Source organism: Streptomyces sp. NPDC102467, assembly GCF_044765445.1.
GTDB lineage: Bacteria > Actinomycetota > Actinomycetes > Streptomycetales > Streptomycetaceae > Streptomyces.
The window spans coordinates 278,295-333,525 of record NZ_JBIWKA010000005.1 but is presented as its reverse complement, the minus strand read 5'-3'; the positions used below and the strand labels follow the sequence as shown (position 1 = coordinate 333,525).

At 71.0% G+C, this 55,231-nt stretch carries 55 protein-coding genes (2 of these 55 only partly in view); 29 read left to right on the top strand and 26 right to left on the bottom strand.

Features of this window, described 5'->3' with window-relative positions:
- Positions 1–809, top strand: partial view of a dipeptidase gene (locus tag ACIREE_RS12585; RefSeq protein ID WP_404150215.1) — the 3' portion only. Its footprint begins 553 nt before the window's first position; 809 of the gene's 1,362 nt are visible here — the last part of the coding sequence; its start codon lies beyond the left edge, outside the window; its stop codon occupies positions 807–809.
- A gap of 38 nt (positions 810–847) precedes the next feature.
- Here the strand turns inward: ACIREE_RS12585 and ACIREE_RS12580 are convergent, their stop codons facing one another.
- Positions 848–1,843 (bottom strand): NUDIX domain-containing protein, encoded by a 996-nt coding sequence (locus ACIREE_RS12580; protein WP_404150213.1) that lies wholly within the window; start codon positions 1,841–1,843, stop codon positions 848–850.
- A gap of 175 nt (positions 1,844–2,018) precedes the next feature.
- On the opposite strand from ACIREE_RS12580, the gene ACIREE_RS12575 reads away from it, so the two are divergent.
- Positions 2,019–2,195: a hypothetical protein gene (locus ACIREE_RS12575; protein ID WP_404150212.1), complete on the top strand. Its 177-nt coding sequence runs from the start codon at positions 2,019–2,021 to the stop codon at positions 2,193–2,195.
- Positions 2,196–2,393: 198 nt separating this feature from the next.
- Here ACIREE_RS12575 and ACIREE_RS12570 read toward each other — a convergent pair whose 3' ends face one another.
- Positions 2,394–2,825: an NUDIX domain-containing protein gene (locus ACIREE_RS12570; protein WP_404150210.1), complete on the bottom strand. Its 432-nt coding sequence runs from the start codon at positions 2,823–2,825 to the stop codon at positions 2,394–2,396.
- Positions 2,826–3,133: 308 nt separating this feature from the next.
- The gene (locus ACIREE_RS12565) at positions 3,134–4,030 is read right to left on the bottom strand and encodes an aminoglycoside phosphotransferase family protein (protein ID WP_404150491.1); all 897 of its coding nucleotides are present in this window, start codon (positions 4,028–4,030) and stop codon (positions 3,134–3,136) included.
- 407 nt (positions 4,031–4,437) lie between these two features.
- On the opposite strand from ACIREE_RS12565, the gene ACIREE_RS12560 reads away from it, so the two are divergent.
- The 3 genes from ACIREE_RS12560 to ACIREE_RS12550 all read left to right on the top strand — a co-directional run bounded on the left by ACIREE_RS12560 (position 4,438) and on the right by ACIREE_RS12550 (position 7,454).
- Positions 4,438–4,788: an STAS domain-containing protein gene (locus tag ACIREE_RS12560; RefSeq protein WP_404150208.1), complete on the top strand. Its 351-nt coding sequence runs from the start codon at positions 4,438–4,440 to the stop codon at positions 4,786–4,788.
- 105 nt (positions 4,789–4,893) lie between these two features.
- The gene (locus tag ACIREE_RS12555; RefSeq protein ID WP_404150207.1) at positions 4,894–5,079 is read left to right on the top strand and encodes a CsbD family protein; all 186 of its coding nucleotides are present in this window, start codon (positions 4,894–4,896) and stop codon (positions 5,077–5,079) included.
- A 302-nt stretch (positions 5,080–5,381) separates the two neighbouring features.
- Complete coding sequence (locus tag ACIREE_RS12550) at positions 5,382–7,454, top strand: NPCBM/NEW2 domain-containing protein (RefSeq protein ID WP_404150205.1); 2,073 nt, start codon at positions 5,382–5,384, stop codon at positions 7,452–7,454.
- Between the two features lie 102 nt (positions 7,455–7,556).
- Here the strand turns inward: ACIREE_RS12550 and ACIREE_RS12545 are convergent, their stop codons facing one another.
- Positions 7,557–8,519 (bottom strand): ROK family protein, encoded by a 963-nt coding sequence (locus ACIREE_RS12545; RefSeq protein WP_404150203.1) that lies wholly within the window; start codon positions 8,517–8,519, stop codon positions 7,557–7,559.
- Positions 8,520–8,679: 160 nt separating this feature from the next.
- Between ACIREE_RS12545 and ACIREE_RS12540 the strand changes: the two genes are divergently transcribed.
- Complete coding sequence (locus ACIREE_RS12540) at positions 8,680–9,798, top strand: LacI family DNA-binding transcriptional regulator (RefSeq protein ID WP_404150201.1); 1,119 nt, start codon at positions 8,680–8,682, stop codon at positions 9,796–9,798.
- Between the two features lie 220 nt (positions 9,799–10,018).
- Positions 10,019–12,349 carry a glycosyl hydrolase family 95 catalytic domain-containing protein gene (locus tag ACIREE_RS12535; protein WP_404150199.1) on the top strand — a complete coding sequence of 777 codons (2,331 nt, stop codon included), beginning with the start codon at positions 10,019–10,021 and terminating at the stop codon, positions 12,347–12,349.
- 11 nt (positions 12,350–12,360) lie between these two features.
- Here the strand turns inward: ACIREE_RS12535 and ACIREE_RS12530 are convergent, their stop codons facing one another.
- From ACIREE_RS12530 to ACIREE_RS12510, 5 genes are all read right to left on the bottom strand, one after another.
- The gene (locus tag ACIREE_RS12530) at positions 12,361–13,659 is read right to left on the bottom strand and encodes a DUF6986 family protein (protein WP_404150197.1); all 1,299 of its coding nucleotides are present in this window, start codon (positions 13,657–13,659) and stop codon (positions 12,361–12,363) included.
- Positions 13,660–13,830: 171 nt separating this feature from the next.
- A complete protein-coding gene (locus tag ACIREE_RS12525) occupies positions 13,831–14,793 on the bottom strand; it encodes an electron transfer flavoprotein subunit alpha/FixB family protein (RefSeq protein ID WP_404150195.1) in 963 nt (320 codons plus the stop codon).
- A 60-nt stretch (positions 14,794–14,853) separates the two neighbouring features.
- Positions 14,854–15,642 (bottom strand): electron transfer flavoprotein subunit beta/FixA family protein, encoded by a 789-nt coding sequence (locus tag ACIREE_RS12520; protein ID WP_404150193.1) that lies wholly within the window; start codon positions 15,640–15,642, stop codon positions 14,854–14,856.
- A gap of 224 nt (positions 15,643–15,866) precedes the next feature.
- Positions 15,867–16,373, bottom strand: coding sequence for a flavin reductase family protein (locus ACIREE_RS12515; protein ID WP_404150192.1), 507 nt, complete (start codon positions 16,371–16,373; stop codon positions 15,867–15,869).
- 219 nt (positions 16,374–16,592) lie between these two features.
- Positions 16,593–16,913 carry a TlpA family protein disulfide reductase gene (locus ACIREE_RS12510; protein WP_404150190.1) on the bottom strand — a complete coding sequence of 107 codons (321 nt, stop codon included), beginning with the start codon at positions 16,911–16,913 and terminating at the stop codon, positions 16,593–16,595.
- A gap of 237 nt (positions 16,914–17,150) precedes the next feature.
- Here ACIREE_RS12510 and ACIREE_RS12505 point away from each other — a divergent pair, with 237 nt between their 5' ends.
- A complete protein-coding gene (locus ACIREE_RS12505; RefSeq protein ID WP_404150189.1) occupies positions 17,151–17,879 on the top strand; it encodes a lysophospholipid acyltransferase family protein in 729 nt (242 codons plus the stop codon).
- A gap of 11 nt (positions 17,880–17,890) precedes the next feature.
- Here ACIREE_RS12505 and ACIREE_RS12500 read toward each other — a convergent pair whose 3' ends face one another.
- The 5 genes from ACIREE_RS12500 to ACIREE_RS12480 all read right to left on the bottom strand — a co-directional run bounded on the left by ACIREE_RS12500 (position 17,891) and on the right by ACIREE_RS12480 (position 22,576).
- Entirely contained in the window at positions 17,891–18,577 is a 687-nt protein-coding gene (locus ACIREE_RS12500; RefSeq protein ID WP_404150187.1) for a B3/4 domain-containing protein, read from the bottom strand.
- Between the two features lie 31 nt (positions 18,578–18,608).
- Entirely contained in the window at positions 18,609–19,208 is a 600-nt protein-coding gene (locus tag ACIREE_RS12495; RefSeq protein WP_404150185.1) for a transglutaminase family protein, read from the bottom strand.
- Between the two features lie 85 nt (positions 19,209–19,293).
- On the bottom strand, positions 19,294–20,364 hold the full coding sequence (locus ACIREE_RS12490; RefSeq protein WP_404150489.1) for a threonine aldolase family protein: 1,071 nt from the start codon (positions 20,362–20,364) through the stop codon (positions 19,294–19,296).
- A gap of 11 nt (positions 20,365–20,375) precedes the next feature.
- Complete coding sequence (locus ACIREE_RS12485) at positions 20,376–21,140, bottom strand: SDR family NAD(P)-dependent oxidoreductase (RefSeq protein ID WP_404150183.1); 765 nt, start codon at positions 21,138–21,140, stop codon at positions 20,376–20,378.
- Positions 21,141–21,166: 26 nt separating this feature from the next.
- Positions 21,167–22,576 (bottom strand): DUF6421 family protein, encoded by a 1,410-nt coding sequence (locus ACIREE_RS12480; protein WP_404150181.1) that lies wholly within the window; start codon positions 22,574–22,576, stop codon positions 21,167–21,169.
- 253 nt (positions 22,577–22,829) lie between these two features.
- Here ACIREE_RS12480 and ACIREE_RS12475 point away from each other — a divergent pair, with 253 nt between their 5' ends.
- The 3 genes from ACIREE_RS12475 (at position 22,830) to ACIREE_RS12465 (ending at position 24,371) form a co-directional block, all read left to right on the top strand.
- Positions 22,830–23,375 carry an FABP family protein gene (locus tag ACIREE_RS12475; protein WP_404150180.1) on the top strand — a complete coding sequence of 182 codons (546 nt, stop codon included), beginning with the start codon at positions 22,830–22,832 and terminating at the stop codon, positions 23,373–23,375.
- Positions 23,376–23,491: 116 nt separating this feature from the next.
- On the top strand, positions 23,492–23,617 hold the full coding sequence (locus tag ACIREE_RS12470; protein ID WP_404150178.1) for a hypothetical protein: 126 nt from the start codon (positions 23,492–23,494) through the stop codon (positions 23,615–23,617).
- 70 nt (positions 23,618–23,687) lie between these two features.
- Positions 23,688–24,371, top strand: a complete 684-nt coding sequence (locus ACIREE_RS12465; protein WP_404150176.1) for a glycerophosphodiester phosphodiesterase — start codon at positions 23,688–23,690, stop codon at positions 24,369–24,371.
- On the opposite strand, the gene ACIREE_RS12460 is transcribed toward ACIREE_RS12465, so the two are convergent.
- Positions 24,372–24,923 carry a GNAT family N-acetyltransferase gene (locus ACIREE_RS12460; protein WP_404150174.1) on the bottom strand — a complete coding sequence of 184 codons (552 nt, stop codon included), beginning with the start codon at positions 24,921–24,923 and terminating at the stop codon, positions 24,372–24,374.
- 79 nt (positions 24,924–25,002) lie between these two features.
- Here ACIREE_RS12460 and ACIREE_RS12455 point away from each other — a divergent pair, with 79 nt between their 5' ends.
- Both ACIREE_RS12455 and ACIREE_RS12450 read left to right on the top strand, forming a co-directional pair.
- Positions 25,003–25,395, top strand: a complete 393-nt coding sequence (locus tag ACIREE_RS12455; protein ID WP_404150173.1) for a VOC family protein — start codon at positions 25,003–25,005, stop codon at positions 25,393–25,395.
- Between the two features lie 129 nt (positions 25,396–25,524).
- On the top strand, positions 25,525–26,937 hold the full coding sequence (locus ACIREE_RS12450; protein WP_404150171.1) for an NAD(P)/FAD-dependent oxidoreductase: 1,413 nt from the start codon (positions 25,525–25,527) through the stop codon (positions 26,935–26,937).
- 23 nt (positions 26,938–26,960) lie between these two features.
- Here the strand turns inward: ACIREE_RS12450 and ACIREE_RS12445 are convergent, their stop codons facing one another.
- Both ACIREE_RS12445 and ACIREE_RS12440 read right to left on the bottom strand, forming a co-directional pair.
- On the bottom strand, positions 26,961–27,497 hold the full coding sequence (locus ACIREE_RS12445) for a MarR family winged helix-turn-helix transcriptional regulator (RefSeq protein WP_404150169.1): 537 nt from the start codon (positions 27,495–27,497) through the stop codon (positions 26,961–26,963).
- Positions 27,498–27,544: 47 nt separating this feature from the next.
- Entirely contained in the window at positions 27,545–29,224 is a 1,680-nt protein-coding gene (locus ACIREE_RS12440; protein ID WP_404150167.1) for an FUSC family protein, read from the bottom strand.
- Between the two features lie 200 nt (positions 29,225–29,424).
- On the opposite strand from ACIREE_RS12440, the gene ACIREE_RS12435 reads away from it, so the two are divergent.
- From ACIREE_RS12435 to ACIREE_RS12415, 5 genes are all read left to right on the top strand, one after another.
- Entirely contained in the window at positions 29,425–29,976 is a 552-nt protein-coding gene (locus ACIREE_RS12435) for a DUF5134 domain-containing protein (protein ID WP_404150165.1), read from the top strand.
- 147 nt (positions 29,977–30,123) lie between these two features.
- Entirely contained in the window at positions 30,124–31,059 is a 936-nt protein-coding gene (locus tag ACIREE_RS12430; protein ID WP_404150164.1) for a M56 family metallopeptidase, read from the top strand.
- Between the two features lie 34 nt (positions 31,060–31,093).
- Positions 31,094–31,753: a phosphatase PAP2 family protein gene (locus tag ACIREE_RS12425; protein ID WP_404150162.1), complete on the top strand. Its 660-nt coding sequence runs from the start codon at positions 31,094–31,096 to the stop codon at positions 31,751–31,753.
- 33 nt (positions 31,754–31,786) lie between these two features.
- Positions 31,787–32,482 (top strand): HAD family hydrolase, encoded by a 696-nt coding sequence (locus ACIREE_RS12420; protein WP_404150161.1) that lies wholly within the window; start codon positions 31,787–31,789, stop codon positions 32,480–32,482.
- 54 nt (positions 32,483–32,536) lie between these two features.
- Positions 32,537–33,145: a TetR/AcrR family transcriptional regulator gene (locus tag ACIREE_RS12415; RefSeq protein WP_404150159.1), complete on the top strand. Its 609-nt coding sequence runs from the start codon at positions 32,537–32,539 to the stop codon at positions 33,143–33,145.
- A gap of 72 nt (positions 33,146–33,217) precedes the next feature.
- On the opposite strand, the gene ACIREE_RS12410 is transcribed toward ACIREE_RS12415, so the two are convergent.
- Positions 33,218–33,982 carry an SDR family NAD(P)-dependent oxidoreductase gene (locus ACIREE_RS12410; protein ID WP_404150157.1) on the bottom strand — a complete coding sequence of 255 codons (765 nt, stop codon included), beginning with the start codon at positions 33,980–33,982 and terminating at the stop codon, positions 33,218–33,220.
- A gap of 272 nt (positions 33,983–34,254) precedes the next feature.
- Here ACIREE_RS12410 and ACIREE_RS12405 point away from each other — a divergent pair, with 272 nt between their 5' ends.
- Positions 34,255–34,968, top strand: a complete 714-nt coding sequence (locus tag ACIREE_RS12405) for a TetR/AcrR family transcriptional regulator (RefSeq protein ID WP_404150155.1) — start codon at positions 34,255–34,257, stop codon at positions 34,966–34,968.
- Here the strand turns inward: ACIREE_RS12405 and ACIREE_RS12400 are convergent.
- Positions 34,956–36,500: an LVIVD repeat-containing protein gene (locus ACIREE_RS12400; protein WP_404150153.1), complete on the bottom strand. Its 1,545-nt coding sequence runs from the start codon at positions 36,498–36,500 to the stop codon at positions 34,956–34,958. The genes ACIREE_RS12405 and ACIREE_RS12400 overlap by 13 nt on opposite strands.
- A 44-nt stretch (positions 36,501–36,544) precedes the next feature.
- Between ACIREE_RS12400 and ACIREE_RS12395 the strand changes: the two genes are divergently transcribed.
- Positions 36,545–37,213, top strand: coding sequence for a DUF305 domain-containing protein (locus ACIREE_RS12395; protein ID WP_404150152.1), 669 nt, complete (start codon positions 36,545–36,547; stop codon positions 37,211–37,213).
- Positions 37,214–37,386: 173 nt separating this feature from the next.
- On the top strand, positions 37,387–38,739 hold the full coding sequence (locus tag ACIREE_RS12390) for an NADP oxidoreductase (protein WP_404150150.1): 1,353 nt from the start codon (positions 37,387–37,389) through the stop codon (positions 38,737–38,739).
- Positions 38,740–38,761: 22 nt separating this feature from the next.
- Here the strand turns inward: ACIREE_RS12390 and ACIREE_RS12385 are convergent, their stop codons facing one another.
- On the bottom strand, positions 38,762–39,145 hold the full coding sequence (locus ACIREE_RS12385) for an ArsR/SmtB family transcription factor (protein ID WP_404150149.1): 384 nt from the start codon (positions 39,143–39,145) through the stop codon (positions 38,762–38,764).
- A 176-nt stretch (positions 39,146–39,321) separates the two neighbouring features.
- Here ACIREE_RS12385 and ACIREE_RS12380 point away from each other — a divergent pair, with 176 nt between their 5' ends.
- Positions 39,322–40,404 carry an NADH:flavin oxidoreductase/NADH oxidase gene (locus ACIREE_RS12380; RefSeq protein WP_404150147.1) on the top strand — a complete coding sequence of 361 codons (1,083 nt, stop codon included), beginning with the start codon at positions 39,322–39,324 and terminating at the stop codon, positions 40,402–40,404.
- 49 nt (positions 40,405–40,453) lie between these two features.
- Here the strand turns inward: ACIREE_RS12380 and ACIREE_RS12375 are convergent, their stop codons facing one another.
- The 3 genes from ACIREE_RS12375 to ACIREE_RS12365 are packed head-to-tail and all read right to left on the bottom strand — an operon-like array spanning position 40,454 to position 42,787.
- On the bottom strand, positions 40,454–40,705 hold the full coding sequence (locus tag ACIREE_RS12375) for a non-oxidative hydroxyarylic acid decarboxylases subunit D (protein ID WP_404150145.1): 252 nt from the start codon (positions 40,703–40,705) through the stop codon (positions 40,454–40,456).
- A 32-nt stretch (positions 40,706–40,737) separates the two neighbouring features.
- Positions 40,738–42,165 carry a non-oxidative vanillic acid decarboxylases subunit C gene (vdcC, locus tag ACIREE_RS12370; RefSeq protein ID WP_404150144.1) on the bottom strand — a complete coding sequence of 476 codons (1,428 nt, stop codon included), beginning with the start codon at positions 42,163–42,165 and terminating at the stop codon, positions 40,738–40,740.
- A 28-nt stretch (positions 42,166–42,193) separates the two neighbouring features.
- Positions 42,194–42,787: a non-oxidative hydroxyarylic acid decarboxylases subunit B gene (locus ACIREE_RS12365; RefSeq protein WP_404150142.1), complete on the bottom strand. Its 594-nt coding sequence runs from the start codon at positions 42,785–42,787 to the stop codon at positions 42,194–42,196.
- Positions 42,788–42,871: 84 nt separating this feature from the next.
- On the opposite strand from ACIREE_RS12365, the gene ACIREE_RS12360 reads away from it, so the two are divergent.
- Positions 42,872–43,777 (top strand): helix-turn-helix transcriptional regulator, encoded by a 906-nt coding sequence (locus ACIREE_RS12360; RefSeq protein WP_404150140.1) that lies wholly within the window; start codon positions 42,872–42,874, stop codon positions 43,775–43,777.
- A 50-nt stretch (positions 43,778–43,827) separates the two neighbouring features.
- The gene (locus ACIREE_RS12355; protein ID WP_404150138.1) at positions 43,828–44,658 is read left to right on the top strand and encodes a transporter substrate-binding domain-containing protein; all 831 of its coding nucleotides are present in this window, start codon (positions 43,828–43,830) and stop codon (positions 44,656–44,658) included.
- A 13-nt stretch (positions 44,659–44,671) separates the two neighbouring features.
- Here the strand turns inward: ACIREE_RS12355 and ACIREE_RS12350 are convergent, their stop codons facing one another.
- Both ACIREE_RS12350 and ACIREE_RS12345 read right to left on the bottom strand, forming a co-directional pair.
- A complete protein-coding gene (locus tag ACIREE_RS12350) occupies positions 44,672–46,240 on the bottom strand; it encodes a M81 family metallopeptidase (protein WP_404150135.1) in 1,569 nt (522 codons plus the stop codon).
- Positions 46,237–47,433, bottom strand: coding sequence for an ROK family protein (locus ACIREE_RS12345; protein WP_404150132.1), 1,197 nt, complete (start codon positions 47,431–47,433; stop codon positions 46,237–46,239). Before ACIREE_RS12345 ends, ACIREE_RS12350 begins: the two co-directional genes overlap by 4 nt.
- A gap of 229 nt (positions 47,434–47,662) precedes the next feature.
- Here ACIREE_RS12345 and ACIREE_RS12340 point away from each other — a divergent pair, with 229 nt between their 5' ends.
- The 5 genes from ACIREE_RS12340 (at position 47,663) to ACIREE_RS12320 (ending at position 54,664) form a co-directional block, all read left to right on the top strand.
- Complete coding sequence (locus ACIREE_RS12340) at positions 47,663–49,540, top strand: peptide ABC transporter substrate-binding protein (protein WP_404150130.1); 1,878 nt, start codon at positions 47,663–47,665, stop codon at positions 49,538–49,540.
- Positions 49,537–50,487 carry an ABC transporter permease gene (locus ACIREE_RS12335; protein ID WP_404150128.1) on the top strand — a complete coding sequence of 317 codons (951 nt, stop codon included), beginning with the start codon at positions 49,537–49,539 and terminating at the stop codon, positions 50,485–50,487. The genes ACIREE_RS12340 and ACIREE_RS12335 overlap by 4 nt, the downstream gene beginning before the upstream one ends.
- A complete protein-coding gene (locus ACIREE_RS12330; protein WP_404150125.1) occupies positions 50,484–51,386 on the top strand; it encodes an ABC transporter permease in 903 nt (300 codons plus the stop codon). Before ACIREE_RS12335 ends, ACIREE_RS12330 begins: the two co-directional genes overlap by 4 nt.
- Positions 51,387–51,443: 57 nt before the next feature.
- Positions 51,444–53,483, top strand: coding sequence for a dipeptide ABC transporter ATP-binding protein (locus tag ACIREE_RS12325; protein WP_404150123.1), 2,040 nt, complete (start codon positions 51,444–51,446; stop codon positions 53,481–53,483).
- A 92-nt stretch (positions 53,484–53,575) separates the two neighbouring features.
- Complete coding sequence (locus ACIREE_RS12320; protein ID WP_404150120.1) at positions 53,576–54,664, top strand: WD40/YVTN/BNR-like repeat-containing protein; 1,089 nt, start codon at positions 53,576–53,578, stop codon at positions 54,662–54,664.
- Between the two features lie 23 nt (positions 54,665–54,687).
- Here ACIREE_RS12320 and ACIREE_RS12315 read toward each other — a convergent pair whose 3' ends face one another.
- Positions 54,688–55,231: the 3' portion of a uracil-DNA glycosylase gene (locus ACIREE_RS12315; RefSeq protein ID WP_404150118.1), read on the bottom strand. It continues 134 nt past the right edge of the window; only the last 544 of its 678 coding nucleotides appear in the window; its start codon lies off the right edge, out of view; it ends in the stop codon at positions 54,688–54,690.

Below are 55,231 nucleotides of genomic sequence, written 5' to 3'. Positions count from 1 at the left end.
CGGGCAACTTCCGCGTCGGTCTGCCCACCGCGACGGCCACGCTGCGCGGCATGACCCTGGTCCGCGTCCAGGTCGACACCCTCGAAGGCAATCTCCACTCCGGCCAGTTCGGCGGCGCGGCGCCCGACGCGCTGGCCGCGCTGGTCCGCGTACTGGACTCACTGCGCGCCGAGGACGGCTCCACGACCGTCGACGGTCTGGGGTCGACGGAGTCCTGGGAGGGGCTGCAGTACGAGGAGGCCGCGTTCCGCGGGGACGCGAAGGTGCTCGACGGGGTCGAACTGATCGGCTCCGGCACGGTCGCCGACCGCATCTGGGCGCGGCCCGCCGTGACCGTGCTCGGCATCGACTGCCCGCCGGTGGTGGGCGCGACGCCGTCCGTGCAGGCCGGCGCCCGCGCGCTGATCAGCCTGCGCGTGCCGCCGGGCACGGACGCCGCCGAGGCGACGAAGCTGCTGATGGCCCACATCGAGGCCCACACCCCCTGGGGCGCGCGCGTCCAGGTCGAGCAGGTCGGCCAGGGCCAGCCGTTCCGCGCGGACACCGCCAGCCCCGCGTACGCCGCGATGGCGGAGGCGATGGCGGAGGCGTACGACGGCCAGGACATGCAGTACGCGGGCCAGGGCGGCTCGATCCCGCTCTGCAACACGCTCGCCTCGCTCTACCCGGAGGCGGAGATCCTCCTCATCGGTCTGAGCGAGCCGGAGGCGCAGATCCACGCGGTCAACGAGAGTGTGTCGCCCGAGGAGTTGGAGCGCCTTTCGGTGGCGGAGGCGCGCTTCCTGCAGAAGTACGCGGCTACCAACTGAGCGACGGCCGCGGCCGGTTCGCTGCTCGCCCGCGCCCGTCAGCCGACCGGGACCCCGGCCTCCAGATAGTGGACGGCACCGCGCTCGCGGGCGCGAAGGGCCCAGCGCAGCCGCTCGAAGCGGACCGGCGGCAGCAGACCTGCCGCCTCGCTCTCGCTCACGAACCGCCAGGCCCGCAACTCCGGCCCCGGCAAAAGGACTTGCTGCGCCGCCGCGCCCGTAAGCGGCCCACCGTCGAAGAGTAGGCGCAAGCCGCCGTAGCGGGGCCGCACGGGCGGCTCCCAGTCGACGACCAACAGCCGCGGCGCGTCCACGAGTTGGATCCCGGTCTCCTCGGCGACCTCGCGCATCCCGGCGCGGGCCGGCGCCTCGCCCGGCTCCACGACACCACCGGGGAACTCCCAGCCCGGCTTGTACGTGGGGTCGACGAGCAGCACCCGCCCCGCCTCGTCGAAGAGCAGCACGCCCGCGGCGACCGTCTCGGCGGTCGGCTCGGGTGTCTGCACGATGTCGGACAACGGCGCCTCCCCGGTCCGCACCACGGCCGCTATCCGCACGGCGGTGTCGTACGGCGACAGCGCGCTGTTGTCGACGAGGTAGGCGTCGGCGGTGAGCCAGCCCGCGAGGGCGGCGCGGTAGGGCTCGATGTCCGCGGGAGGCTCGCCCCCGGGGTCACGTGCACGCAGGATCGTTTCCCCCGGAGCAAGAAGCACATGGCACACAGGGATCCGCCGGGCCGCGAGACCGCCGAAGATCTCGTCCCGATACTCCTGGCGCAACAACCCCACCGGCATCACGAGCACTCCGCCCACCTCGGCGAGCAGGGCCGCCGCGGTGTCCACCACGAGCCGCCGCCAGATCGGCAGATCCTGCTGGTCGCTCACCTCCGCGAGCCGCTTGGGCGGCAACAGTCGCTCCAGCTCGCTGTCGATCACCTCGGGGTCGAAGATCGTGCAGTTCGGGAGCAGATCGACCAGCTCCCGTGCTGCGGAGGTCTTCCCCGCACGGGACGCACCGTTGACCCAGACGATCACGGTTCCCCCTCATCCGTCGGCCTCCTGAGGCTTGCCCGCAACACCCTGCTGCGGAAACCAGATGCTGATGAGGGGCGGTTTCCGGGCACATTCCAGAGCCCGACGATCACTCCATGGCCGTCGCCGGTTCATAAGTCGGAGGCACGTTGTCAGTGCCGCCCGCTAGTCTCTTCACATGATCCCCACCGAGAGCCGCGCTTCCGTGCGGTCTGCCGACGAGTTGAACGAGCAGATCCGCGGCCTCATGGCGCGCTCCGGCGGCCGGTTGAGCGCATCGCAGCGCCGGGAGTACGAGGTACTCGTCGTGGAGTGGGCGGCCGCGGTCCGCGGGGAGATCGTGAAGGCGGCCTGAAGCCTGACAGCAGGCGGCCGGTGGCCGGTGGCCGATCACTGACGAGTTACGAGCCTTGACTCCCGCCCCGACCCCGACCCCGACCCCGACCTCGGCTCCGGCTCCGGCTCCGGCTCCGGCTCCGGCTCCGGCTCGACACTCCCAACTCCTGACCCCTGACTCCCGAATCGCGTCTCCCGACTCGCGCCGACGAGCTCATCAGGTCCTTGCCGTCACCAGCCGCAGTCCGTCCGCGGCCGCGGGCGACATCATCGACTCGTCCAGCTCGGCGAGCGGGATCCACTCCACCGCCTCCGTCGTCCCGGCCACCTCGACGACCTCCGGCGTGTCACCCTTGAGCTCGACTGCGTAGAACAGTGCGATCAAGTGCCAGTGCACTCCGCCCCGTTGGACCACGTACGCGCGGCTGTCGACGAGCCGGGCGTCGACGAGCTCCAGGCCCGTCTCCTCGCGGAGCTCCCGCTCCAGCGCCTCCACCGGCTGCTCGCCGTGGTCGATACCGCCACCGGGCAGATGCCACAGGCCCGGTTCGAAGACCGGGGAGGTGTCCGCGAGACGGGCCAGCAGGACGCGGCCCTCCCTGAGCGCCAACGCGTACGCGGAGACTCGTGTCCGCGGTCGGACGTCCATGCTGATTCCCCTCCCCTGGGCGGTCACCCGGTGTGACCGCGGCTCCGGGGAGACCCTACGGGAGCACTCCCGCCGCTGCGGGGGAAAGCGCGGCAGGCGGGGCGTGAAGACGGGCGTGGGAGGACCGGAAGGCCGGGGCGCCCGCCGCTGCCCGACGGCGGGCCGCCGGCCCATGTCCGGCCTCCCGGAGTTCCCACTACGCAGTCAAGCGCAGTTGCGCGGGCGGCAGAAGCGTGTGAGGGGCCGCCGTCGCTGCACACCGTTCACACGGGGTGTGCGCCGCGCACACGGTCGCCCGCCGCTCCGGTTCAACCGGCCAGCGCCGCCCGGATCTGGCGCGACGTCTGCTCCGCGATCCGAGGGCTGGTGGCGGCGTACGTCGTGTACGCGGAGAGCCCGGCCGTCAGAGCCCAGCCGCGCCCGCGCAGCCAGGTCGCGTCGTCGCCGTCGAGTGCGCCCCGAAAGACCGCGCGGGTCTCCGCGGTCATCAGGGTGAAAGCGACCATCAGATCGACGGAGGGATCGCCCAGGCCGAAGCCGCCGAAGTCGATGACCGCGCTGAGGCGGCCGTCGACGGTGAGCAGATTGCCGGTGTGGAAGTCGCCGTGGAACCACATCGGCGGGCCCTGATGGCGGGGGCAGGCCAGCACCGCGTCCCACAGTGCCGTCATCGCGGGCGCGTCGAAGGCATCGGCTGCCGCGGCGATGGCGGCCCGCGTGCTGCCGTCCCGCCCGGCCAACCCGGCGTCGGAACCGCCGAGTCGGCCCGCAGCAGCACCCGCACCCGCACCCGGATCGAAGTCCCGCAACGCCCGTAGAAACGAAGCCAGTTCGCGCGCCGTCTCCGTCGAGTCGCCGAGCCCCTCGACCGTGGCCGCCTCCCCGTCCAACCAGCGGGCCACCCCCCACGGCCAGGGGTAGCCGAGCGCCGGCCGGCCCACGGCCACCGGAACCGGCACGGCCAGCGGAAGCTGCGGAGCGAGCCGGGGCAACCAGTACTGGTCCTTCGCCGCCTGCCCGACGGCCTCGCGATGCCGGGGCAGCCGGACCGACAGTTCGTCGCCCAGACGGTGGATGACGTGGTCCGATCCGGCCGGGTCGATCAGCTTCAGGGGCAGCCCGGCCCACTGCGGGAACTGGGTGTCGACGAGGCGTCTGACGAGCACGGTGTCGATGGGGGGCCGCTGGTCCGGGTCGGGCGTGATGGCCAAGTCGGGTGCTCCTGGTGGGAATGCGGCGAGAACGCGAAGAGAATGTGGGGTGCGGCAGGGCGGGCCGGTCCATCACAGCGCGCCGGACCCTGCCTGTCGAACGAATTTCCCGTGCAGCATCCCCTTTATAAGTCAAGCACTTCACCATCAATTCACCCCATCAAGTGATGTCAGGGTCTCCGGAATCGTTACGCCACAACATGGTGCCGAAAGTGCCGATACCGTGGCCGACCAGGCGCCCCAGTCCCCGGTGACCTCCCCATTCGTTCGCACGAAACATGTGGCAGCGCGGACGGCTCCCCGGAGCCGGACAAGTGCTCGGCCCGGGGGGACCGATGCGACAGGGCAACAAACAGGACTATGTCTCCGACGACTGCGGAGACTGCGAAGGCACCGCAGACATGGACGGTGCCGAAGAATCCGTGCACCCGCCGGTGGTGCACACACTCGGCGACTGCGCCGTGGTCGAACTGACCGGCGAGATCGATCTTCTCGCCTTCCAGCACATGGCTCCGCTCCTCGACGCCGTGGCGGCGGGCCCGTACCGGATCGTGGCGATAGATCTCACCGGCACCACGTTCTTCGACTGCTCAGGGCTCTCTCTCCTGGTGCGCGCCCACCACAGGGCCACGGGTCGCGGCGCACGTGTCGTGGTGGTCTGCAGCCACCGTCTGACACTGCGCATCATCGAACTGTCGGGCCTGACCGAGGTGCTGACCCCGGTGGCGACCGTCAAGGAGGCACTTCGCTGAGCATCCGACAGGCCGGTCACCCTGAGTCATCGCTCCGGATGCGGCTGGCTCGCGCCGCTCATAGCGTGGCAGTCGACCCCGCAACTGACCGACCGAGGAGTAATCATGGGCGAGAGCGCCATGGACAAGGCCAAGGGCAAGGCCAAGGAGATGGCCGGTAAGGCCACCGGCAACGAGCGCATGAAGTCCGAGGGCAAGGTCGACCAGGCCAAGGGCGACGCGCGCAAGGCCGCCGACAAGACGCGCGGCAAGGCCGAGGGTCTTCGCGACTCGATGCGCGACGACAAGTAGGACCGCGCAGCAAGAAGCACAAGAAGCACCCGTAAGAAGCGTTGCCTGTGCCCCCTCGTTCGCGAGGGGGCACAGGCATGTTCCGGCACAGCCATGTTCCGGGCCGGCCACCTCAGGCCTTCCCTCCGAGAGCCAACCCAACACAACCGAACGCAGGATGTCGCTGGACGGGCAAGACGTGGCTGGACGTGGCTTACTGTCGCCACTCTTCCAACAGACTCCAACACGCCTTAACGTAAACGCGCACACGTGACACGTACATGCAGTGATCCCATCTTTCCCGGGAGTACGGAGGAACGTACATGCGTCGTCTTCCCATCCGCAGTTCCGGTATCGCCCGCCGAAGAGCCGTCGGAGCGGTGGCCGTGGCGGTGCTGTGCACCGGCGGAGTCGTGGCGGTACCCGCATCCGCCACGGCGTCCGGCACGACACCCCGCCCCGCGCCCGCCACCGCGCCCGCCGAACCGTCGCCCACGCTCGACGACGGGCTTGCCCTCACCCCGCCCATGGGCTTCAACAACTGGAACTCCACGCACTGCAGCGCGGACTTCGACGAGACCATGGTGAAGGGCATCGCCGACCTGTTCGTGGACAAGGGCCTCAAGGACGCCGGGTACAGGTACGTGAACCTGGACGACTGCTGGGCCCTGTCCGCGCGTGACGCGAACGGGAAGTTGGTGCCCGACCCCGCCCGGTTCCCCAATGGAATCAAGGCAGTTGCGGACTACGTCCACTCCAAGGGCCTCAAGCTCGGCATCTACACGAGCGCCGGCACGAAGACCTGCAGCGACGTGGGCTTCCCCGGGGCACTCGGGCACGAGTACAGCGACGCGCAGCAGTTCGCCGACTGGGGTGTCGACTACCTCAAGTACGACAACTGCAACAACCAGGGCGTCGACGCCAAGCAGCGCTACACGACGATGCGCGACGCGCTGCGCGCCACCGGGCGGCCGATCGTCTACAGCATCTGCGAGTGGGGCCAGAACAAGCCCTGGGAGTGGGCCTCCGGCCTCGGGCAGCTGTGGCGCACCACCGGTGACATCAGCGACAGTTGGGGCTCGATGGTCTCGCTGATGAAGCAGAACCTGCCGCTCGCACAGTACGCGGGACCCGGCCACTGGAACGATCCGGACATGCTGGAGGTCGGCAACGGCGGCATGACGGACACCGAGTACCGCACCCACTTCTCGATGTGGTCGGTCATGGCGTCGCCGCTGCTCATCGGCACGGACCTGCGCACGGCGTCCGACACGACGTACGACATCCTCTCCAACCGTGACGTCATCGCCGTCGACCAGGACCCGCTGGGCAAGCAGGGCACCGTGGTCTCGTCCGACGGCGGCCGCTGGGTCGTGTCCAAGGAGATGAAGGACGGCAGCCGCGCCGTCGCCCTGTTCAACGAGACGGGTTCCGCACAGCGCATCGCGACCACGGCCAAGGCGGTGGGGCTGCCTTCCGCCCCCGCGTACGTGGCCCGCGACCTGTGGCGGCACACGAACGCCCACACGGCGGGCACCCTCGCGGCCACGGTCCCCGCACACGGCACGGTGCTGCTGCGCGTGGCAGCCGACGCGAAGTGGGCTGCGTATCCCCCAGCGGCCGAACTCGGCCTCGACGAGGGCGTGTTCATAGAGCCGGGCGCTTCCGCCAAGGTGTCCGGTACGTTCGCGAACCTGGGCCGCACCCCGGCCCGCGACGTCACCGTCTCGCTAAGCGGGCCGGCCGGCAAGAACTGGAAGGTCAAGGCGGACGGGCCCACCAAAGCTCCCGTGGTGCAGGGCGGCAGGTCGTTGCGTACCCGGTGGACGGTGAGCGCCCCGGCGGGCTCGGCCACAGGCTCCTACGACCTCACGCTGCGGGCCACGTACCGCTCGCCGCAGGGCACCAAGATCACCAGCGCGGCCCCGGTGACGGCGGCCGTGGCGACAGCGCCGCCGAGCGGCACCTCGGCGCTGGGCGATCTCCCGTGGCTCTCGGCGGCCAACGGCTACGGCCCGGTCGAGCGCAACACCAGCAACGGTGAGAGCGCGGCGGGCGACGGGAACCCGCTCACCGTCGGCGACGTGGTGTACGCCAAGGGGCTGGGCGTCCACGCGGCCAGTTCCGTCGACTTCTATGCGGCCCGCACCTGCGAACAGGTCACGGCGCAGGTCGGCGTCGACGACGAGAAGGACACCAAGGGCACGGTCACGTTCGAGGTGTGGGCCGACGACCGGAAGGTCGCGTCGACCGGTGTCCTCACCAACTCCGATGCCCCACAGGCCCTTTCGGCCGATGTGACGGGGGCTCAGGTGGTCCGCCTGGTCGCTACGGACGGCGGCGACGGAGTCGATTCCGACCACGCGGACTGGGGGGACGCCCAGCTGACCTGCTGAACCGGACCCGGCCCGGATCCGGCCCGGACCCGGCCCCGACTTCGAACAAGAAGGGCGTGCGGGATTCGTCCCGCACGCCCTCACCACATCCTTGACGGCTCGTCAGACTGCTTGCCGCCGCGCCCCGTTCAGGGCGGAGCCCGACCGCAGAGCCGCGGCCGCCGCACCCACGAGGCCCGCGTCGGTGCCCATCGACGCCGGGGCCACCGTCAGCCGCTGCACAAAGGACAGCGTGGCGTAGTCACGCAGCGCGCGGCGCAGCGGAGCGAAGAGGACGTCGCCGGCCTTGGCCACTCCCCCGCCGATCACCGCGATGTCGATCTCGACGAGCGTCGCCGTCGCCGCGATACCGGCCGCCAGAGCCTGGGCCGCGCGGTCGAAGGAGGCAAGGGCCGCTCGGTCGCCCGCGTGCGCGGCGCGGGCCACCGCGGCCGCGGACGCGTCACCGTCGGCCCCCGGGCGCCAGCCGTCGGCGAGTGCGCGGCGGGCGATGTTGGGGCCGCTGGCGATGCGCTCGACGCAGCCGCGCGCTCCGCACGGGCACAGGTCGCCGTCGAGGTCCACGCTGATGTGGCCGATGTGTCCTGCGTTGCCGGTGGGGCCGGGGTGGAGCTGACCGCCCAGGATCAGGCCGCCGCCGACGCCGGTGGACACCACCATGCACAGCGCGTTGTCATGGCCGCGCGCCGCGCCCTGCCAGTGCTCGGCCGCCGTCATCGCCACACCGTCGCCGACGAGTTCGACGGGCAGACCGCCCGCGATCGCCCCGACGCGCGAGACCAGCGGGAAGCCGCGCCACCCCGGCACGTTGACCGGGCTGACGGTGCCCGCGGACCGGTCCACGGGACCGGCGCTGCCGATGCCGACGGCCCGAGCCCGGGGCCACAACTCGGAGACCGTCAGCTCGGCGACGACCCCCTCCACCGCGCCCATCACCGTCTCGCCGTCCTCCTGCGCGGGGGTGGGCCGCTGCGCCCGCGCGAGGATGCGGCCCTGGTCGTCCACGAGGGCGCCGGCGATCTTGGTGCCGCCGATGTCGAGCGCGGCGACGAGGTCCATGTGCATCAGTGTCAGATCCCCTGGAGAAAAGGCAGGTCGGAGAAGAAAGTCGAAGAGAGTCTAAGAAGCGAGAGTTTAGGAAGCGGTATGAGCGGTGGACAGTCTCCCCCGCATCTGACAACGTTGTCCAGGCCCTATGCTCGACGCCACACGCCCGTACAGGATGATGAGCCCTGACGAATCGGGCCCGTCCCCTCTTCCGGGTGGCCGGCTTCCCGGCAGCGACGACAGGACAGGACAGCGCATAGTGGACCGCACCGCCCGCCGCACCGAGAACCGCTACGGCAACCGCCCGACCATGAAGGACGTCGCCGCGCGCGCCGGGGTGGGCCTGAAGACGGTCTCCCGGGTCGTCAATGGCGAGCCGGGCGTCACGACGGACACCGAGCGCCGCGTGCAGGAGGCGATCGCCGCGCTCGGCTTCCGGCGCAACGACAGCGCCCGGGTCCTGCGCAAGGGACGTACGGCGAGCATCGGACTGGTCCTGGAGGATCTGGCGGACCCGTTCTACGGACCGCTCAGCCGCGCCGTGGAAGAGGTCGCGCGGGCGCACGGCGCGCTGCTCATCAACGGCTCGAGCGCCGAGGACCCGGAGCGTGAGCAGGAGCTGGTGCTCGCGCTGTGCGCGCGCCGCGTGGACGGTCTCGTCGTGATCCCGGCCGGTGACGACCACCGCTACCTGGAGCCGGAGATCGCGGCCGGCGTCGCGACCGTGTTCGTGGACCGGCCTGCCGGGCGGATCGACGCGGACGTGGTCCTCTCCGACAGTTTCGGCGGCGCGCGGGACGGCGTCGCGCATCTCATCGCGGGCGGCCACCGGCGGATCGGCTTCATCGGCGACCAGCCGCGGATCCACACGGCCGCGGAGCGGCTGCGCGGCTACCGGGCGGCGATGGAGGATGCCGGGATACCGGTCGACGAGCAGTGGATGTCGCTGGGCGTCACCGATCCCGAGCGGGTGCGGCGCGCCGCGGAGGAGATGCTGAAGGGGCAGGATGCCGTCACGGCGATCTTCGCGGGCAACAACCGCGTGACGGTGACCGTGGTCCGGGTACTGGCCGGGCTCGACCGCCAGGTCGCCCTGGTGGGTTTCGACGACATCGAGCTGGGCGATCTGCTCCAGCCGGGCGTGACCGTGGTCGCGCAGGACGCGGCGCAGTTGGGCCGGACCGCCGCCGAGCGGCTGTTCCGTCAGCTGGACGGGGCGACGCTGCTGCCGGAGCGCATCGAGCTGCCGACCCGGCTGATCCAGCGCGGTTCGGGAGAGCTTCCGCCCGCGCGGTGATCGGGTCGTGCCCGCCGGTGGCGCGGCAGGTGCGAGAGTCTACGAGTGATCGGATGCATACGGTCAACCCGCCCTCATATCTGGGGACATGAGGCGATGTGACGCGACCTTGGCCGCACATTGATCGGACCTCTCCCGTGCACACGTCTTCCCCCGGGCCCTCCTAGGGATCCATCATTCCGGGATCGTCGGTTCACTTCCGAGTACGGGAGACACATACATGAACGACACCCCGGCCCCTTCGCCCTCAGGTCCGTCCCGGAGAACCACCCTTGCGCTGGCCACGGCAGTCGGCGCGAGCACCTTCCTCGCCGCCCCGTCCGCCGTCGGCGCCCCCACTTCGCCGCACGAGAGTCACGAACCTCACGAACAGGCGGCCCGTGACGCGTCGTTGCGCTGGCGCACGCTGCCCACGGACTGGAAGGACGGCGCCTTCCTCGGCAACGGACTGCTGGGCGCCGTCGTCACCAAAGGCGCCACGTCCCGCACCCTCAAGGTGATGCTCAGCCACACCAAGGTGCAGGACCAGCGCGGCCAGTGGCGGGCCGCCATCGGCTACTCCCGGCTGCCCGTCGGCTACTTCACCCTCACCCTGGCCGGTGAGATCACCGCGATCGACTGGACCCTGGACCTGTACGACGCCGAGCTGCGCGGCTCCGTCACGACGAGCCGGGGCAGCGTCACGTTCTCGCTCCTCGTGCACAACTCCCGTGACGGGCTTGTCGCCTGGACCGAGCCGAGCGCCGGCGAGCGGTCCGCGGCCTGGTCGTTCACCTGGCTGCCCGCCGCGACGCCGCGGGAGAAGGACAAGCCTCCCGAGTACGTGGCCAATCCGGACCCGGCCACCGGCACCGCGGACGGCACGCACTACGTGGAGCAGCCGCTGATCGCCGGCGGCGGCTGGACCACGGCCTGGCGCGAGCGCGTGGAAGGCACGCGCCGCACGCTCGCCGCACACGTCGTCTACCGCCACCCGCAGGATCTGGCCGGCACGACCCGCCTCGCCCTCAAAGACGTGCGCCGCACCCTGTCCGTGCCGCGAGCCGCGCTCCTCGCCGAACACCGCGCCTGGTGGCATCGCTTTCACCGCCGCAGCTTCGTCTCGGTTCCCGACAAGCGCATCCAGGACTTCTACTGGATCCAGCTCTACAAAGCGGCGAGTGCCACCCGCGCGGGCGGCCCGTCCCTCTCCGAGTGGGGCCCCTGGTACCCGGAGACGGGCGGCAGTTGGTCGGCGGTCTGGTGGAACCTCAACGTCCAGATCGCCACGTGGCTGATCCAGGGGTCGAACCACCCCGAACTCGACTCGGTCACCTCGACCTTCACCGCCTTCGAGAAGAACCTCCCTGTCTCCGTCCCGCCCGAGTACCGCGACGGCGACACGTACGCGCTCGCCCACCCCTCGGACTGGATGCTGCGCCCGGGTGAGAAGACCGTCGGCATCCCCGGCACCACCACCAAGACCGACAACACCGGCAATCTGCTCTGGGCCCTGCACAACATCTGGCTCAGCTACCGCCACACCATGGACCTGACCGTCGTACGCGACGTGCTGTACCCGATCCTGTCGCGGGCGGTGAACTTCTACGACCACTTCCTGTACGAGGGGAGCGACGGCGCCCTGCACCTGCCGCTGACCCGCTCCCCGGAGTGGGCCGACGCCGAGGACTGCACGTACGATCTGTCGCTGGTGCGCTGGGGCTGCGCCACCCTCCTGAAGTGCCTCGGCCTGCTGCGCACCACGCACCCCAAGTCCGCGCGCTGGCGCGAGATCCTGGACCGCCTCACGCCCTATCCGCGCGATGCGACCGGCGTCATGATCGGCGCGGCCACACCGCTCACCGAGTCGCACCGGCACTTCTCCCACATGTTGTGGCTCTATCCGCTCGCCGAGTACGACTACGAACGCGCCGCCGACCGGGCCGTGATCGACACGACCTTCGACCACTGGGTCGAGGACCGCTCGCTCTGGGCGGGTTACAGCTTCGCCTGCGCCTCGTCGATGGCATCCCGGATCGGCCGCCCCGACCAGGCCCTCGACCTGCTGGCGTCCTTCACGGACGGCCATGTCTTCCACAACTCCCGCATGACCGAGAACACCATGTACGTCGAGGGCACCAACCTCGCCGTCGAATCCCCGCTCACGGCGGGCCAGTCGGTGCTCGACATGATGGTCCAGAGCCACCAGGGCCCGGTCCGCGTCTTCCCCGGTGTCTCCGCGCGCTGGCCGGACGCCAGTATCCAAGGGCTGCGCACCCAGGGCGCCTTCGTGATCGACGCCGACCGCGCGGCCGGTGCCACGCGCTGGGTCCGGGTGCACAGCGAAGCCGGTTCGCCGCTCGTGCTCGATCACGGGATCGCCGGCTCCATCGACGTACGGGACGAGCACGGGCGACGCCTGAAGTTCCGGGCGACCGGCGTGGGCCGGGCCGAGATAGCGCTGCCCAAGGGGGCGACGGCGCTGGTGACACCGGCCGGGGCGCGGGCCGCCCGGCCGACGCCCCGCGACGTGCCGGGCCTGTCCGAGCGCCGCCCGTGGGGGCGCCCTTAGGGTCCTGCCGCCTACTTGCCCGTCACCGTCAGGTCGCCGCGGCGCGGCCCCGAGTAGCCCTCCAGGTCGGCCCGGGTGAGGCCGGACAGGCGGGCCACCTCGGCGACGTCGAGCGCACCGCAGTCAAGGCCGCGCAGCAGGTACCCGGCGAGGGCCTTGGCGGTGGCGGGCTCGTCGGCGATGTCGCCCGAGGCCTGGCGCGCGTACGCGGCGAGGCGGGCGGCGGCCTGCTCGAAACCCTCGCGGTAGAAGGCGAAGACGGCCGCGTAGCGCGTCGGGATGTGGCCCGGGTGCATGTCCCAGCCCTGGTAGTAGGCGCGGGCGAGGGCGCGGCGCGTGAGGCCGTAGTGCAGGCGCCAGGCGTCGTGCACCTTGGCGGTGGCGCCGACCGGCAGCACGTTCGTGGAGCCGTCGGAGACGCGAACTCCCGTGCCGGCGGCGGCGACCTGCATGACGGCCTTCGCGTAGTCGGCGGCCGGGTGGTCGCTGGCCTGGTACGCGGCGGAGACGCCGAGGCAGGCGCTGTAGTCGAACGTGCCGTAGTGCAGGCCGGTCGCGCGCCCCTCGGCGGCGTCGATCATGCGGGCCACGGCGGCGGTGCCGTCCGCAGCGAGGATGGACTGGCTGGTCTCGATCTGGATCTCGAAGCCGAGGCGTCCCGCGTCGAGGCCGTGGCTCTTCTCGAACGCCTCCAGGAGCCGGACCATCGCCGTGACCTGCTCCGGGTACGTCACCTTCGGCAGCGTGAGCACGAGCCCGTCGGGCAGGCCGCCGTGCTCCATGAGGCCGGTGAGGAAGATGTCGAGGGTGCGGATGCCGCGGTCGCGGACCGGGGCCTCCATGCACTTCATGCGGATGCCCATGTACGGAGCGGCCGTTCCCTCCGCGTAAGCCTGCGAGATGAGCCGCGCGGCACGGGCGGCCGTCTCGTCCTCGTCGGCGTCGGACGCGGGCCGGTAGCCGTCCTCGAAGTCGACGCGCAGGTCTTCGACGGGCTCGCGCTCCAACTTCGCGCGTACGCGGCTGTACACGGGCTCGGCGAGGTCGTCGGCGAGTCCGAGCACGGCGGCGAACGAGGCGGCGTCCGGGGCGTGCTCGTCGAGCTGGGCGAGGGCCTGGTCGCCCCAGGAGCGGACGGTGGCCGCGTCGAAGGCGTCGCCGGGGACGTAGACCGTGTGGACCGGCTGACGGGTGCCGGGGTCTCCGGGGTAGCGGCGCCCCAGCTCCGCGTCGACCGGGGCGAGTGAGGCGCTGATGCCCTCGCTGACCGTGCCCGCGAGGCTCGTCGACACCTTCTCCTGCTGACCCATCCCTGCACCCTCCATAAGCTCTCTTTTTCCGCTTCACGGAATCAACAATCCGTATGGCGAATTTAATGGGCTGGGTGACCTGCGTCAATGGTCCTCTGCCATGGTCCCGGAACGCGGACGGGGCCGCGCGGCGATGAACGCCACGCGGCCCCGTCGGAACAAGCGGACGGATCAGCCCTTGCGGGACTTGACCTCTTCGGTCAGCTGCGGGACGACGTCGAACAGGTCGCCGACGACGCCGTAGTCGACCAGGTCGAAGATCGGGGCCTCGGCGTCCTTGTTGACGGCCACGATCGTCTTCGAGGTCTGCATGCCGGCGCGGTGCTGGATCGCACCGGAGATGCCGTTGGCGATGTACAGCTGCGGCGAGACCGCCTTGCCGGTCTGGCCGACCTGGTTCGAGTGCGGGTACCAGCCGGCGTCCACCGCGGCGCGCGAGGCGCCGACGGCCGCGCCGAGCGAGTCGGCGAGGGCCTCGATGATCGAGAAGTTCTCGGCACCGTTGACGCCACGGCCACCGGAGACCACGATCGCGGCCTCGGTCAGGTCCGGACGGCCCGTCGACTCGCGCGGGGTGCGCGAGGTGACCTTGGTGCCGGTCGCCTGCTCCGAGAAGGAGACGGTGAGCGCCTCGGCCGCACCGGCGGCCGGGGCCGCCTCGACGGCGACGGAGTTGGGCTTGACCGTGATGACGGGGGTGCCCCGGGAGATGCGGGACTTGGTGGTGAAGGAGGCGGCGAACACCGACTGGGTCGCGACCGGGCCCTCGTCACCGGCCTCCAGGTCGACGGCGTCGGTGATGACACCGGACTTGATGCGCAGCGCCAGACGCGCGGCGATCTCCTTGCCCTCCGCGGAGGACGGGATGAGGACGGCTACCGGGGAGACGGCCTCGACAGCGGCCTGCAGGGCCTCCACCTTCGGTACGACGAGGTAGTCGGCGTACTCGGCGGCCTCGTGCGTGAGGACCTTGACGGCGCCGTGCTCGGCGAGCGCGGCGGCGGTGTCACCGGCGCCGTTGCCGAGCGCGACGGCGACCGGCTCGCCGATGCGGCGGGCCAGGGTCAGCAGCTCGAGGGTGGGCTTGCGGACGGCGCCGTCCACGTGGTCGACGTAGACCAGAACTTCAGCCATGGGACTTCAATCTCCTGCAATCACAAAGAAGGTGGGTGGACTTGCCGGAACGGCCGAGGCTCAGATGAACTTCTGGCCGGCGAGGAACTCGGCGAGCTGCTTGCCGCCCTCACCCTCGTCCTTCACGATCGTGCCCGCGGTGCGCGCCGGACGCTCCGTGGCCGACTCGACCTTGGTCCAGGCACCCTCGAGGCCGACCTCCTCGGCCTCGATGTCGAGGTCCGACAGGTCCCAGGACTCCACCGGCTTCTTCTTCGCCGCCATGATCCCCTTGAACGAGGGGTAACGCGCCTCGCCCGACTGGTCGGTGACCGAGACGACGGCCGGCAGCGCGGCCTCCAGCTGCTCGGACGCGGTGTCGCCGTCGCGGCGGCCCTTGACGGTGCCGCCCTCGACCGAGACCTCGGACAGCAGCGTCACCTGCGGCACGCCCAGGCGGTCGGCGACGAGCGCCGGGACGATGCCCATGGTGCCGTCGGTGGAGGCCATGCCGGAGACGACCAGGTCGAAACCGGCCTTCTCGATCGCCTTCGCCAGCACCAGCGACGTGCCGATCGCGTCCGTACCGTGCAGGCCGTCGTCCTCCACGTGGATCGCCTTGTCCGCACCCATGGACAGCGCCTTGCGCAGCGCGTCCTTGGCGTCCTCCGGACCCACCGTCAACACGGTGATCTCCACGTCGTCATCGGAGTTCTCCGAGATCTGCAGCGCCTGCTCCACCGCGTACTCGTCCAGCTCCGAAAGGAGACCGTCCACATCGTCACGATCGACGGTCAGGTCATCGGCGAAGCCCCGGTCGCCAGTGGCGTCGGGCACGTACTTCACGGTGACAACGATCCTCAAGCTCACGCCGGCTCTCCTACTGCAATCGTCTTTTATTGGGCGGCTTTGCTGCTGCGGCTGACAGCGCCTTCTTGCAGGCAGCATAGGCGCCTGAGGCGGACTTCTCCGGTCGGGGCGGCCCGCGCTCCGAACGAAATATTACTCGCCAGTACATCCAGATCATGCCCACTGAGCAAGCGCTTTGAACTGTGACCTTGCCAACGCTCCGTAGTCGCCCGGCGCAGGAACTTTCAGTCGCGCAGCGCGTTGAAGCGGCCCTGGTGGTACAGCAGTGGGCGGCCCACTCCGGCCGGGTCGCCGTGGACCGCTTCCGCGAGCACGATCCGGTGGTCTCCCGCGGGTACCCGCGCGATGACCCTGCAGACGAGCCAGGCAAGGACGCCGTCGAGGACGGGGACGCCCTCGGGGCCTTCGAACCAGCGGGTGGGAGCGCCGAAGCGGTCGGCGCCGCTGCGGGCGAACGTGGCGGCGAGAGCCGCCTGATGCTCGCCGAGCACGTGCACGCCGATGTACTCGGCCTCGGCGATGGTGGGCCAGCTGGAGGCGCCCAGACCTATACCGAACGAGACGACCGGGGGTTCGGCCGAGACCGAGGTGAGGGAGGTGGCGGTGAAGCCCACGGGGGCGGCGCCGGCGGCCGTGATCACCGCGACACCGGCGGCGTGCTGCCGGAAGACCGAACGGAGCAGGTCGGGGGTGGCGGGACGGGCGGTGCGCAGATCGGGCGTGGCCGTCATGGAGTTGTCCTTCTGCCGGAGGGTTCGAGCGGGGTCCGTGGTGGCGTCAGAAGACGCGACAGCGGGCGCTCGAACAGCGGGCCAGGTCCACATGGGCCCGCTCGTAGAGAAGGAGTTCCGGAGGCATTCGGCCAGGGTGACGATACGTGGCGCGTGCAGTCAAGTGCGGTCCGTCATGTGGGAGATCCGTCATCGGGCACCCTCCCCCTCCCTTCGGTCTCAGACCGCTTCACCCAGTGCCGCGATGACGTCCGCCGTACGCGGCTGTCCGGCCGCACGCCGCACCTCGCGGCCGCCCGCGTCCAGGACGAGCACGGTCGGTGTCTTCACGACACCGCTCCGGCGTACGAGGTCGAGCCTGGCCTCGGCGTCGATCTCGACATGGGAGATGCCGGGAACCATGGCGGCGACCTCCGCGAGAACCCGCCGGGTGGCCCGGCAGGGGGCGCAGAACGCGCTGGAGAACTGCACGAGCGTGGCCCGCTCCCCCAGCTCCTCGCCCAACTGCTCCGCGTCGAACGTCACTTCACCCACGGTCACCCTGTGCCTCCTCGGTCCGCCGCTTACCTTGCAGCGTCGAATCGTCGTGACGTATTCCCGCTCACGTGACAAGGATCTCGCGCACGGCCGGAACCAGGACTGGTCACTCAGCCGTTCTTGGGGCACGATTCGCGCAAGCCGGAAAACCTACGGCTGCGTAACTTACCGCCGGGAGCCACCTCCTCCGAAAGCCTCGGAAGAAACTCCCCACGGCAATAAGAAGGGTCCACCCCCTCCATGGCAGAGCTCGTCTACCGTCCGGTCATCGGCGCCGCGAAAACGATGTTCAAGGCGCTCGACCTGAAGATCGACTGCAAGGGCACGGAGAACATTCCTCGCTCGGGCGGAGCCGTCCTGGTCAGCAATCACATCAGCTACCTGGACTTCATCTTCGACGGCCTCGCTGCCCTGCCACAGAAGCGTCTTGTCCGCTTCATGGCGAAGGAGTCGGTGTTCCGGCACAAGATCTCCGGACCGCTGATGCGCAGCATGAAGCACATCCCGGTGGACCGTGCGCAGGGTGAGCACGCGTACCAGCACGCCCTGCAGTCGCTGCGCTCGGGCGAGATCATCGGGGTCTTCCCCGAGGCGACGATCTCGGAGTCGTTCACGCTGAAGAGCTTCAAGACCGGCGCCGTGCGGCTGGCGCAGGAGGCCGGGGTGCCGCTGATCCCGATGGCGCTGTGGGGCACCCAGCGCGTGTGGACCAAGGGCCGTCCGCGCAACTTCAAGCGCCAGCACATCCCGGTCACGATCCGGGTCGGCGACGCCATGGAGGCGCCCCGCGACCAGTACGCCGGGGCGATCACGCGCCGACTGCGGGACCGCGTACAGGAGCTCCTCGAAGCGGCGCAGCGCGCCTATCCGGTACGCCCCAAGGGCCCGGACGACACGTGGTGGATGCCCGCACATCTCGGCGGGACGGCCCCGACCCCCGAAGAGGTCAAGGCCGCCGAGGCCGGCTGACCCCGCTCGGCTCAGGCCGGCGCGTGGACGGTGAGACGCACGCCGGGGCTGAACTTCTGCAGGAGTTCGGCCAGTTCCGCGCCCGCCGTCTCCAGGCCCGCGTGCCCGCCCATTCCCTCCAGGAGGAACAGGGCGTCGACGGAGGTGTCGGTGAGGCGGGTGCGGGTGCCCTGCCGCCAGTTCCAGCGGCGGCAGGTGACGCCCTCGTCGTCGCACCAGACGACCTCGCCCGCGTCCGGGTGCTCGATCGCCGGCTCGCCGGAGGCCACGGTCGCGAAGTCCTCCGCGCCGGTGGCCCGGAGGAGCCGCATGCCGCCCTTGATGTGGCCGAGATCCTCGCCGCCGACCGGGATCAGATGGGCGACGCTGATGGCGTTGTAGACGTCCACGAGCGTGTTGATGCGCGGCAGGCCGCCGTCGGCGAGAGCCCTCTTGGCGAGCGCCTCCGCCGAGTTGCGGGTGCGGTTGGGCTTGGCGCCGAAGGCCGTGTACGCCGCGCGCCAGGCCACCATGTGCGGGTCCTCGTGCGGGGCGCGCCCGTCGAGACGGGCCGCCAGGCGCTGCGCCGCGTCGTCGAGGAGGGCCGACGTCTCCTGCGTGCTGGGCGTGTTGACGAGTCCGTACGCCTCGATGGCGATGTGGTGGAAGTCCGGAGCGATCGCCCGGACCTCGTCGGAGACGGTGAGCTGGAGGGACATGGCCTGCCTTAGGGATTGCGTACGGATTGCCTTACGGATGGAGCGAGTCGGGGAGGTTCTCCCAGAGGTGCGGCCGGTCCGGGGCGCTGCGCAGGGCAGCGAGCACCGCCGGATGCGGTACATCAAACAGTACCGGATAGTCCACCTCATTGGACTCAGCATCCGGCACCCACGCCAGGCGCTCCCCTTCGAGCGAGAACTGGGCGTCGACGCCGGGTTTGTTGCCCCGCACGTCCTGCCGGTGCCATGAACCGCGGAACCGTACGGCGATCAGGCCGTGCAGGCACCATCCCGTGCCCGCGTCGTGCGTGAGCCGCTGATAGCAGAGGGCGGCAGGAATGTCCTCGGCGCGCAGGAGCGCGGTCAGCGCGTGCGCCTTCGCGTGACAGATCCCGGTGCGTTTCTCCAGGACGTCGGACGCCCGCCAGGTGACGCGCAGATCCCCGCTGTCCGCGGAGTGCGGGACGGTGTCGCGGACGAACTCGTAGGCCGCGCGAGCGTATGCATATGAATCGGCGACATCGTTCGCGAGGCGCGCGGCCGTCTCCCGCACCAGCGGATGATGATGGTCGATGACGTCGTCAGCGGCCAGATAGGCCGAGAGATCAGGGTTCTGCTGGATCAGCTGCATGGCACGGGAGCATAGAAACGCGACCGGCCGTGGTCAATGGATTTACGGCCGATCGCATATCTATGCAGGCGGGCTCAGGAGTCGGCTAGCGCGCCATCTCTTCCTTGAGCGCCGCCACGAACCCGTCGACGTCGTCCTCACTGGTGTCGAAGGCGCACATCCACCGGACGTCACCGAGCGCCTCGTCCCAGAAGTAGAACCGGTACTGCTTCATCAGTCGCTCGGAGACATCGTGCGGCAGGCGGGCGAAGACGCCGTTGGCCTGCACCGGGTAGAGGATCTCGACGCCGTCCACGGCGCGGACGCCCTCGGCGAGGCGCTGGGCCATCGCGTTCGCGTGACGCGCGTTGCGCAGCCACAGATCCTTGGCGAGCAGCGCCTCCAGCTGCACCGAGACAAAGCGCATCTTGGAGGCCAGCTGCATGGACAGCTTGCGCAGGTGCTTCATGTGGCGGACGGCGTCCGGGTCGAGGACGACGACGGCCTCGCCGAACAGCGCGCCGTTCTTGGTGCCGCCGAGCGAGAGGAGGTCGACCCCGGCCGCGTTCGTGAACGTACGCATCGGTACGTCGAGGGAGGCGGCCGCGTTGGCTATCCGCGCGCCGTCGAGGTGCACCTTCATGCCGCGCTCGTGGGCGTGGTCGCAGATCGCGCGGATCTCGTCGGGTGTGTAGAGCGTGCCCAGTTCGGTGGATTGCGTGATCGAGACGACCTGCGGCATCGCGCGGTGCTCGTCGTCCCAGCCGTACGCCTGCCGGTCGATGAGCTCGGGGGTGAGCTTGCCGTCGGGGGTCGGGACGGTGAGCAGCTTCAGGCCGCCCATGCGCTCGGGGGCGCCGCCCTCGTCGACGTTGATGTGCGCGGACTCGGCGCAGATCACCGCGCCCCAGCGGTCGGTGACCGCCTGGAGCGCGACCACGTTGGCACCCGTGCCGTTGAACACCGGGAACGCCTCGGCGGACGGGCCGAAGTGGCTGCGGATGATCTGCTGCAGGTGGTCCGTGTAGTCGTCCTCGCCGTACGCGACCTGGTGCCCGCCGTTGGCCAGGGCCAGCGCGGCCATGACCTCCGGGTGGGCGCCCGCGTAGTTGTCGCTGGCGAAACCCCGGGTGGTGGGGTCGTGGTGCCTGCGGGCATCGGTCCTGGGCGGATTCACGGCTTCGCTGTCTACTCGGTCAGCCACAGACGGGTCCCGTTCACTTCGGCGGCGGGCCGGTCCCAGACGCCGGCGATGGCCTCGGCCAGTTCCTTGACGTCGGTGAAACCCGCGAACTTCGCGTTGGGGCGTTCGGCGCGCATCGCGTCGTGCACCAGTGCCTTGACCACCAGGATCGCAGCCGCCTGCCGGGGGCCCGCTTCGCCCCCCGCCTTGCGGAAGGCGTCGCCGAGAGCGAGCGTCCATGCCTCGGCCGCGGCCTTGGAGGCGGCGTACGCGGCGTTGCCCGCGGTCGGCTTGGAGGCGCCGGCGGCGCTGATCAGCAGGTAGCGGCCCCGGTCGGAGCGGCCGAGGCTCTCCTGGAAGGCGAGCGAGGTGTGCTGCACCGTGCGGATCAGGAGCTTTTCGAGCAGGTCCCAGTCGGCGAGGTCGGTCTCGGCGAAGCTCGCGCTGCCGCGCCAGCCGCCCACGAGGTGGACCACGCCGTCGACCCGGCCGAAGTCCTTCTCGACGCGGCCGGCCCACTCGCGCGTGGCCTGTAGGTCGAGCAGGTCGACGGTGTCGCCCATGACGGTGGCGCCGCCGTGCGCGTAACGCGCCTCGTCGACGGCCTCGGCGAGGCGCTCGGGGTCCGCGTCCGCGCCGACGACCGTGGCGCCCGCCTCCGCGAGCCGCTTCAGCGTGGCACGTCCTGCGGGCCCGGCGGCGCCGGCGACCGCGATCACGGCACCGTCCAGCGAGTCCCTGGTGGCACCGGTTGCCTGGGGGTCGGTCATGGCAGTCGCCTCCTGTACGGGGTCGCTCATGCGGCGACCCGCTCGGCGCCCGCCGCGGTGATCCCCTTGGTGGAGGCGATCACCGTCTTCAATTTCTTGGACAGGGCCTCATAGAACATGCTGAGCGGAAACTCGTCAGGAAGCACGTCGTCCACCAGCTTGCGCGGCGGCAGGCTCGTGTCCAGGGCGTCGGGGCCCTTGGCCCAGCGGGAGCCCGGGTGCGGGGCGAGGTAGGTCGACACGAGGTCGTACGCGGCGAACCAGTGCACCAGTTTCGGGCGGTCGATGCCGTCGCGGTACAGCGTCTCGATCTCGGCGCACAGCTGGTTCGTGACCTCGGGGGCGCGCTGCCAGTCGATGTGCAGCTTGTTGTCCGTCCAGCGCACGACGTCGTGCTTGTGCAGGTAGGCGAAGAGCAGCTGCCCGCCGAGGCCGTCGTAGTTGCGCACCCGCTCGCCGGTGACGGGGAAGCGGAACATCCGGTCGAAGAGCACGGCGTACTGGACGTCGCGGCCCTGCGGGACGCCGTCGGCCTCCAGCTTCACGGCCTCCTTGAAGGCGGTGAGGTCGCAGCGCAGCTCCTCCAGGCCGTACATCCAGAACGGCTGGCGCTGCTTGATCATGAACGGGTCGAAGGGCAGGTCGCCGTGGCTGTGCGTGCGGTCGTGCACCATGTCCCACAGCACGAACGCCTGCTGGCAGCGGTCCTGGTCGCCGACCATCTCCGCGATGTCCGCGGGCAGTTCGACACCGAGGATGTCGACGGCGGCCTCGGTGACCCGGCGGAAGCGGGCCGCCTCTCGGTCGCAGAAGATGCCGCCCCAGGAGAACCGCTCGGGGGCCTCGCGCACGGCGATCGTCTCGGGGAAGAGCACCGCCGAGTTCGTGTCGTACCCCGAGGTGAAGTCCTCGAAGGTGATGCCGCAGAACAGCGGGTTGTCGTAGCGCGTGGCTTCCAGCTCGGCCAGCCACTCGGGCCAGACCATGCGCAGCACGACGGCTTCCAGGTTGCGGTCCGGGTTCCCGTTCTGCGTGTACATCGGGAAGAGCACCAGGTGCTGGAGGCCGTCCCGGCGCTGGGCCGCGGGCTGGAAGGCCAGCAGCGAGTCCAGGAAGTCGGGCACCCGGTAGCCCTCGTCGGCCCAGCGGCGCAGGTCGCGCGCGAGCGCCTCGTGGTACGCGGCATCGTGCGGCAGCAGCGGGGCGAGCTGCTCCACCGCCGCTATGACACGGTCCACGGCCAGATCGGCGGAGGGCCGCGCGGGGGCGCCCTCGGCGTCGAAGTCGATCGACCCGTCCTTGTCCTGCCAGGTCCTGATCTCCTCCACGGCGTCCTTGAGCACGGGCCACGCCGGGTGGTCCACCACCCTGTCGCCGACCGCCCGAGCCGGAGGAACGATGCCCTCCGCGCCCGTCTGCACAAGAATTTCCGTCATGTCCCATCCTCCACAGGAGAACCTCGCGTATGGACACCGTATGCGTCCGAGCTTCTCCACGACAAGGGGAACTTCGGGAAATTATCCTGCGCGACCCCCTGCACGGCCGTCGTTTTTCCTGCCTCGTGCGCTTGAAACGATGACCTCTGCCACATATGGCGCTCGGTGACCGGGACACCCGTGCCGCGCAGCCCGAACGACGGGCCCCTAGGCTGTGCTCCGCCCCCACCGCCCCGGCCCCAGGAGCCCACCCGTGTTCGACTCCGTACCCGAGTACCCGTACCGCGACAGCGACCTGCCGGACGGAGCGCCCGTGCCGCACGCGCTGCTCGCGCCCGTGCTCGGGCTGCTGGGGAGCTGGCACGGTCGTGGGCGCGGCGGATACCCCACGATCGACGGGGAGTTCGCGTACGCGCAGGAGGTCACCTTCCGGCACGACGGGCGGCCTTTCCTGCGGTACGAGGCGCGCGCCTGGCTGCTCGGCGACGACGACGCGCCGCTGCGTCCGGCGGCGCGGGAGAGCGGCTGGTGGCGGCTGCAGCCGGACGGCCGCGTGGAGGCGCTGATCACCCAGCCCACCGGCATCGCGGAGATCGCGGTCGGGCAGGCGGCCGGCGGCACGATCGACCTCGCGACCGACAGCGTGGCGCTCACCCCCACGGCCAAGAAGGTCGAGGGGACCCGGCGCCGCTACACGTTGACCGACGACGGCACGCTGACGTTCGAGCACGACCTCGCCGCGGTCGGGCAGCCGTTGCAGCACCACCTGTCGGCGTGGCTGCGGCTCAAGGCCGCGTAGGCGGGTCAACGCCCGCGGGACGCGCCCACCGACGGGTGAGATGACGCGCCGCGCCCGGGTCCTGGCGGTAGGACGGACCGGGTTCCTGTCCCGCGCCGCTTGGGAGTACGTCCATCGTGAGTACCCGCGCCGTCCTTGTCGCCGCCGTCATCACCGGGCTGGTCCTCGGCATCGTCAACGCCAGAGCGGACGACTCCGCTCACTCTCGCCGGAGCGGCCCCGTCGCCGAAGCGGGCCGTTAGGCTCGGGCCTGCCGCGTACGTGTCGTGCGCGCGTGGCAGCCGAGCCGCCGTCGACGGAAGCGAGACCACCTTGAACTTCCTCACCATCGGACATCGCGGAGCCATGGGTGTCGAACCCGAGAACACCCTGCGTTCCTTCGTCGCCGCCGAGCGGGCGGGGCTCGATCTCATCGAGCTCGATCTGCATCTGAGCAAGGACGGCGCGCTCGTCGTCATGCACGACGCCGACGTGGACCGCACCACGGACGGCAAGGGTCCGATCGCGGAGAAGACGCTCGACGAACTGCGGACACTGGACGCCGGGCGCGGCGAGCGGGTGCCGGTCTTCGAGGAGGTCCTCGACGCGGTGAGTGCCCCGCTGCAGGCGGAGATCAAGGACACGGCGGCGGCCCGGGCGCTCGCCGAGGTGCTGCTGCGCCGCGATCTGGTGCACCGGGTCGAGGTGATCTCGTTCCACGACGAGGCCGTGGCGGAGATCGCCCGGCTCGTGCCGGGGGTGCGCACGGCGCTCGTCGCCAGCCGCTACGGCACGGACGTCGTCCAGCGGGCCGTGGCCGTCGGCGCGACGACGCTCGTCCTGAACATCCGGCGTCTGACCCAGGAGATCGTGGAGCACGCCCGCAAGGCCGACCTGCGGATCATCGGCTGGGTCGTGAACACCCAGGACGATCTCCGGCTCGTCCGCGCGCTCGGCCTGGACGGGGCGACCACCGACTATCCGGAGATCAAGCGGACCGGCCGCTTCACCGCCTGACTAGCGGAGCGGCTTGACCAGCAGCTCGAACTGCAGGTCGGCGCGCTGGGGGACGCCGAAGCGCTCGTCGCCGTACGGGAAGGGGCTCATCTTTCCCGTACGGCGGTAACCGCGGCGCTCGTACCAGGCGATGAGCTCCTCGCGTACGGAGATCACCGTCATGTGCATCTCGCGGACGCCCCAGGCCTCGCGCGCCGTACGCTCCGCCTCCGTGATGATCACCTTGCCGAGGCCCGCGCCCTGGAGGGCGGGGCTGACGGCGAACATGCCGAAGTAGGCGTGGTCACCGCGGTGCTCCAGCTGGCAGCAGGCGACGACGGCGCCGTCGCGCTCGACGGTCAGCAGGCGGCTGTCGGCGGCCTTGACCACGTCGAGCACGCCCTGCGGGTCGGTCCGCTGCCCCTGGAGGATGTCCGCCTCCGTGGTCCAGCCTGCGCGGCTGTCGTCACCGCGGTAGGCCGACTCGATGAGCGCGACGAGCACGTCGACGTCGGCCTCGGTGGCATCGCGAAAGCTCAGGCCATCGGTGGCGGGGGGCGGGGCGGCGGTCATGGGCTGCTCTCCGATCTCGTACGGGTTCCGGCCTGTCGGCGCCGTCGAGGTTAACCCGGTCGCAGTACTCTCCGTCGGCATGGTTCATGTACTGAGCAGCAGGGTTCTGATCAGGCCCGGCGACCCCGAGCGGTCGCGGGCGTTCTACGGCGAGGCGCTGGGGCTCGCCGTGTACCGCGAGTTCGGGACCGGGCCCGAACGGGGCACGGTGTACTTCCTGGGCGGCGGCTTCCTGGAGGTGGCGGGGCGGGCCGAGCCGCCCGTGCGGCCTGGGCTGCAGCTGTGGCTGCAGGTGGCGGACGTGCACGCGGCGCACGCGGAGCTGTCGGCGCGGGGCGTGCCGGTGCTGCGGGAGCCGCTGACGGAGCCGTGGGGTCTGATCGAGATGTGGATCTCGGATCCGGACGGCACCCGGATCTGCGTGGTGGAGGTGCCCGAGGAGCATCCGATGCGTCATCGGCCGGGCATCTGACATGCGATGACGACGGGTGCGTCGCAGGATGGCCGTGAGTCAGGGGATTCGGCGGCGCCGATCCGGATACATGACCGGGAGCGCTCCTCGCCTGTCCGCACACCGTCCAGCCCAGGAGAGATCCGAACCATGACCGCTCCCCGTACCTCGACCGTGCCCCGGATTCTGATCATCGGCGGTGGGTTCGCCGGGATGGAGTGCGCCCACAAGCTGGAGAAAGAGCTGAAGCCCGGGGAGGCGGTGCTGAAGCTCGTCAGTCCGATGGACCACCAGCTGTATCTGCCGTTGCTGCCCCACGTGGCGTCCGGCGTGCTCACGCCGCAGTCCGTCGCGGTGCCGCTGCGCCGGATGCTGCGGCGCACCTCGATCATTCCGGGCGGCGCCGTCGGCGTGGACCCGAAGGCGAAGGCCGTGGTCGTCCGGAAGATCAACGGTGAGACCGTCGTCGAGCACTACGACCATCTGGTGCTGACGCCGGGCAGCGTGACCCGGCAGTTCGACATCCCCGGCATCGAGGAGCACGCGGTCGGCGTCAAGACGCTCGCCGAGGCCGCCTGGATCCGCGACCACGTCATCTCCCAGCTCGACCTCGCGGCGGCCAGCTCGGATCCGGCCGAGAAGGAGGCGCGGCTGCAGTTCGTGGTGGTGGGCGGCGGGTACGCCGGCACGGAGACGGCGGCGTATCTGCAGCGCCTGACGACCTCGGCGGTGAAGCGCTATCCCGGGCTCGATCCGCACATGATCAAGTGGCATCTGATCGACGTCGCCCCGAAGCTGATGCCGGAGCTGGGTCCACGCCTCGGCGACAAGGCGATGGAGATCATGAAGCGGCGCGGGGTCCTCGTCTCGCTCGGGGTGTCCGTGGCGAAGGTCACCGAGGACAGGGTGACGTTCACCGACGGGCGTGAGCTGCCCTGTCACACCCTGATCTGGACCGCCGGCGTCGCGCCCAGTCCCCTCGTCGCGACGCTGGACGCGGAGACGAACCGGGGCCGGCTCGTGGTCACCCCCGAGCTGACCGTGCCGGGGCTCGACGGGGTCTTCGCGCTCGGCGACGCCGCGGCGGTGCCGGACCTCGTCAAGGGCGGCGACGCGATCTGCCCGCCGACGGCGCAGCACGCGATGCGGCAGGGCTGGGCGGCGGCGCGCAACGTGCTCGCGGCGGTCCGCGGGGAGCCGCTGACGCCGTACCGTCACAAGGACCTCGGCCTCGTCGTCGACCTCGGCGGCATCCAGGCGGTGTCGAAGCCCATGGGCGTGCAGCTCACCGGGCTGCCCGCGCAGATCGTGGCCCGTGGCTACCACCTGGGGGCGCTGCGTACCTTGACGGCGCGCTTCCGTACGGCGGCGAACTGGGCCCTGAACGCGGTGGCGGGTGACGACTTCGTCCGCACGGGCTTCCAGCGGAACCGGCCCGCGACGCTCAGGGACTTCGAGATGACGGACGCGTATCTGTCGCCGGAGGAGATCCACGCGGTGATGTCCGCGGAGGTCGCCGGCCGGTCGATGGCGCCGCAGAAGCCGGAACTTCCGATCACCTGACGCAGCGTCGCGTCAGGAGGGCTCTAAGCGCGGGGGCCGCCGAGGCGGCCTTCGAGCTGGGAGAGCAACTCCCCCAGGAGCGTGCTGAGTTCGGCGTCGCGGCCGCCGTCGAGACCCGCCAGCACGGTCGCTTCGTAGGACAGCTGTTGCGGCAGGATCTCGTCGACGAGGGCGCGCCCTTCCCCGGTGAGGCTCAGGTGCGACACCCGCCGGTCGCGGGTGTCGCCGCGCCGCGCCACGAGGCCCCGCTCCTGCAGCTGCTTCAGCCGCTTCGTCACGGCCGCGCCGGACGAGAACGTCTCCCGGGCCAGGTCGCCGGGGGTGAGTTCGCGCCCGGTGCGGCGCAAGGTGCCGAGCAGGTCGAACTCGGCCCTGGTCAGTCCGGCGTACCGCAGCGGCGCGTCCTCGGCCTGTTGCAGCAGTGCGGCGCAGCGGTTGATGCGGCCGATGATCTCCATCGGTCCGGTGTCGACGTCGGGGCGCACGGCCTGCCACTGCCGTACGACCGAGGACACGGTGTCGGGCGGCCGCGCCGCCGCCGTCTCGTGCTGCGTACTCATGCGTGCCTGACCGGACCTTCCTCGACCGATACCGCTGACCGATACCGCTAGCCGCGGGCGCCGCTCGGGTCGCCCGCCTTGTCACCAGTGTCGTCGACAGCGGTGACCGGTCCGAGCGGCTGCCGCCGGACCGTCGCCGCGAGCGTACGGTGTCCGGCCCGCTCGGCGGCGACCACCCGGTCCTCCGGCAGCGCCCGCTGCCACCACTCGCCGGCCGCCGTGTCGGCGGCGGCGCGCAGCTCCACCAGGGCCCCGGCGAGCGAGCGCCGGGCCGTCTCCAGGGCGGCGGGCCCCGGCGCGGCCGAGGCGAGCGTACGGTCGGCGCTCTCCCGGGCGGTGTCGACCCGGGCGAGGGCCTGCTCGATGTGGTCACCCGCGCGCCGGTTCGTCACGGCGACGGCGGCGACCACCCCGAGCAGCGCTCCCACCAGCGTGTCCACAATGCGGTCGGCGATCAGTTCACCGGGCTCCTGGAACCGGGCGAACTCGGTGACGAGCAGCGCCATCGGCGTCACGCACAGGCTGCCCAGCCAGTAGTTCCGGGTGATGAGCGCCTCGGCCCCGAAGCTGAAGATCATGCAGCACGCCACGAGGGCGGCGGGGCCGAGGTGCGCGAACGGGACGACGGCGGCGAAGACGAGGACCCCTGCGAGGTTGCCGACGACGCGCTGGACGCCGCGGTTCCAGGTCAGGGTCACGTTCGCCTGGTAGAGCGAGGCGGCGGTGACCAGGGCCCAGTAGGGCCGCCCGACGCCCAGGGCGAGCGAGGCGTATCCGGCGAGGGCGCAGCCGACGGCGGTGCGCAGGGCGACCGGAAGGAGCGGCGAGCCGGGCCCGATCCGCCGCCACAACGACGGTGTGCCGACGGCGAGTTCGGCTTCGACGCCGAGCAGTTCCTCGTCGGTTCCGGCGATCCGGCCGGGCCGCGGCACGGCTCCGGCGCCGCGGAGTCCGGCGGCCCAGGCGCGCAGCTGGGCCGCGTCCGCGTCGCCCGGCGCCGCGAGGGCCACCTCCGCCCGCACGACGAGCCGCTCCAGGGCGCGCCGCGCGGCGGTCCGCGCCCCGGTGGCGAGCAGCGACTGCCAGGCGGCGTGCACGGCAGCGGCGGCGGCGCCCCGGGCGGGCGCGTGCTCGGGGCGTTCGGCGTACGCGGCGGCGGCGTTCAGGGCGCGTGCCGTGGCCCGCCGCTCCGGGCCGTGGGGGCGCACAAGGACGGGTGCCATGCCGACGAGCCAGGCCACGGCACCGGCGCCGAGGGTGAGCGCGAGATGCCCCGGCACCTGCCCGATGGTCTGCGGCGCGAAGAGCGACGCGGAGCTGATGAACGTGAAGATCAGGTGTCCGGGCGGGCCGATCCGGGTGGCGTCGCACAGCGTCTTCTGCGCGGCGGCGAGCAGCGCGCCCACCATCACGAGGATCACCGCGGACGAGGTGAGCGACGCGGTGACGAGGGCGACGGCGATGCTCGCGAACATCCCGAGCACCACGCCCGCCAGGGCCCGGGCCCTGGCGGCGTAGGGCAGGTTGTGCCCGTACAGGGCGCAGAAGCTGCCGGCCATCGTGTACATCATCAGGTCGAGCCGGCCGAGGGCGAGCAGCGTCAGGTTCGGTATCGCGGCGGAGGCGACGACGCTCGACGCCGGTTTGAACCAGATGTCCGACGGCTTGTTCGGACGCAGCACTCCGGCCAGCGGGAGTCGGCGGACGGAGACGGTACGCGGGGACATACGCGGGGAGGGAGGTGGCGGAGGTGTGCTGCTCATACTTAAAACCTTAGCAGGTGTTTTACTCGTAAAAGATACTCGCCAATGAACCCTCCGGGGCGCGCCCTGTCCGGCTGCGCGACCGCCCATGCTTCCCTGCGCTGCTTTACGCTCCCGCCCGCCCGGGCATCTCCACGAGAGCCGCAGGAAATGGGGGACCCGGGGTGCACGGACCGCTGTCGGCCGCATGGCTGCTCGTCGCGCTGTGCGCGGCGACCGGCGCGTACTGCCTGCTGCGCATGCGCAGCGGCGTCGAGGAACAGCGCCGCACCGCCGGCGGCGAGGCGCTGATGGGGTTCGGGATGGCGTTGATGGCGGTGCCGACCGCGGTCCTCACGCCGCCGTCGTGGGCGTGGCTGCTCTACGGGGCCGTGTTCGGGGCTGCCGCCATGCGAGCCTTGTGGGCAGCGCGCCGCGGGGCGCACCATCTGCACCACTTGGTGGGCACGTTCGCCATGGCGTACATGGCGGTGGCGATGGCCGTGCGTCCGGCGGCGCACGCGCACCACGAGGGGGCGGGCGCCCCGGTCCTCACCGGCCTCCTGCTCCTGTACTTCGTCGGGTACGTGCTGTGGTCCGGCGCGCGACTCGTACCTGCCGGGGCCACGACCGCGAGCGGCCCCGCCTTCGCCGGCTGGGGCGACCGGCCGGAGCTGGCGCGGGCCTGCCGGCTCTCGATGGGGATGGGCATGCTGGCGATGCTCCTCACGATGTAGAGCCGGGCGGCGCACGGCCGCGGCTCTCCCCCGGCCTCCTCCACCGACCCCCTGACGAACGCGCGAGCCCTTTGATCAAGCCGTGGCGTACGTCACTTGACGCGCCAGGCCATACCCCGGCGAGACCCCGCTACATAGGCTGACGCCATGACGGTCCCCGTAGCGCTGTTGCTGCTCGGCACCCTTCTCGCTGTTGTCGCCCCGCGCCTGCTGGCGCGTGCCGACTGGCCGGAGCGGGAGCCGATCGTCGCGTTGTGGGCGTGGCAGTGCGTGGTGGCGGGCATGCTGCTCTGCTGCGGCCTGTCGATGGCCCTCAGCGCGGCCTCGGCGTGGCAGGCGGTGCGCGGCCATCTGTTCGCGCCCGCCCCGCACGCGGTCGTGGACGCGTACGCGCTGCGCACCACCGGACCGTGGGCGGCCACGGTCGCCGTGGCGCTCGCGCTCGGCGGGGTCTGGACGGCCGCCATGCTGGTGCGCGAGGTGCGCAGGGCGCGGGCCCGGCGCAGGCAGCGGCGGACCGAACTGCAGGTGCGCGCACCGCTGTTGCCCGGCGAGGAGCCCGGCTCGGACCGTCTCGTGGTGCTGGAGGGCGAGCGGCCCGACGCGTGGTGGCTGTCCGGCGCGACGCCTCAACTGGTCATCACCACGGCCGCGTTGCGCCGCCTGAAGGGGCACCAGCTCGACGCGGTGCTCGCGCACGAGATGGGGCACGCGCAGTGGCGGCACGACTGGCTGCTGCACTGTTCGGGCGCGCTGGCCGTCGGATTCCCGCAGGTGCCGGTGTTCGCCGCGTTCCGCGACGAGATGCACCGGCTGGTCGAGCTGGCCGCCGACGACGTGGCCTCGCGCCGCTTCGGCCGGCTCACCATCGCCCTGGCCCTGGTCGAACTCAACGAGGACCGCGGGGTGTTCGGGCCCTGCCCCACACCGCACGCCCACGTCCCGCAGCGCGTGCACCGGCTGCTCACCCCGCCGTCGCGGCTGACCCCGGCCCGTCGGCTGCGGCTGACCGCCGCGGCCGCGCTGCTCCCCCTGGCCCCGCTCCTGATGACGTTCGTACCGGGATTGCACGCGTTGGGATAGTGTGCGCGGCCCGAAATGGGTCAGGATCTTCCCCATGCACCCGGCGCGACGCGACTCCCCGCCCCGGCCGCGCGCCCCGCTCGCGGTGGCCTGCGCGGTTCTGCTGCTCCTCGTGGCGGTCCGCTGGAGTCCGCTGATGGATCTGGACGGCGGCATCGTCCGGGCCCTGCACCGGGGGGCGGTCGCCGAGCCCGGTCTCACCCGCGTCAACCGTGTCCTGTCGGACTGGGTGTGGGACCCGTGGGCGATGCGCGCCCTGGTCGCGGTGGTTGCGGCGCTTGTGGCGTGGCGGCTGCGGGACCGGGTGCTCGCGGCCTGGCTGCTGGTGACGTGCGCGCTGGGCTCGCTCGTCCAGCAGGGGCTCAAGGCGGTCGTCGACCGGCCCCGGCCGGTGTGGCCCGATCCGGTGGACTCGGCGCACTTCGCGGCGTTCCCCTCGGGCCACGCGATGACGGCGACGGTCGTGTGCGGGCTCGTGCTGTGGCTGCTGCGCCGTCGGGGCGCCGGGCCTGTCCTGTGGGGTGCGGCCCTGGCCGTCTCGGTGGTCTCGGTGCTCGGCGTGGGCGTGACCCGGCTCTGGCTCGGGGTGCACTGGCCGTCGGACGTACTGGGCGGCTGGCTGCTCGGGGCGCTGACGGTGACCCTGTCCACCACGGCGTACGAGAAGTGGCGTGGCCCGAACAGCCGCCCTTGACCAGCGACTTCACCGCCCCGCAGGATCGGACGCATGACGATCAAAGCCGTGCTCTTCGATTTCTCAGGGACGCTCTTTCGCATCGAGTCCACCGCGTCGTGGCTCCGCGCGGTGCTCGACGAATCCCGGCTGACGATGTCCGACACCGAGTTCACGCGCGCGGCGCGGGGGCTGCACGACGTCGGGGCGCTGCCCGGCGGCACGACGGCCCACGTCACGGTCCCCGACCACCTCACGGAGCTGATGGCGGTGCGTGACGTGGATGCCACGCGGCACCGGGCCGCGTACACAGGCATGGCCCGCGAGGTCCCGCTCCCCGACGACCGGCTCTACGACGCCCTGTACGAGCGGCACATGCGGCCGGCCGCCTGGCAGCCGTACCCGGACGCGCTCGACGTCCTGTCGGCGCTGCGCGAGCGCGGAGTCCCGGTGGGCGTCGTCAGCAACATCGGCTGGGATCCGCACCCCGTCTTCGTCGAGCACGGGCTCGACCGTTACATCGACACGTACGTCCTGTCGTACCGCCACGGCGTCACGAAGCCGGACCCGCGCCTGTTCTCGGCCGCGTGCGAGGCGCTGGGGGTGGCCCCGCGCGACACCCTGATGGTCGGCGACGACCGGCGGGCGGACGGCGGGGCGGCGGCGCTGGGCTGCGCGGTGCACTTCGTGGACCATCTGCCGACGGCGGACCGACCCGACGGCCTGCGTCCGGTGCTCGAACTGCTTTAACAGCCTGCCCCGGCCATAATGGACCGCACAGTCCAGCGTGGAGGGATGGGGCGCATGCGCGGCGAACTGACGGCCAAGGGGAAGGCGACGCGGGGCCGGATCGTGGAGGGGGCCGCGGCGGTGCTGCGGGAGCAGGGCGTCGCCTCGGCGACGCTGGACGACATCATGGCGCGGACCAGCACCAGCAAGAGCCAGCTGTTCCATTACTTCCCGGCAGGCAAGGACGAACTCCTTGTCGCGGTGGCCCAGTTCGAGGCGGACCAGGTCCTGGCCGACCAGCAGCCCTACCTGGGCCGCCTCGACTCGTGGGAGGCGTGGGAGCGGTGGCGCACCGTGGTGATCGAGCGCTACGAGACGCAGGGGGACGAGTGCCCGCTCGGGTCGCTGTTCCTACAGATCGGCCGGACGACTCCGGGGACGCGGGCGATCGTGATCGAGCTGATGCGTCAATGGCAGGGGAGCCTAACGGCGGGCATCAGGGCGCTCCAGGCGACCGGCCGGCTGCCCTCCGGCCTCGATGTCGACAGGAGGGCGGCGGCGCTGCTGACCGCGATCCAGGGCGGTGTCTCGATCCTGCTGTCGACGGGCCGCTCCGCCCACCTGCGCGCCGCCCTCGATCAAGGCATCGCGGACCTCCGCCGGGAGGGCGGCGAAGCCGCGTGACAGGCGCGGGGTCCGGCAACCCACAGGCCAGCGCGGGCCAACCTAGATGCGACCCGATCCGCCGGACAGACTCTAGGCGGCGATGACCGCGGCGGCGGTGCGGCCGCCGTCGACGTCGAGCACGGTGCCGTGCACGAATGACGACTCGTCACCGGCCAGGTACACGGCCGCGTTCGCGATGGCGTCGGGGGTGCCCATGCCGTTCGCGGGGGTGCCCTTCATCATGATCTCGCCGGGGACGATCTCTCCTGGTACGGGCGTCAGCACCACGCCCGGCGAGATCGCGTTCACCCGGACACCCTGCGGCCCGAACTCCGCGGCCCAGGCCCGGGTCAGCGTCTCCATGGCCCCCTTGGTGGAGCTGTAGAGGGCGCCGGCCGGAACACCGAGGCGCGCGATCCAGGAGCCCAGGTTGATGATCACCCCGCCGCCGTCCTCCACCATGGCGGGGGCGACGGCCGCGGTCAGGAAGAACGGCGCCTTCACGTTCACGGCGTAGACCCGGTCGAAGGTCTTCTCGTCGGTGGCCGCCGTGGGACCACCGGGGTAGATGCCCGCGTTGTTGACGAGGATGTCCACCCGCCCGCCGAGCACCCGTGCCGCCTCCCGGGCCAGCGTCTGCGAGGCGGTGGCGCTGCCGTCCAGGTCGGCCTGGACGAAATCGGCGCGGCCACCGCGGGCGCCGATCCCGTCGACGACCTCTCCGCCCCGCTCGGCGCTCCGGCCGGAGACGGCGACGTGCGCCCCCTCGGCGGCGAAGGCCTCCGCGATGGCCCGCCCGATATTGCTGGTCGCCCCGGTCACCAGGGCGGTCTTCCCGCCAAGTCGCATCGACATGGTCCACTCCTCAGATCGTCGAGTGGTGCCACTGTGCGACGCAAAAAATGGACCAGCAAGTCCAGTCCGCGGCGACCGTGTCATCCGGCGCACCGACCGCCCGGCGGCGCCGACACCGTCCGGAGGCCGGGCCGTCGCGTGACGCGGCCGTATCGGACGATCCCCCGCGTCGCCCGATACGGCCGGCCCTCCCGCGCGCCGCACCCAACGGGCCGGCGGCCAGGACGCGTTGAGTATAGTTGGCTGAGAGCCAGTCAACGCAGGAGTCAAGGATGTCCCCCCGCAGCGCATCGGTCAATGAGGAGTTGCGTCGGCGTTCTCGCGAGCGGCTCCTGCAGGCGACGCTCGAGCTTGTCGGGGAGCACGGTTATGAGGCGACGACCCTCGGCGACATCGCGGACCGCGCCGGTTCGGCACGTGGTCTGGTCTCGTACTACTTCCCGGGCAAGCGGCAGTTGCTGCAGTCCGCCGTGCACCGGCTGATGCACCGGACCCTCGAGGAGGCCCTGGAGAGCGAGCCGCGGACGAAGGACGGGGACGAGCGGCTCGCCCGCGCCATCGACGCGATCCTGGGCCTGGCCCGGGACCAGCCGGTCCTCATGCGGACGCATATGGCGGGCATCCTGCAGGCCGAGGGGTTCGTGCAGTGCCCGGAGCAGCAGCGGCTGGCGGTGCTGCTGCGCGACACCGTCCTGCGGCACGGCGCGCTCGACGTCGACCGGGACTATCCGCTGCTGCGTGCCGTGCTGATGGGCGCGGTGTTCGCGATGCTCGTGCCGGGCGCGCCGATGCCGATCGTGGCCCTGCGCACCGAGTTGTTCAGGCGCTACGACCTGGAGTGGGAGCGGGGCTTCCCGCCGGGCGAGGGCGATGACGAGTCGCCCGGCGGGAGCCCCGCACACGGCCGGCCGGCCGATTTCTCACGCTACTTCGAACGGTTGCGGCCGGCCGACGGCACCAACGGGGGATCCGGTCAGTCGAAGTAGTCCGGCTGCGTCTGGACGTTGAGCTCGTCCACGTGGATCCGCTTGGCCGGATCCGTGCGCCGGTCGCTGAGTTTCAGGACGTCGAAGCCCTTCTGGATGTCGTTGGAGTAGATGTAGCCGTTGTAGTAGTACGCCGACCAGGAGCCGCCGACGACGAGTTCTTCGGTGCTCAGCGGGCCGCGCTCGAAGTAGCCGATCTCCTTGGGCTTGTCCGAGTTCGTGAAGTCCCAGACCGAGACGCCGCCCTGGTACCAGGCCTGGACCATGAGGTCCTTGCCCTTGACGGGGATCAGCGAGCCGTTGTGCGCGACGCAGTTCTCGGTGTCGGCCTGGTGGCGCGGGATCTTGAAGTAGCTGCGGAAGACGAGCTTGCGCTTGTCGCCCTTGCCGACGATGTCGTAGATGCCGTCCGCGCCGCGGTCGGGGCCGACCTCGGCGTTGCAGGTGGCCGCGCCGCCGCCGCCCAACTCATCGGTGAACACGACCTTGTTCGCCTTCTGGTTGAAGGTCGCCGAGTGCCAGAACGCGAAGTTCACGTTGTCCTGGACCTGGTCGATGACCTTCGGGTTCTCCGGGTCCTTGATGGAGAACAGGATGCCGTCGCCCATGCAGGCGCCGGCGGCCAGGTCCTTCGAGGGGAGCACCGTGATGTCGTGGCAGCCGGTGGTCTTGGAGACGCCGGGGTTGGCGGGCCCGCCCGGGTTGCCGCCGCCGTCCGCGCCCTCACCGGGGAACAGGACGGGGAAGTTCACCACGGCCGCCTTCTGCGGGGCCTTGCGCGGCACCTTGATGACCGAGATGCCGTCGTGCGGCGGTTGGCAGTCCGGGAACGTCGCGCTCGGCGAGTACGAGGAGACGTAGACGTAGACGTCCTTCTTCTCCGGCACCAGGGTGTGCGTGTGCGAGCCGCACGCGGTCTCGACGGCGGCGACGTACTTCGGGTTCCGCTTGTCGCTGATGTCGAAGACCTTCATCCCCTCCCAGGACGACTTCTCGGTCGCGGGCTGGGTGGTGGAGGCGCAGGAGTTGTCGCTGCGGGAGCTGTCCGTGGAGAGGAACAGCAGGTTCCCGGAGACGGAGATGTCGTTCTGCGAGCCCGGGCACAGGACCTGCGAGACGGTCCTGGGCGCCTTCGGGTTGCTGATGTCGTAGATGCGGAAGCCGTCGTAGTTCCCGGCGAAGGCGTACTTGCCCTGGAACGCGAGGTCCGTGTTGAAGCCCGGGAGCGCGTCCTTGGGGAGGTTGGTGAGGTGCTCGATGTTGGCGGAGTGGACGATCTCGTCCTGGCCGGGTATCTCACCGGCGGCGATCGCCGCCTCTGCCTCGGTCTCGGCGCTCTGCGACACGCTCTTGGGCGCCGCGGATCTGTCGCCCGGGTCGGGCGTGGCCGACACCGGGCCCGCGGCCAGGAGAGCCGCGAGGAGTCCGGCGGCGGCGGCCCCGACTCCCAGGCGTCTGCGGCGTGTTCGGGTGGAGTCCTGCAACAGGGTCACTGTTGTCTCCCTGGTCGACTGGGTCGACTGAGTCGTCATGGATACGTGAACGGTTCACGGATCCCCCGAGTATCGTCTTCATCATGCTCAGATCAACAGATGGCAACCTACTCGTCATCAAAGTTGCTGCTCCCGCGCTGCTCGCGGCACTCGCGCTGGGGCTGACCGCGTGCGACTCGGGGGGCTCCGATCACGCCGACTCCCCTGCGCCCAGCGGCCCTTCGGTCATCGCGCCGGGCAGGCCCGGGGAGGCCGCGGAGACCCTTTCGGCCAAGGACGCGCAGCGGCGCGGCGCCGACGACCGGCCCAATTCGGCCGACGTCCGCTACGCGCAGATGATGATCCAGCACCACGAGCAGGCGCTGCTGATGACGGAACTCGTCCCGGATCAGGCCGAGTCGGCCTCTTTGAAGCGGCTCGCCGAGCGGATCGCCGCCGCCCAGGAGCCCGAGGTCGAGGTGATGCGCGGCTGGCTGAAACAGCACGGACGCAGCGGGACACCAACCGGGCACGCGGCGCACGAGGCGATGCCGGGGATGGCGAGCTCGGCGCAGCTGAAGAAGCTGCGGGCCGCACGGGGCACGGCATTTGACGCCCTGTTCCTGAAACTGATGATCACTCATCACCAGGGGGCCGTGACGATGGCCACCGAGGTGAAGAGCGAAGGAAACGATGTGCAGGTGGAGGAGATGGCGGACGACGTGATCGCGCAGCAGACGACGGAGATCAGCCGGATGCGCGACATGTCCTGAGCGGCCTGCACGGTCGATGGACGCGTCAAAGCCGCCGGTGGAACCCCTCCGGCGCTTGCGCACGGTAGCCGAGGGATCACTGCTTGACAGGCCACGCACGCGACAAACTCTCCCCGTAGGCGCTTCCCGGTGCCATGCTGAAGAGCATCAGCGCACTGCGGAAGGAGCCGCCCGTGCCGCACATCGCCGTTGTCGGATCGGGGCCGAGCGGGGTCTACACCGCTCAGAGCCTCATCCAGCAAGGCAGCCTCCCGGACATCCGCGTCGACGTGCTCGACCGGCTGCCGTGCCCGTACGGCCTGGTGCGCTACGGCGTCGCGCCCGACCACGAGAAGATCAAGTCGTTGCAGGGCACCCTGCGGACGGTGCTGCAGGACGAGCGGATCCGCTTCCTCGGCGGTGTCGAGATCGGCCCCTCGCTGCCGCCCGCGAAGCTTCTGGAGCTGTACGACGCGGTCGTGTACTGCGTGGGCGCCGCGGCCGACCGGCGGCTCGGGGTGCCGGGCGAGGACCTTCCCGGGAGTTGGTCGGCGACCGACTTCGTGGCCTGGTACAGCGCCCACCCCGACGCGCGCGACGACGGTTTCGTCCGGGACGTGCGCTCCGCCGTCGCGATCGGCGTCGGGAACGTGGCGGTCGACGTGACGCGCATGCTGGCCCGCGGTGCCGCCGAGCTCGCGCCCACCGACATGCCGCAGGCGGCGCTCGGCACACTGGCCGCGAGCGCGGTGCGGGACGTCTACATGGTGGGCCGGCGGGGCCCGTCACAGGCCCGCTTCACCACCAAGGAGCTACGCGAGCTCGGCGCTCTTCCAGGCGCCGAAGTCGTCGTGGACGAAGCCGAGTTGATCCTCGACCCCGGATTCCGCGACCCCGCCGCGCTGCCCACGGCCGTCCGCCGCAACGTGGAGGTGCTGCGCGGCTGGGCAGGCCGACCGCGCCAGGGCGCCGCCCGCCGGATCCATCTGCGGTTCTTTCTGCGGCCCGTCGAGATCGTCGAGGGGCGCGGGCGGGTCGCGGCGGTGCGCTTCGAGCGGACCCGGCCGGACGGGCACGGGGGCGTGCTCGGGACGGGCGTGTGCGAGGAGATCGCCGCGGAGCTGGTGCTCCGGTCGGTCGGGTACCGCGGGGTGCCGCTGGCGGGGCTGCCGTTCGACGCGGGCCTCGGGACGGTTCCGCATGCGGCGGGGCGGGTGCTGCGGGGCGGCCTCGTCTCCCCCGGTGAGTACGTCGCGGGGTGGATCAAGCGCGGCCCGACCGGGGTCATCGGCACGAACCGGCCGTGCGCCAAGGAGACGGTGTCGTCCCTCCTCGACGACCTCGCCGAGCTCACCGGCGCTCAGGAACGGGCGCGGGATCCACTGGCCGGGCTGCTCGCCGCCGGGGTGCGGCCCGTGGAGTGGGACGGCTGGCGGTCGATCGAGCGGGCCGAGGCGGCGCTGGGGCTCTCACTCGGGCGCGGTTCCGTCAAGATCTCCGACTGGGCAGGGCTGTTGAGCGCGGCGCGAGGCCCGTCCGGGGCGTGACACCTTCCGGTATGCGGCGCGTTCAGGCCGCCCCGCTGCCGCCGAGCCGGTCGGCCTGCCGGTCGGCCGCGTCGAGAACACGGTCGAGCAGGCCGGGGAACAGGGCGTCCAGATCAGCTCGGCGCAGTCCGTTCAGCTTCGTCGTACCACGGTAGACCTGCTCGATCACGCCACTCTCGCGCAGCACCCGGAAGTGGTGCGTGGACGTGGACTTGGTGACGGGCAGGTCGAAGTGGGAACAGGAGAACCCCTGGGAGTCGACCCCCCGCGCTGCCGCCATCTCGCGGACGACGGCGAGACGCATGGGGTCGGCCAGTGCGTGCAGCACCGCTTCGAGCCGGATCTCCGCGCGGTCGGGGTGCGCGAGGGTGCGGCTGCCGGTGGTGTGCGCTGCGGCGGTCGTCATGGCGGATCCCCTTGTGTCTGCGTGTGACGGCGATCCGTGGTTCGTGTTCGACCCGCGCGATCCCGGACCCCGCGGTCCGAGCTCATTGTACGAGACTCCTCGTAGTTTGACAGTCGCCGTACTACGATGCCTATCGTAGTAGGCAAGAAATTGAGCACGTACGAATGGAGTCCGGCGTGAGCACGCTGTTCGAGCCCTACACCCTGCGGTCACTGACGGCTGCGAACCGTGTCTGGATGCCGCCGATGTGCCAGTACAGCGCCGCCCCCGAGGGCCCGCTGACCGGCGCGCCCACGGACTGGCACTTCCAGCACTACGGCGCGCGGGCGGCCGGCGGCACCGGCCTGATCATCGTCGAGGCCACCGGGGTCAGCCCCGAGGGCCGCATCTCCCCGTACGACCTGGGCATCTGGAACGACGCGCAGGTGGAAGCCTTCCGCCGGATCACGACGTTCTTCAAGTCCCAGAACACGATCCCGGGGATCCAGCTCGGACACGCGGGCCGCAAGGCCTCGACTGACCGCCCCTGGAAGGGCGGCGCGCCGCTCGGCCCCGAGGACCACGGGTGGCAGGCGGTGGCGCCGAGCGCGGTGCCGTTCGACGACACGCACCCGGCGCCGGCCGAGCTGACGGCCGACGGCATCGCGGAGATCGTCCAGCAGTTCGCCGACGCCGCGCGGCGCTCCCTCGACGCCGGGTTCGAGGTCGCCGAGATCCACGGGGCGCACGGCTATCTGATCGGCCAGTTCCTCTCCCCGCACAGCAACCGGCGTACGGACGAGTACGGCGGCTCGTACGAGAACCGCACCCGCTTCGCCCTGGAGGTCGTCGACGCCGTGCGTGCCGTGTGGCCCGACGAACTCCCCTTGTTCTTCCGTATCTCCGCCACCGACTGGCTGGCGGGCGAGGCCGGCTGGACCGCCGACGAGACGGTCCGCTTCGCCGCCGAACTCCAGGCGCACGGCGTGGACTTGATCGACGTGTCGACCGGCGGCAACGCCGCGGGCGTCCGCATCCCGGTCGGCCCCGGCTACCAGGTCCCGTTCGCGGCGCGCATCCGAGGCGAGGCCGGGGTGCCGGTCGCCGCCGTCGGCCTGATCACGGAAGTCGAGCAGGCCGAGAAGATCGTCTCCAACGGCGAGGCCGACGCGGTGCTGCTCGGCCGCGAGCTCCTGCGCGACCCGTCCTTCGCCCGCCACGCGGCGCGCGAGCTGGGCGCCGACGTGCACGTGCCGGACCAGTACCACCGGTCCGTCTGAGCCGTGCCACCACGACGGTGCCCCCGCCCGGCCGGGGCACCGTCGTCGCTCAGTGTCCGGCGTCGGCGCGCAGCGGCGGTATCGCCGGTACCTCGATCGCCCGGTCGATGTCGGCCTGCGTCAGCTTGAAGATGTCCGGGTAGGCGTCGCGCCGGGTGCGGCGGGCGGGTTCGGTGGTGCGCCAGGTGTAGAGGCAGCGGTCGCACTGGAGCACGTCCCACACCCCGCGTACGGGCGAGGTGGCGAGCGGGCTGATCGCCTCGAAGGCGCAGCGGGGGCATTCAACGGGCAGGTTCTGCACGGGACTTGGCCTTTCTTCGGGACTCTTCGTGTTCAGTGGCGGGCCGCGATGAGGCGCTGCAGACGGGCCGCCCACTCGGCGGTCTCGGGCAGGTCCTTGGCCGGGGTGGAGAAGTTGCCGCGGACATCGGGGGCGACCGGAGTCGTCGCATCGATGATCATCTTGCTGGTGATGCCGGCGGGCTGCGCCGCGGGCGCGAGTTCGAGGACCGACAGGTTCGGGATGACGACGACGTCGTCCTTCGGGTTGACCTTCGCCGACATGGCCCACATGACCTGCGGCAGATTGAAGGGGTCCACGTCCTCGTCGACGAGGATCACCTGGGACACGTAACCGAGTCCGTGCGGTGTCGTCATCGCGCGCATGCCGACGGCCTTGGCGAAGCCGCCGTACCGCTTGGCCGTGGAGATGACCACCATCAGGCCGTGGGTGTACATGGCGTTGACGGCCTGCACCTCGGGGAACTCGGCGCGCAGCTGCTTGAGCAGGGGGACGCAGGTGTTGGGGCCGACGAGGTAGTCGACCTCGGTCCACGGCATGCCGAGGTAGAGCGACTCGAAGACCGGGTTCGTCCGGTACGAGACGCGGTCGACGCGGATGACGGGCATCCGGCGGCCACCGGAGTAGTGGCCGGTGAACTCCCCGAAGGGGCCCTCTATTTGACGGGTGCGGGACTCGATGACGCCCTCGATGACGACCTCGCTGCCCCACGGCACGTCGAAGCCGGTGAGCGGCGCGGTGGCGATCGGCGCGGGCGCCCCGCGCAGTGCGCCGGCCATCTCGTACTCGCTCTGGTCGTACGCCATCGGCATCCCGGCGACGATCGCCATCACGGGGTCGTTGCCGAGAGTGATCGCGATGGGCAGGTCCTCGCCCACCTCCTCGGCCTTGCGCAGGTGCTGGGCCACGTCGTGCATGGGGACCGGCTGGAAGGCGAGGCGGTCCTTGCCGATGACCTGGATGCGGTATGTGCCGACGTTCTGCTTGCCGAAGTCGTCGGGGTCCTCGGGGTCGCGGGAGACGACGGCGGCCTTGTCGAGGTAGAAGCCGCCGTCGCCGTCATTGAGGCGGAAGAGCGGCAGGACGGAGAAGAGGTCCACGTCACCGGCCTCCTGAGCGTTCTCGCGCCAGGGTGCGTCCTCGCGCCGTTCGGGTGCGACGGGGAAGGCGTCCCAGCGGCGGGCGAACTCCTCGACCTGCTCCTTGACCGGGGTGCCCCGCGGCAGACCGAGGGCGAGCGCGTGATTGGCCCAGGAACCGTGCACGTTCAGCGCGATCCGGGCGTCGGTGAAGCCCTTGACGTTGTCGAAGTAGAGGGCGGGGGCGTTCTCGCCGATGCGGCCCGTCGCGTTGGCGGCGGCCGCCAGATCGGGCTCGGGCAGCACCTCGTCGGTGATGCGCAGCAGCTGCCCCTCCTTCTCCAAGGTGGCGAGGAAGCTGCGCAGATCGTCGTAGGCCATGGTGAATTCCTTTGTGGGGTACGGGACTTCAGGCGGCGTCGCGGGCGGCGGCGCGAGCCGCGCGCATGCCGGCCCAGCGCCGGGCGGCGGGCGCGGGCAGCTCGAACTGGTCGAGGATGCGGGCCGTGATGTGGTCGACGATGTCGTCGACGCTCCGCGGATGGTTGTAGAAGGCGGGCATGGGTGGCACCAACTGCACGCCCATACGGGCGAGTTCAAGCATGTTCCGCAGATGGATCTCGCTCAGCGGGGTCTCGCGGGGCACGAGGACGAGCTTGCGGCGCTCCTTGAGGACGACATCGGCGGCGCGCGCCACGAGCCCTTCGGCGTACCCGGTCCTGATGCCCGCGAGGGTCTTCATGGAGCACGGCACGATGACCATGCCGTCGGTGCGGAACGAACCGGAGGAGATGGTGGCGCCCTGGTCGTCCGGGTGGTGCGTGACGTCCGCGAGCGCGGACACCTCGGCGACGGACAGGCCGGTCTCCAGCTCGATCGTGGTGCGCGCCCAGCGGGAGAGGACCAGATGGGTCTCCACGTCCGGCAGCTCGCGCAGGTTCTCCAGTAGCCGGACACCGAACGGCGCGCCGGTCGCTCCGGTCATGCCTACGACCAATCGCACAGTGCCTCTCCTCATACGTCGCTGACCTGTGCTTTCACGCTAGGCGGCGGGACGGACCCGGGAGCGGTACGCTCGGGACTCGGCATGGGGAAAAACGGACAGGATGCAGGCGCCGCCCGGGGCGCGGACGTCAGGGAGCTGGCGTACACGCCGACCGTCGGTGCGCCCGCCGGGGTCGAGGTGATGGAGCTCGCCGATCTGTACGAGCGGGCGCGGCGGCACGGCAACGACCCGTACGTCCCGCTGCGCCCCGCCTTCCACCAGCTGATCGGGGCCCGCGCACGGCCGCTGCGGATGTGGGTGGACTTCGTCGAGCAGGAGCTGCGGCCCGGGTCGTGGCTGTGGATCCGGGCGGGGCAGGTGCAGCGGTTCGGTGCGGATCTGGCGGCGGCGGACGGGGTGATCGTGCTGTTCAAGGCGGGCTTCCTGCCGCCCGCCACGGTCTCGGCCGCGCACATGGATCCGCCGTACGAGCAGTACCCGCTGGCGCCGCGGGGGCCGGCGGCGGAGGCGGTGGCGCGGGCGCTCGACCATCTCCGTCACGAGTACGGGGCGATGGCCTCGCTGCCGCTTCAGGCGCACACCGAGGTGGTGCGCGCCCTGCTGTCCGTGCTGGTGGTGCGCCTGGCGGCGGTGCGCGATCCGGCGCCGGACGCGGGGGCGGTGTCGGGCACGTTCCGCCGCTTCCACGCGGCCGTCGAGCGGGACCACGCGGTGACCCGGCGGGTCGAGGACTACGCGGCGGCCCTTGGGTACAGCCCGCGCACGCTGACCCGGGCGTCGCTCGCCGCGACGGGCCGCACCGCCAAGCAGTACGTCGACGACCGGGTCCTGCTGGAGGCCAAGCGGTTGCTGTGGCACAGCGGCCTGCCCGCACGGGAGGTGGCGGCCAGGCTCGGCTTCGACGATCCGAGCGACTTCACCAAGTTCTTCCGGCTGCGGGCGGGCGAGACACCGGGGGCGTTCCGCGGGGGTCCGCGCAGCGGTTGATCTGCCAAGGTGATCACGTCATTTTGCAACCGTCTTGCCGAGGAGTCGCGATGAGCCGCCGCGCGTCCAAGCAGCGTGCCGCCACCCTGTCCGCCCTGGTCTGCCTGCTGGCCCTGACCGCCGCCGCACCCGCGGCACCCACGGCCGCGCACCAGCCCGCGAAGAAGCCGCCGGGCAGCCTGCTGGACTCCGTACCGAAGTCCGGGGTGCTGCGGGTCTGCACGACGGGCGACTACCGGCCGTTCACGTACAAGGACCAGAAGGACGGTTCGTACAGTGGCGTCGACATCGACATGGCGAAGGATCTCGCCAAGAGCCTGGACGCCAAGGCCCGCTTCGTGGACGCCACTTGGGCGAACCTGGTGAGCGATCTGTCGGCCGGGAAGTGCGACGTCGCGGTCGGCGGTGTCTCCATCACGCTGCCCCGCGCCCGCCAGGTCCACTTCAGCGAGCCGACGCGCGAGGACGGCAAGACGCCGGTCGTGCGCTGTGCCGACAAGGACACGTACAAGACGCTCGACGACATCGACAAGCCCGGCACCAAGGTGATCGTCAACCCCGGTGGCACGAACGAGCAGTTCGCCCGCGCCCACATCCAGCAGGCCACCATCACCGTCCACCCGGACAACACCACGATCTTCGACGAGATCGTGGCGGGCCGGGCGGACGTGATGATGACGGACGCGAGCGAGACGCTCTACCAGGCGAAGATCCACCCCGAGCTGTGCTCGGTCCACCCCGACGAGCCGTTCACGTTCTCGGAGAAGGCGTACGCGACGCCGCGAGGGGACCGCGACTTCCAGGAGTACGTGGACCAGTTCGTGCATCTGGCGAAGCACGACGGGACATACGCAACCTACGAGGCGGAGTGGATGAGTTGAGCCGCCAGGGCTTCTAGAGCAGGACCGGCGTGAGGTCGGGGCCGCCGTCCCCCGTCTCGTACGCGTCCTCGTCGAAGGGGTAGAGCGGGCGCTCCACCCGGTGGTGGCCCAGGCGCAGCAGGTCCTGGTCGACACCGCCGGGGGTGAGCGCGAGCAGCCAGTCGGCGGCCATGTCGTACAGCTCGGGTTCCAGGTAGCCGATCTTGACGACGACGAGGTCGTACGTACGCGGGTCGATGCCGAGGCCGCCCTCGGCCGGGCCCAGGAAGTCGGCGAGCGTGTGGAAGGGCTTGCGGCGCTCGACGAGGATCACGGTGAGGCCGCCGACGCGGACGGCCGCCATGTCGACGCCGCGGTCGTAGGCGCCGCCCGCGGCCGGGTACGCCTGGTCGGCGGCGCGCTGCAACGCCGTTACGGTGCCGGTGAGTTCGTAGGGGCCGCCGTGGTTCGCGTCGACCTTGCCGCCGACGGAGAGCGTCACCTCGGCGCCGACTCCGGCCGCGAAGCAGGCGGCGACGGCGGCCGGGTCGGTGATGCCCGGGTGGACGGCGGTGACCTCGCCGGTGCGGATCGCGTCGTGCGCGAGGAGCTTGCCCAGCATGTACGCGAGGTCGCCCGCGCCGCCGGCCGTCGGGTTGTCGCCGGAGTCGCTGATGAGGAAGGGCCGTTGATCGGAGGCGACGGCCTTCTCGATGCACTCCTCGGCGCTGCCGGTCGGGCCGACGAACACGAAGTCCTTGCGGGCGTCCCAGTAGCGGCGGGCCAGCAACTCGGCCTCACGGGCGGCGAGTTCGGCGTCCTCTCCGGTGACCACGATGGCGGCCTTGCAGCGCGGCTCGTCGGCCCAGGCGTAGCCGACCCACATCGCGGCATCGAGGATGCCGTCCTTCTTCTCGATCTCGGCGAGCGAGGCGTAGAGGGACTTTGCGGGCTCCAGGCGGGTGCTGGTCTTCTCCCCGGGAAGGAGGACGGGGACCTGGACCCAGGCGCGGTGCGGGCGGACGTCCTCGCGCAGGCAGTGCACGAGGTTGCGGGCGGCGCGCTCGCGGGTGTCCCACGCGTCCTCGTGCGGGGCGAGCCGGTGGGCGGTGAGCAGGTCGATCGGCTCGGCGAAGCGGCGCGAGACATTGCCGTGCAGGTCCATGGCGGTGGAGATCATGGGCCGGCCGCCGCCGGGGGTGCCGATGTGGTCGAGCGCGGCGCGGACGGCCTCGGTCAGGTCGCCCTCGGCGTCGGTCAGGCCGACGACGCTCATGGCGCCGTGGATGTCGTAGACGAGTCCGTCGAGCGGGCCCGCTTCCCGTATACGGGTGACCAGTTCGTTCTTCAGGATCAGGTACGACTCGGCTTCCACCGGGCCGCCGGGCAGCGACGTCGCGTGCAGGAGCGGCACCCATTCCACGAGGTCGGCGAGGTCGCTGTCGGCCCGCGTCCACGTGTAGCGGTCGAGGAGGTCCTGGCCGCGGGTCTGCCGGAAGTCGTCGGCGGTGGAGCGGTGCGGGCAGAACGTGGACGACTCGATGCCGATGCCGCCGATGCCGATGCGCAGGCGACGGCTGGGTGCGGGGGTGGTGCCGGTCATGCGGGGGCGCTCTCTTCCTGAGGTGCGGGAGGTGCGGAGGTGGCTGTCGAGAGGGTCTGGTGCAGCGCCGTCAGACCCGCGCCGAGCAGGCCCGCGTCGGGGCCCGCGGTCGTCGTGGTGATCTCCAGGTCCGCGGTGGCGAGCGGCAGGCAGCGCTCATAAAGGACACCGCGGACGGCGGCGACAAGGGGCTCTGCGGTGGCGAGGACGCCGCCGAGGGCGACGGCCTGCGGGTTGAAGAAGTTCACGACGACCGACAGGACGGTGCCGATGTGCCGTCCGGCGGTGCGCACGAGGGTGGTGGCGACGGGATCGCCGTCGGCGACGAGCTGGAGGAGTTCGCTCGTCCCCGCCACCTCGATGCCCTGCGCCGCGAGTTCACGGATCAGAGCGGCGCCGCTCGCGACGGTCTCCAGGCAGCCGATGTTGCCGCAGCTGCACGGCCGCTCACCCGCCGCCTCGACGCGTACGTGGCTGATGTCGCCGGCACTGCCGGTCGCGCCGTCGTGCGGGCGGCCCGCGACGACGATGCCGCTGCCGATGCCGCGGCCCGCCTTGACGACGACCATGTGATCGAGGTCGGGCCGGGTCGTGCGGTGTTCGCCGACGGCCATCATCGTCGCGTCGTTGGCCACGGTGACGGGCATGCCGAGCCGCTCGGCGAGGACCTCGCGCAGCGGGTAGCGGTGCCAGCCCGGCATGCGTGAAGGGCTCAGGACGCGGCCGTCGGCGGGGGCGACGGGCCCGGGGAAGGCCACGCCGAGCGCCCGCACGGTGCGCCCCGACTCCCGCTGCGCGGCGGCGAGCCGGCCCACTTGCGCGCACAGCCAGTCGACAGCGGATTCGGGGCCCGCGGTGATGTCGTGCGGCAGGTCGACGGCGCCGTGGACGGTGCCCCCGAGGTCGATCGCGCCGAGCCGGGCGTGGTGACTGCCGAGGTCCGCGGCGAGCGCGACCCCGCCCCGCGCCTGGACCCGCAGCAGCCGCGGCCGGCGCCCGCCGCGTGAGGCGCCCTCGCCGGATTCGGTGAGCACGCCCGCCGAGACGAGCTCCTGTACGCGCAGCGACACCGTGGAGGGGGCGAGCCCCAGTTCCCGTACGAGGTCGGCCCGGGAGGACGCGGCGCCGGACGAGACGAGCCGGAGTATGTGCTGCGCCGAGCCCGGCTCGCCTTCGTGCGCTGTGTCGGCCATGCCGCCCCCTGGTCGTTCTCACACTTGCTTCGACGGGTTAGTTCGATATCGCACCGAACATTAACCATGACCGAACCAAGTTGACCAGGGCGCGGGCGATTTTGCAGTACTTTCCGAATGAACCTATTGACTTGATTCGAACGGTCGACTTAGCGTTCGGGCGCCCCTCCGTCGATCCGTGGCACGGAGCAGGCGCCCCTTTTCCTGGTCCCCTTGGAGGCCCTTCGGCATGCGTTCCCTCAGGTCAACGGCGTCCGCCGCGCTCGCCCTCGCGGCGACGCTGGTGGCGCTCACCGGCTGCACGCACGAGGGCGGCCGGATCGCGATGGGCCCCACCGGCGGCACTCCCGTCGAGGGCGGCACGGCCACGATGGCGCTGCCGCCCGCGGCGACGCCCAACTGGATCTTCCCGATCGGCGCGCCGGGCTACGGAGCCTCGTACAACTACGCCATCCAGACGCTCCTGTACATGCCGGTCTACGACGCCGTGCAGGAGAAGGGCGAACTGACCACGACCGGCCCGAGCACGCTCGGCCTGAAGCCGACGTACAGCGACGGGAACACGACGGTCACCCTGCCGCTGCGGCACGGCGTCACATGGTCGGACGGCACCCAGGTGACCGCCCGCGACCTGGAGTTCTGGTTCAACCTCGTCAAGGCGAACAAGGCGGACTGGGGCAACTACTCGGTCGGCACCATGCCCGACAACGTGAAGAAGTTCGAGGTCGTCGACGACCACACGGTGCGGCTGCGTCTCGACCGCGCGTACAACCCGGACTGGTTCACGGCGAACCAGCTCACCTTGATGCGGGCGATGCCGCAGCACGCCTGGGACGCCACGAAGGACGGCGGGAAGGTCGGCGACTTCGACCGGACCACCAAGGGCGCCAAGGCGGTCTTCGCCCGGCTCACGCAGCATGCGAAGAGCCTGGGCTCGTACGGCAGCGACCCGCTCTGGAAGACCGTCAACGGGCCCTGGAAGCTCGCCGGTTGGCGGGACACCGGGCAGGTGACGATCGTCCCGAACGAGAAGTACACCGGCCCGAAGTCCGAGCGGCCGCATCTCGACAAGGTGGTCTTCAAGCCGTTCACCACCTCCGACTCCGAGTACAACGTGCTGCGCTCCGGCGGTGTCGACTACGGCTACATCCCGCCGTCGGTGATGGCGCAGAAGGAGAAGTTCCAGGACAAGGGGTACCGCGTCGACCCGTGGGAGGGCTGGGCGGCCACCTACATCGTCTACAACTTCAACTCCACGCACGCGGGCCCGGCGATGAGCCAGCTCTATGTCCGGCAGGCGATGCAGCATCTCGTCGACCAGAAGGCGATGAGCAAGGTCATCTGGCAGGGCAGCGCGACAGCGACGCTCGGCCCGGTGCCGGTCACGCCGAAGAGTCAGTACCTGTCGGAGAAGATGGAGCACAACCAGTACCCCTTCTCCGTCGCCAAGGCCACGTCGCTGCTCTCCGCACACGGTTGGAAGACCGACGACGGCGTCGCGCGCTGCGTGCGCCCAGGTTCGGGCGACGACGAGTGCGGCACGGGCATCGGGAAGAACGACCCGCTGGAGCTGACCCTGCTCTCGCAGTCCGGCTCGACCGAGACGACGAACATGATGCAGGAACTCAAGTCGTCGCTCAGCAAGGCCGGCATCGGCCTCACCGTGCGCCAGCAGCCGCTCAACTCCGTCCTCGGCAACTCCGTCCCGTGCAAGAAGAAGGACTCCGGCTGCGACTGGGACATGTCCTTCTTCGGCACCGCAGGCAGCTGGTACTACCCGCTCAACCCGAGCGGCGAGCAGCTCTTCTCGACCGGTGCGTCCGCCAACTTCGGCAACTACAGCGACAAGAAGGCGGACCGGCTCATCCGGGCCGTGCAGTACGCCCCCGACATGAAGGCCGTCCATGAGTACGGCGAGTACCTCGCCGAGCAGCTCCCGGTGATGTGGATGCCGAACCCCGCCTACCAGGTCTCCGTGATCCGCAACGACCTGCGGGGCATCGAGCAGAACCCCACGGTCACGTTCGCGCCGCAGCACTGGTACTACGTCAACAACTCCAAGAGCGTCAAGAACTCCCAGAGCGTAAAGAAGGAGGCCGCGAAGTGACCGGCTTTCTGGTCAAGCGTTTCCTTCAGGCGCTCGTCGTCCTGTTCCTCGTCTCGATCATCGTCTTCACCCTGCTGCACCTGCTGCCGGGCGGGCCGGCCCGCGCGATCCTCGGCCCGAAGGGCACGCCGCAGCAGATCGAGCACTTCAACCACCAGCAGGGCTACGACCGTTCGCTGCCGACGCAGTACCTGATGTACCTGAAGCGACTGCTCACCGGCGACCTCGGCGACTCGTACAAGCTGAACTCCCCGGTCTTCGAGCTGTTGAAGCAGCGGCTGCCCAAGACGCTGCTCCTGACGGTCCTTTCGACGGTGCTCGCGGTCGTCATCGCGGTGCCGCTCGGCCTGCTGCAGGCGGTGCGGCGCGGCAAGGCGTCCGACTACGCCCTCACCGGGCTCGCCTTCCTGCTCTACGCGACGCCGGTGTTCTTCCTCGGCCTCATCATGATCATCCTGTTCGCGCAGGTGCTGCCGATCTTCCCGGCGGAGGCGCCGCAGGGCGAGACGATCAGCCAACTCCTGGGTGACTTCTCGGGGTTGATCCTGCCGGTGGTGACGATGGCGTTCGGCATCGTCGCCATGTTCAGCCGCTACATGCGCTCGGCCGTCCTCGACAACCTCACCGAGGAATACGTGCGCACGGCGATGGCGAAGGGCCAGTCGAACCGCCGGATCATGGTCAAGCACGTGCTGCGCAACGCCCTGATCCCGCTCGCCACCCTGCTCGGCCTCTACCTGCCGACCCTGTTCAGCGGCGCGCTCGTCGTCGAGTCGATGTTCAACTACCCAGGAATGGGACTGCTGTTCTGGAACGCCGCGCAGGGCTCGGACTTCCCCGTGCTGCTCGGTGTGACCCTCGTCGTCGGCATCGCGACCGTGCTCGGCTCGCTGCTCACCGACATCCTGTACGCCGTCCTCGACCCCCGGATCCGGAGCGTGGCATGACGACCGCTGTGACTTCTCAGATACCGGGGCAGGAGGAAGCCGCGCAGGCCACGCCCTCACTCGCCCGCCGCACCCTGCGCGTGTTCACCGGCAACAAGCTGGCCCTGAGCGGTGTCGTGCTGCTCGTGCTGCTGCTGGCCTTCTGCTACCTGGGCCCGCTGGTGCACCCCACCGAGCAGACCCTGACGGACCTCTCGCAGGCCAATCTGGCGCCGGGCACCGCCGGGCATCTCCTCGGCACCACCGACCTCGGCTACGACATGGTCGGCCGGCTGATGACCGCGGGGCAGACCTCGCTCGAGATCGGCCTGGCGGCAGGGCTGCTGGCCACCCTGTTCGGGACCGTGTACGGCGCCGTCGCCGGGTACTTCGGCGGCTGGGTCGACGCCGCGATGATGCGCGTCACGGACGCGGCGCTCGCCATCCCCGCGATGTTCCTGCTCGTGGTCGTCGCCGCGATCATCACGCCCAGCAAGGGCGTGCTCATCCTCATCATCGCGGGCGTCGCCTGGCTCTCCCCCGCCCGCCTGGTGCGCGGCGAGGCGCTGTCGCTGCGCAACCGGGAGTACGTGCAGGCCATGCGGATGATGGGCGGCGGCGGCGCCCGCGCGGTCTTCAAGCACATCGTGCCGAACGCCATCGGCACGGTCATCGTCAACTGCACGTTCCAGATCGCCGACGCCATCCTCTACGTCAGCTATCTCGCCTTCCTCGGCCTCTCCATCCCGCCGCCGTCCGCCGACTGGGGCTCGATGCTCTCCGCCGGCATCACCTACACGCAGAACGGCTACTGGTGGCTGATCTTCCCGCCGGGCATCGCGATCGTCCTCGTCGTCGCCGCGTTCAACTTCATCGGCGACGGGCTGCGGGACGCCTTCGAAGTGCGGCTGCGCAAGTAAGAGCCGGTCTTTGCACGTCAAGGATCAAAGGTTCTCAGGGATCTAGGGAAAGCTGACATGACCGAGCCTCTGCTCAGGATCGACGACCTGCGGGTCGACATCGCCACGCGCGACCGCACCGTCCATGCCCTCGACGGCATCTCGCTCGACCTCGCGCCCGGCGAAGCGCTCGGCGTCGTCGGCGAGTCCGGCTGCGGCAAGACCATGACGGCACTCAGCGTGCTCGGCCTGCTGCCGCCCGGCGGCGCGGTGACCGGCGGCCGCATCCTCTTCGACGGGCACGACCTGGCCGCGGCACCCGCGCCCGTCCTCCAGGACGTCCGTGGCAACACCATCGGCATGGTCTTCCAGGACCCGCTGACGTCCCTGAACCCGACGATGACGATCGGCGCGCAGGTCGCGGAACCGCTCCTGCTGCACCGTGGCGTCACGCGAAAGGAGGCGTGGGCGCGGGCCGAGGAGACCCTGCGGCTCGTCGGCATGCCGCAGCCGGCCGAGCGGATGAAGGCGTACCCGCACCAGCTGTCCGGCGGCATGCGTCAGCGCGTCGCCATCGCCATGGCGCTGGTCTGCGAGCCCAAGCTGCTCATCGCGGACGAGCCGACGACCGCCCTGGACGTGACGACGCAGCACCAGATCCTCGAACTCATCGACGATCTGCGGACGCGGCTCGGCATGGCCATGATCCTGGTCACGCACGACCTCGGCGTCATCGCCAACCGTGTCGACCGGGTGGCGGTGATGTACGCGGGCAAGGTCGCCGAACAGTCGGATGTACGGGACCTGTTCGCGCGGCCGCGGCACCGCTACACGGAGGCGCTGTTCGCGGCGCTGCCCGAGCGCGCCGCCGACCACGAGACCGAGCTGCACACGATCGCGGGCCTGCCGCCGAGCCTGACGGTGCGCCCGACGGGCTGCCGCTTCGCGCCGCGCTGCCTCTTCGCGACGGACGAATGCCGTACACAGGAGCCGGCCCTCGCCGACGACGAAGTGCGGGGCTCCGCGCACCGGTTCGCCTGCTTCCATCCGGTGCCCGACGTGCGGGAGGCGGCCCCGGACGCGGTGGTGGCTCCCCCGGCGCTGCCCGCACAGGACACCGTTCCCGGGGACGGTGACGTCCTCCTGGAACTCGACGCACTGGTCAAGGAGTTCCCCCTCAAGGGCGGCCCGTTCTCCCGCTCCAGGGGCACGGTCAGCGCGGTCGGCGGGGTGAGCCTGACCGTGCGCAAGGGCGAGACGTTCGGCATGGTCGGCGAGTCCGGCTGCGGCAAGACGACGCTGGGGCGGATCGTGGCGGGCCTGGAGGAGCCGACGGCCGGCGCCGTCCGCTTCGAGGGCCGCGACCGCGCGGAGCTCTCGCGCGCCGAACGCCGGGCACACCGCAGGCGCGTGCAGCTGATGTTCCAGGACTCGACGGCGGCGATGGACCCGCGCATGCGCGTCGGCGAGATTCTGCGCGAACCGCTCGTCATCCAGGGTGTGGGCAACCGTACGGAGCAGGAGAAGCTGATCGGTGAACTCCTCGACGCGGTCGGTCTGCCGCGCGGCGCGGTGCACCGCTATCCGCACGAGTTCTCCGGCGGCCAGCGTCAACGCCTCGGCCTGGCACGGGCGTTGACGCTCTCGCCGGATCTCGTGGTGGCGGACGAGCCGGTCTCCGCGCTCGATGTGTCGGTGCAGGCGCAGATCCTCAACTTGATGCGGGAGCTGCAGCGCGAGCGCGGTCTCACGTACCTGTTCATCTCGCACGACCTGGCCGTGGTCCGCTATCTCGCCGACACGGTCGGCGTCATGTACCTCGGCAAGCTCGTCGAGGTCGGCCCCGCCGAACAGGTCTACGCCCGGCCGCTGCACCCCTACACGCGTGGCCTGCTCGACACGGTGAACGTCCCGGACCCCGAGTCCGCCGCCTCCGGTACGCCACTGACGGGCGAGACCCCGTCGGCCGCGCGGCCCCCGTCCGGCTGCCGGTTCCGCACCCGGTGCCCGCTGGCCCAGGAGATCTGCGCGACGACCGAACCGCCGGTGTCGCGGCCCGGCTCCCCGGACCACCAGGTGGCCTGCCACTTCCCGCTGGGGGTCGCCGTGCCCGCCTGACCTGCGACACCACCGCGCGAAGCGGCCGTTGTCAGTGGCGGGGTGCAGACTGGCCGATACCTGGAGACAACGACGTTTCGGAGGTGTTCGGCATGACCGATGTACTGCTCGCGGTGGGTACGCGCAAGGGCCTTTTCCTGGGGCGCAGGCGCGGTGGCGCGGCCTGGGAGTTCGACGAGAGTCCGTACTTCAATGCCCAGGCGGTCTACTCCGTCGCACTCGACACCCGGGGGGAGGCACCACGGCTGCTCGTGGGCGGGGACAGCGCACACTGGGGGCCGTCCGTCTTCCACTCGGACGACCTCGGGCACACCTGGACCGAGCCCTCGTCGCCCGCCGTCAAGTTCCCCAAGGACACCGGGACTTCACTGGAGCGGGTGTGGCAGCTGCACCCGGCGGCCGCCGAGCCGGACGTGGTGTACGCGGGGACGGAGCCGGCGGCGCTGTACCGCTCGGCGGACCGCGGCGAGACGTTCGAGCTGTGCCGCCCGCTGTGGGAGCACCCGACACGGTCGCAGTGGGTGCCGGGCGGCGGCGGTGAGGGCCTGCACACGGTCCTCACGGACGCGCGGGACCCGCGGGCCCTGACGGTGGCCGTGTCGACGGCCGGGGTGTTCCGCTCGTCGGACGGCGGCGAGAGCTGGGCCCCGTCGAACTCGGGGGTGTCGGCCGTGTTCCTGCCCGATCCGGACCCGGAGTTCGGGCAGTGCGTGCACAAGGTGGCGCGGGACGCGGCCGACCCGGACCGGCTGTATCTGCAGAACCACTGGGGCGTGTACCGCAGCGACGACGGGGGCGCGAAGTGGTCCGACATCGGGGAGGGCCTGCCGTCGACGTTCGGCTTCGGCGTGGCCGCGCACCCGCACCGCGGCGGCACGGCATACGTCTTCCCGATCACCGCGGACTCCGACCGGGTCCCGGCCGACCGCCGGTGCCGGGTCTTCCGCACCCAGGACGCCGGCGAGACCTGGGAGCCGCTGAGCAAGGGGCTGCCCGAGGGCGACCACTACGGCACGGTCCTGCGGGACGCGCTGTGCACGGACGACGCGGACCCGGCGGGCGTGTACTTCGGGAACCGCAACGGGGAGGTGTACGCCTCGGCCGACGACGGCGACAGCTGGCAGCAGGTGGCATCCCACCTGCCGGATGTGCTGTGCGTGCGTGCGGCCGTCGTGGGGTGAGTACAGGGCCGGCGGACCCGTTCCTAGGGAAGGCGCCAGTCCACCGGCTGCGCGCCGAGCCCCGTCAGCAGGTCGTTGGTCCTGCTGAACGGGCGGGAGCCGAAGAAGCCCCGGTCCGCCGACATGGGCGAGGGGTGCGCGGACTCGATCGCCGGCAATTGCCCCAGCAAGGGGCGCAGATTGCGCGCGTCGCGCCCCCACAGCACCGAGACCAGCGGCCGGTCCCGGGCGACCAGCGCCCGGATCGCCTGCTCGGTGACCTCTTCCCAGCCCTTGCCGCGGTGGGCGCCCGGGGAGCGCGGCGCCGTGGTCAGCGCCCGGTTGAGCAGCAGTACGCCCTGCCGCGTCCAGGGCGTGAGGTCACCGTTGGAGGGCCGGGGCAGGCCCAGGTCCGCGTGCATCTCCCGGAAGATGTTCTCCAGGCTGCCGGGCAGCGACCGCACTTCGGGCGCGACCGCGAAGCTCAGCCCGATCGCCATCCCCGGGGTGGGGTACGGGTCCTGGCCGACGATCAGCACGCGGACGTCGTCGAACGGCTGCTGAAAGGCTCTCAGCACGTTCGCCCCG

Bases quoted from the DNA above. Each gene is read 5' to 3' on its own strand.
- ACIREE_RS12575 (WP_404150212.1), top strand. From the start codon at position 2,019: ATGATCCCCACCGAGAGCCGCGCTTCCGTGCGGTCTGCCGACGAGTTG.
- ACIREE_RS12570 (WP_404150210.1), bottom strand. From the start codon at position 2,825: ATGGACGTCCGACCGCGGACACGAGTCTCCGCGTACGCGTTGGCGCTC.
- ACIREE_RS12560 (WP_404150208.1), top strand. From the start codon at position 4,438: ATGGACGGTGCCGAAGAATCCGTGCACCCGCCGGTGGTGCACACACTC.
- ACIREE_RS12555 (WP_404150207.1), top strand. From the start codon at position 4,894: ATGGGCGAGAGCGCCATGGACAAGGCCAAGGGCAAGGCCAAGGAGATG.
- ACIREE_RS12550 (WP_404150205.1), top strand. From the start codon at position 5,382: ATGCGTCGTCTTCCCATCCGCAGTTCCGGTATCGCCCGCCGAAGAGCC.
- ACIREE_RS12545 (WP_404150203.1), bottom strand. From the start codon at position 8,519: ATGCACATGGACCTCGTCGCCGCGCTCGACATCGGCGGCACCAAGATC.
- ACIREE_RS12540 (WP_404150201.1), top strand. From the start codon at position 8,680: ATGAGCCCTGACGAATCGGGCCCGTCCCCTCTTCCGGGTGGCCGGCTT.
- ACIREE_RS12535 (WP_404150199.1), top strand. From the start codon at position 10,019: ATGAACGACACCCCGGCCCCTTCGCCCTCAGGTCCGTCCCGGAGAACC.
- ACIREE_RS12530 (WP_404150197.1), bottom strand. From the start codon at position 13,659: ATGGGTCAGCAGGAGAAGGTGTCGACGAGCCTCGCGGGCACGGTCAGC.
- ACIREE_RS12525 (WP_404150195.1), bottom strand. From the start codon at position 14,793: ATGGCTGAAGTTCTGGTCTACGTCGACCACGTGGACGGCGCCGTCCGC.
- ACIREE_RS12515 (WP_404150192.1), bottom strand. From the start codon at position 16,373: ATGACGGCCACGCCCGATCTGCGCACCGCCCGTCCCGCCACCCCCGAC.
- ACIREE_RS12505 (WP_404150189.1), top strand. From the start codon at position 17,151: ATGGCAGAGCTCGTCTACCGTCCGGTCATCGGCGCCGCGAAAACGATG.
- ACIREE_RS12500 (WP_404150187.1), bottom strand. From the start codon at position 18,577: ATGTCCCTCCAGCTCACCGTCTCCGACGAGGTCCGGGCGATCGCTCCG.
- ACIREE_RS12495 (WP_404150185.1), bottom strand. From the start codon at position 19,208: ATGCAGCTGATCCAGCAGAACCCTGATCTCTCGGCCTATCTGGCCGCT.
- ACIREE_RS12485 (WP_404150183.1), bottom strand. From the start codon at position 21,140: ATGACCGACCCCCAGGCAACCGGTGCCACCAGGGACTCGCTGGACGGT.
- ACIREE_RS12480 (WP_404150181.1), bottom strand. From the start codon at position 22,576: ATGACGGAAATTCTTGTGCAGACGGGCGCGGAGGGCATCGTTCCTCCG.
- ACIREE_RS12460 (WP_404150174.1), bottom strand. From the start codon at position 24,923: ATGACCGCCGCCCCGCCCCCCGCCACCGATGGCCTGAGCTTTCGCGAT.
- ACIREE_RS12455 (WP_404150173.1), top strand. From the start codon at position 25,003: ATGGTTCATGTACTGAGCAGCAGGGTTCTGATCAGGCCCGGCGACCCC.
- ACIREE_RS12450 (WP_404150171.1), top strand. From the start codon at position 25,525: ATGACCGCTCCCCGTACCTCGACCGTGCCCCGGATTCTGATCATCGGC.
- ACIREE_RS12445 (WP_404150169.1), bottom strand. From the start codon at position 27,497: ATGAGTACGCAGCACGAGACGGCGGCGGCGCGGCCGCCCGACACCGTG.
- ACIREE_RS12440 (WP_404150167.1), bottom strand. From the start codon at position 29,224: ATGTCCCCGCGTACCGTCTCCGTCCGCCGACTCCCGCTGGCCGGAGTG.
- ACIREE_RS12430 (WP_404150164.1), top strand. From the start codon at position 30,124: ATGACGGTCCCCGTAGCGCTGTTGCTGCTCGGCACCCTTCTCGCTGTT.
- ACIREE_RS12425 (WP_404150162.1), top strand. From the start codon at position 31,094: ATGCACCCGGCGCGACGCGACTCCCCGCCCCGGCCGCGCGCCCCGCTC.
- ACIREE_RS12420 (WP_404150161.1), top strand. From the start codon at position 31,787: ATGACGATCAAAGCCGTGCTCTTCGATTTCTCAGGGACGCTCTTTCGC.
- ACIREE_RS12415 (WP_404150159.1), top strand. From the start codon at position 32,537: ATGCGCGGCGAACTGACGGCCAAGGGGAAGGCGACGCGGGGCCGGATC.
- ACIREE_RS12410 (WP_404150157.1), bottom strand. From the start codon at position 33,982: ATGTCGATGCGACTTGGCGGGAAGACCGCCCTGGTGACCGGGGCGACC.
- ACIREE_RS12405 (WP_404150155.1), top strand. From the start codon at position 34,255: ATGTCCCCCCGCAGCGCATCGGTCAATGAGGAGTTGCGTCGGCGTTCT.
- ACIREE_RS12400 (WP_404150153.1), bottom strand. From the start codon at position 36,500: ATGACGACTCAGTCGACCCAGTCGACCAGGGAGACAACAGTGACCCTG.
- ACIREE_RS12395 (WP_404150152.1), top strand. From the start codon at position 36,545: ATGCTCAGATCAACAGATGGCAACCTACTCGTCATCAAAGTTGCTGCT.
- ACIREE_RS12385 (WP_404150149.1), bottom strand. From the start codon at position 39,145: ATGACGACCGCCGCAGCGCACACCACCGGCAGCCGCACCCTCGCGCAC.
- vdcC (WP_404150144.1), bottom strand. From the start codon at position 42,165: ATGGCCTACGACGATCTGCGCAGCTTCCTCGCCACCTTGGAGAAGGAG.
- ACIREE_RS12360 (WP_404150140.1), top strand. From the start codon at position 42,872: ATGGGGAAAAACGGACAGGATGCAGGCGCCGCCCGGGGCGCGGACGTC.
- ACIREE_RS12355 (WP_404150138.1), top strand. From the start codon at position 43,828: ATGAGCCGCCGCGCGTCCAAGCAGCGTGCCGCCACCCTGTCCGCCCTG.
- ACIREE_RS12350 (WP_404150135.1), bottom strand. From the start codon at position 46,240: ATGACCGGCACCACCCCCGCACCCAGCCGTCGCCTGCGCATCGGCATC.
- ACIREE_RS12345 (WP_404150132.1), bottom strand. From the start codon at position 47,433: ATGGCCGACACAGCGCACGAAGGCGAGCCGGGCTCGGCGCAGCACATA.
- ACIREE_RS12340 (WP_404150130.1), top strand. From the start codon at position 47,663: ATGCGTTCCCTCAGGTCAACGGCGTCCGCCGCGCTCGCCCTCGCGGCG.
- ACIREE_RS12330 (WP_404150125.1), top strand. From the start codon at position 50,484: ATGACGACCGCTGTGACTTCTCAGATACCGGGGCAGGAGGAAGCCGCG.
- ACIREE_RS12325 (WP_404150123.1), top strand. From the start codon at position 51,444: ATGACCGAGCCTCTGCTCAGGATCGACGACCTGCGGGTCGACATCGCC.
- ACIREE_RS12320 (WP_404150120.1), top strand. From the start codon at position 53,576: ATGACCGATGTACTGCTCGCGGTGGGTACGCGCAAGGGCCTTTTCCTG.